At 36.1% G+C, this 57,671-nt stretch carries 54 protein-coding genes (2 of these 54 only partly in view); 21 read left to right on the forward strand and 33 right to left on the reverse strand.

Translation table 11 applies throughout. The features are described 5' to 3' along the window. The 4 genes in view from TYM08_RS15915 to TYM08_RS15930 are tightly spaced (each overlapping or abutting the next) and all read right to left on the reverse strand, a layout consistent with a single transcriptional unit that may run on beyond the window. Nucleotides 1-376: the 5' portion of an SDR family NAD(P)-dependent oxidoreductase gene (locus TYM08_RS15915; protein ID WP_422380136.1), read on the reverse strand. The gene continues 371 nt to the left of window position 1, outside the view; the window shows 376 of its 747 coding nt (coding positions 1-376); the start codon lies at nt 374-376; the stop codon falls past the left edge of the window. Next, nucleotides 366-1,559, reverse strand: a complete 1,194-nt coding sequence (locus tag TYM08_RS15920; protein WP_422380137.1) for a class I SAM-dependent methyltransferase — start codon at nt 1,557-1,559, stop codon at nt 366-368. The genes TYM08_RS15915 and TYM08_RS15920 overlap by 11 nt, the downstream gene beginning before the upstream one ends. Further along, nucleotides 1,556-2,296 carry a DUF1365 domain-containing protein gene (locus tag TYM08_RS15925; protein ID WP_422380138.1) on the reverse strand — a complete coding sequence of 247 codons (741 nt, stop codon included), beginning with the start codon at nt 2,294-2,296 and terminating at the stop codon, nt 1,556-1,558. Before TYM08_RS15925 ends, TYM08_RS15920 begins: the two co-directional genes overlap by 4 nt. Further along, nucleotides 2,293-3,585 carry an NAD(P)/FAD-dependent oxidoreductase gene (locus TYM08_RS15930; protein WP_422380139.1) on the reverse strand — a complete coding sequence of 431 codons (1,293 nt, stop codon included), beginning with the start codon at nt 3,583-3,585 and terminating at the stop codon, nt 2,293-2,295. Before TYM08_RS15930 ends, TYM08_RS15925 begins: the two co-directional genes overlap by 4 nt. A gap of 146 nt (nt 3,586-3,731) precedes the next feature. Between TYM08_RS15930 and TYM08_RS15935 the strand changes: the two genes are divergently transcribed. After that, complete coding sequence (locus TYM08_RS15935; protein WP_422380140.1) at nt 3,732-4,274, forward strand: sigma-70 family RNA polymerase sigma factor; 543 nt, start codon at nt 3,732-3,734, stop codon at nt 4,272-4,274. After that, a complete protein-coding gene (locus tag TYM08_RS15940) occupies nt 4,271-4,903 on the forward strand; it encodes a ChrR family anti-sigma-E factor (protein ID WP_422380141.1) in 633 nt (210 codons plus the stop codon). The genes TYM08_RS15935 and TYM08_RS15940 overlap by 4 nt, the downstream gene beginning before the upstream one ends. 70 nt (nt 4,904-4,973) lie before the next feature. Here TYM08_RS15940 and TYM08_RS15945 read toward each other — a convergent pair whose 3' ends face one another. From TYM08_RS15945 to murJ, 6 genes are all read right to left on the reverse strand, one after another. After that, on the reverse strand, nt 4,974-5,465 hold the full coding sequence (locus TYM08_RS15945) for an NYN domain-containing protein (protein WP_422380142.1): 492 nt from the start codon (nt 5,463-5,465) through the stop codon (nt 4,974-4,976). Further along, nucleotides 5,465-6,418: a 4-hydroxy-3-methylbut-2-enyl diphosphate reductase gene (ispH, locus tag TYM08_RS15950; protein ID WP_422380143.1), complete on the reverse strand. Its 954-nt coding sequence runs from the start codon at nt 6,416-6,418 to the stop codon at nt 5,465-5,467. Before ispH ends, TYM08_RS15945 begins: the two co-directional genes overlap by 1 nt. Before the next feature lie 12 nt (nt 6,419-6,430). Next, the gene (locus TYM08_RS15955) at nt 6,431-6,856 is read right to left on the reverse strand and encodes an FKBP-type peptidyl-prolyl cis-trans isomerase (RefSeq protein ID WP_422380144.1); all 426 of its coding nucleotides are present in this window, start codon (nt 6,854-6,856) and stop codon (nt 6,431-6,433) included. 144 nt (nt 6,857-7,000) lie between these two features. Continuing rightward, the gene (gene ileS, locus TYM08_RS15960; protein ID WP_422380145.1) at nt 7,001-10,111 is read right to left on the reverse strand and encodes an isoleucine--tRNA ligase; all 3,111 of its coding nucleotides are present in this window, start codon (nt 10,109-10,111) and stop codon (nt 7,001-7,003) included. A gap of 405 nt (nt 10,112-10,516) precedes the next feature. After that, nucleotides 10,517-11,443, reverse strand: a complete 927-nt coding sequence (gene ribF, locus TYM08_RS15965; protein ID WP_422380146.1) for a bifunctional riboflavin kinase/FAD synthetase — start codon at nt 11,441-11,443, stop codon at nt 10,517-10,519. Nucleotides 11,444-11,485: 42 nt separating this feature from the next. Beyond that, entirely contained in the window at nt 11,486-13,030 is a 1,545-nt protein-coding gene (gene murJ, locus TYM08_RS15970) for a murein biosynthesis integral membrane protein MurJ (protein WP_422380147.1), read from the reverse strand. Between the two features lie 150 nt (nt 13,031-13,180). Here murJ and rpsT point away from each other — a divergent pair, with 150 nt between their 5' ends. After that, the gene (rpsT, locus tag TYM08_RS15975) at nt 13,181-13,450 is read left to right on the forward strand and encodes a 30S ribosomal protein S20 (RefSeq protein WP_422380148.1); all 270 of its coding nucleotides are present in this window, start codon (nt 13,181-13,183) and stop codon (nt 13,448-13,450) included. Nucleotides 13,451-13,634: 184 nt separating this feature from the next. Here rpsT and TYM08_RS15980 read toward each other — a convergent pair whose 3' ends face one another. Beyond that, nucleotides 13,635-15,194 (reverse strand): hypothetical protein, encoded by a 1,560-nt coding sequence (locus tag TYM08_RS15980; RefSeq protein WP_422380149.1) that lies wholly within the window; start codon nt 15,192-15,194, stop codon nt 13,635-13,637. Nucleotides 15,195-15,359: 165 nt separating this feature from the next. Here TYM08_RS15980 and TYM08_RS15985 point away from each other — a divergent pair, with 165 nt between their 5' ends. Further along, the gene (locus TYM08_RS15985; protein ID WP_422379240.1) at nt 15,360-16,316 is read left to right on the forward strand and encodes an IS5 family transposase; all 957 of its coding nucleotides are present in this window, start codon (nt 15,360-15,362) and stop codon (nt 16,314-16,316) included. A gap of 479 nt (nt 16,317-16,795) precedes the next feature. On the opposite strand, the gene ilvA is transcribed toward TYM08_RS15985, so the two are convergent. The 8 genes from ilvA to TYM08_RS16025 all read right to left on the reverse strand — a co-directional run bounded on the left by ilvA (nt 16,796) and on the right by TYM08_RS16025 (nt 23,026). Continuing rightward, a complete protein-coding gene (ilvA, locus tag TYM08_RS15990) occupies nt 16,796-18,307 on the reverse strand; it encodes a threonine ammonia-lyase, biosynthetic (protein WP_422380150.1) in 1,512 nt (503 codons plus the stop codon). Between the two features lie 65 nt (nt 18,308-18,372). Beyond that, complete coding sequence (locus TYM08_RS15995) at nt 18,373-18,648, reverse strand: cell division protein ZapA (RefSeq protein ID WP_422380151.1); 276 nt, start codon at nt 18,646-18,648, stop codon at nt 18,373-18,375. Next, nucleotides 18,641-18,853 carry a TIGR02449 family protein gene (locus TYM08_RS16000; protein ID WP_422380152.1) on the reverse strand — a complete coding sequence of 71 codons (213 nt, stop codon included), beginning with the start codon at nt 18,851-18,853 and terminating at the stop codon, nt 18,641-18,643. The genes TYM08_RS15995 and TYM08_RS16000 overlap by 8 nt, the downstream gene beginning before the upstream one ends. A gap of 70 nt (nt 18,854-18,923) precedes the next feature. Next, nucleotides 18,924-20,024 carry a DUF3810 family protein gene (locus tag TYM08_RS16005; RefSeq protein ID WP_422380153.1) on the reverse strand — a complete coding sequence of 367 codons (1,101 nt, stop codon included), beginning with the start codon at nt 20,022-20,024 and terminating at the stop codon, nt 18,924-18,926. A gap of 363 nt (nt 20,025-20,387) precedes the next feature. Continuing rightward, nucleotides 20,388-20,930, reverse strand: a complete 543-nt coding sequence (locus tag TYM08_RS16010) for a gamma carbonic anhydrase family protein (protein ID WP_422380154.1) — start codon at nt 20,928-20,930, stop codon at nt 20,388-20,390. Nucleotides 20,931-20,934: 4 nt separating this feature from the next. Then, entirely contained in the window at nt 20,935-21,678 is a 744-nt protein-coding gene (locus TYM08_RS16015; RefSeq protein WP_422380155.1) for a GDSL-type esterase/lipase family protein, read from the reverse strand. Then, on the reverse strand, nt 21,671-22,615 hold the full coding sequence (locus tag TYM08_RS16020; protein WP_422380156.1) for a DUF808 domain-containing protein: 945 nt from the start codon (nt 22,613-22,615) through the stop codon (nt 21,671-21,673). The genes TYM08_RS16015 and TYM08_RS16020 overlap by 8 nt, the downstream gene beginning before the upstream one ends. 48 nt (nt 22,616-22,663) lie before the next feature. Then, nucleotides 22,664-23,026: a DUF1304 domain-containing protein gene (locus tag TYM08_RS16025; RefSeq protein ID WP_422380157.1), complete on the reverse strand. Its 363-nt coding sequence runs from the start codon at nt 23,024-23,026 to the stop codon at nt 22,664-22,666. 103 nt (nt 23,027-23,129) lie between these two features. Between TYM08_RS16025 and TYM08_RS16030 the strand changes: the two genes are divergently transcribed. The 3 genes from TYM08_RS16030 (at nt 23,130) to TYM08_RS16040 (ending at nt 24,785) form a co-directional block, all read left to right on the forward strand. Further along, the gene (locus TYM08_RS16030; RefSeq protein WP_422380158.1) at nt 23,130-23,948 is read left to right on the forward strand and encodes a CZB domain-containing protein; all 819 of its coding nucleotides are present in this window, start codon (nt 23,130-23,132) and stop codon (nt 23,946-23,948) included. A gap of 61 nt (nt 23,949-24,009) precedes the next feature. Continuing rightward, entirely contained in the window at nt 24,010-24,369 is a 360-nt protein-coding gene (locus TYM08_RS16035; protein WP_422380159.1) for a VOC family protein, read from the forward strand. Next, nucleotides 24,354-24,785, forward strand: a complete 432-nt coding sequence (locus TYM08_RS16040; RefSeq protein ID WP_422380160.1) for a hypothetical protein — start codon at nt 24,354-24,356, stop codon at nt 24,783-24,785. The genes TYM08_RS16035 and TYM08_RS16040 overlap by 16 nt, the downstream gene beginning before the upstream one ends. Here the strand turns inward: TYM08_RS16040 and TYM08_RS16045 are convergent. Continuing rightward, nucleotides 24,782-26,098 carry a M48 family metalloprotease gene (locus TYM08_RS16045; protein ID WP_422380161.1) on the reverse strand — a complete coding sequence of 439 codons (1,317 nt, stop codon included), beginning with the start codon at nt 26,096-26,098 and terminating at the stop codon, nt 24,782-24,784. The two genes, TYM08_RS16040 and TYM08_RS16045, sit on opposite strands and share 4 nt — an antisense overlap. A gap of 104 nt (nt 26,099-26,202) precedes the next feature. Here TYM08_RS16045 and TYM08_RS16050 point away from each other — a divergent pair, with 104 nt between their 5' ends. Both TYM08_RS16050 and TYM08_RS16055 read left to right on the forward strand, forming a co-directional pair. Further along, the gene (locus tag TYM08_RS16050; RefSeq protein ID WP_422380162.1) at nt 26,203-26,433 is read left to right on the forward strand and encodes a sulfurtransferase TusA family protein; all 231 of its coding nucleotides are present in this window, start codon (nt 26,203-26,205) and stop codon (nt 26,431-26,433) included. Further along, nucleotides 26,426-27,508 (forward strand): AI-2E family transporter, encoded by a 1,083-nt coding sequence (locus TYM08_RS16055; protein ID WP_422380163.1) that lies wholly within the window; start codon nt 26,426-26,428, stop codon nt 27,506-27,508. The genes TYM08_RS16050 and TYM08_RS16055 overlap by 8 nt, the downstream gene beginning before the upstream one ends. Before the next feature lie 36 nt (nt 27,509-27,544). On the opposite strand, the gene TYM08_RS16060 is transcribed toward TYM08_RS16055, so the two are convergent. Continuing rightward, nucleotides 27,545-28,057: a peroxiredoxin gene (locus TYM08_RS16060; RefSeq protein ID WP_422380164.1), complete on the reverse strand. Its 513-nt coding sequence runs from the start codon at nt 28,055-28,057 to the stop codon at nt 27,545-27,547. Nucleotides 28,058-28,340: 283 nt separating this feature from the next. Between TYM08_RS16060 and dapA the strand changes: the two genes are divergently transcribed. The 8 genes from dapA to argS all read left to right on the forward strand — a co-directional run bounded on the left by dapA (nt 28,341) and on the right by argS (nt 37,465). Then, nucleotides 28,341-29,216, forward strand: coding sequence for a 4-hydroxy-tetrahydrodipicolinate synthase (gene dapA, locus TYM08_RS16065; RefSeq protein WP_422380165.1), 876 nt, complete (start codon nt 28,341-28,343; stop codon nt 29,214-29,216). Continuing rightward, on the forward strand, nt 29,216-29,815 hold the full coding sequence (locus TYM08_RS16070; protein ID WP_422380166.1) for a hypothetical protein: 600 nt from the start codon (nt 29,216-29,218) through the stop codon (nt 29,813-29,815). The genes dapA and TYM08_RS16070 overlap by 1 nt, the downstream gene beginning before the upstream one ends. Beyond that, on the forward strand, nt 29,812-30,570 hold the full coding sequence (locus tag TYM08_RS16075; RefSeq protein ID WP_422380167.1) for an MBL fold metallo-hydrolase: 759 nt from the start codon (nt 29,812-29,814) through the stop codon (nt 30,568-30,570). Before TYM08_RS16070 ends, TYM08_RS16075 begins: the two co-directional genes overlap by 4 nt. 232 nt (nt 30,571-30,802) lie before the next feature. Beyond that, nucleotides 30,803-31,603 (forward strand): hypothetical protein, encoded by an 801-nt coding sequence (locus TYM08_RS16080; protein ID WP_422380168.1) that lies wholly within the window; start codon nt 30,803-30,805, stop codon nt 31,601-31,603. Between the two features lie 276 nt (nt 31,604-31,879). Continuing rightward, nucleotides 31,880-34,756 carry a PKD domain-containing protein gene (locus TYM08_RS16085; RefSeq protein ID WP_422380169.1) on the forward strand — a complete coding sequence of 959 codons (2,877 nt, stop codon included), beginning with the start codon at nt 31,880-31,882 and terminating at the stop codon, nt 34,754-34,756. Nucleotides 34,757-35,036: 280 nt separating this feature from the next. Then, the gene (locus TYM08_RS16090) at nt 35,037-35,231 is read left to right on the forward strand and encodes a helix-turn-helix domain-containing protein (RefSeq protein ID WP_422380170.1); all 195 of its coding nucleotides are present in this window, start codon (nt 35,037-35,039) and stop codon (nt 35,229-35,231) included. Between the two features lie 73 nt (nt 35,232-35,304). Beyond that, nucleotides 35,305-35,670: a hypothetical protein gene (locus TYM08_RS16095; protein WP_422380171.1), complete on the forward strand. Its 366-nt coding sequence runs from the start codon at nt 35,305-35,307 to the stop codon at nt 35,668-35,670. A gap of 49 nt (nt 35,671-35,719) precedes the next feature. Beyond that, nucleotides 35,720-37,465, forward strand: a complete 1,746-nt coding sequence (gene argS / locus TYM08_RS16100) for an arginine--tRNA ligase (protein WP_422380172.1) — start codon at nt 35,720-35,722, stop codon at nt 37,463-37,465. A 74-nt stretch (nt 37,466-37,539) separates the two neighbouring features. Here argS and TYM08_RS16105 read toward each other — a convergent pair whose 3' ends face one another. Continuing rightward, the gene (locus tag TYM08_RS16105) at nt 37,540-38,610 is read right to left on the reverse strand and encodes a peptidase M42 (protein ID WP_422380173.1); all 1,071 of its coding nucleotides are present in this window, start codon (nt 38,608-38,610) and stop codon (nt 37,540-37,542) included. 124 nt (nt 38,611-38,734) lie between these two features. On the opposite strand from TYM08_RS16105, the gene TYM08_RS16110 reads away from it, so the two are divergent. Next, entirely contained in the window at nt 38,735-40,072 is a 1,338-nt protein-coding gene (locus TYM08_RS16110) for a magnesium transporter (protein ID WP_422380174.1), read from the forward strand. Here the strand turns inward: TYM08_RS16110 and TYM08_RS16115 are convergent. The 6 genes from TYM08_RS16115 to TYM08_RS16140 are packed head-to-tail and all read right to left on the reverse strand — an operon-like array spanning nt 40,067 to nt 46,687. Continuing rightward, nucleotides 40,067-41,035 carry a zinc transporter ZntB gene (locus TYM08_RS16115; protein ID WP_422380175.1) on the reverse strand — a complete coding sequence of 323 codons (969 nt, stop codon included), beginning with the start codon at nt 41,033-41,035 and terminating at the stop codon, nt 40,067-40,069. The two genes, TYM08_RS16110 and TYM08_RS16115, sit on opposite strands and share 6 nt — an antisense overlap. Nucleotides 41,036-41,088: 53 nt before the next feature. Then, on the reverse strand, nt 41,089-41,709 hold the full coding sequence (locus TYM08_RS16120) for a CDP-alcohol phosphatidyltransferase family protein (RefSeq protein ID WP_422380176.1): 621 nt from the start codon (nt 41,707-41,709) through the stop codon (nt 41,089-41,091). Then, nucleotides 41,699-42,337 carry an ATP-binding cassette domain-containing protein gene (locus TYM08_RS16125; protein WP_422380177.1) on the reverse strand — a complete coding sequence of 213 codons (639 nt, stop codon included), beginning with the start codon at nt 42,335-42,337 and terminating at the stop codon, nt 41,699-41,701. The genes TYM08_RS16120 and TYM08_RS16125 overlap by 11 nt, the downstream gene beginning before the upstream one ends. Next, nucleotides 42,330-44,045: an ABC transporter permease gene (locus TYM08_RS16130; RefSeq protein WP_422380178.1), complete on the reverse strand. Its 1,716-nt coding sequence runs from the start codon at nt 44,043-44,045 to the stop codon at nt 42,330-42,332. The genes TYM08_RS16125 and TYM08_RS16130 overlap by 8 nt, the downstream gene beginning before the upstream one ends. Then, on the reverse strand, nt 44,005-45,204 hold the full coding sequence (locus TYM08_RS16135) for an ABC transporter substrate-binding protein (RefSeq protein WP_422380179.1): 1,200 nt from the start codon (nt 45,202-45,204) through the stop codon (nt 44,005-44,007). Before TYM08_RS16135 ends, TYM08_RS16130 begins: the two co-directional genes overlap by 41 nt. 34 nt (nt 45,205-45,238) lie before the next feature. Continuing rightward, nucleotides 45,239-46,687, reverse strand: coding sequence for a dihydrolipoyl dehydrogenase family protein (locus TYM08_RS16140; protein ID WP_422380180.1), 1,449 nt, complete (start codon nt 46,685-46,687; stop codon nt 45,239-45,241). A 367-nt stretch (nt 46,688-47,054) separates the two neighbouring features. Between TYM08_RS16140 and TYM08_RS16145 the strand changes: the two genes are divergently transcribed. Then, the gene (locus TYM08_RS16145) at nt 47,055-48,569 is read left to right on the forward strand and encodes a class I adenylate-forming enzyme family protein (RefSeq protein WP_422380181.1); all 1,515 of its coding nucleotides are present in this window, start codon (nt 47,055-47,057) and stop codon (nt 48,567-48,569) included. Nucleotides 48,570-49,089: 520 nt separating this feature from the next. On the opposite strand, the gene TYM08_RS16150 is transcribed toward TYM08_RS16145, so the two are convergent. Continuing rightward, entirely contained in the window at nt 49,090-51,399 is a 2,310-nt protein-coding gene (locus TYM08_RS16150; RefSeq protein ID WP_422380182.1) for an ATP-binding protein, read from the reverse strand. A gap of 458 nt (nt 51,400-51,857) precedes the next feature. Between TYM08_RS16150 and TYM08_RS16155 the strand changes: the two genes are divergently transcribed. Next, nucleotides 51,858-52,940, forward strand: a complete 1,083-nt coding sequence (locus TYM08_RS16155) for a hypothetical protein (protein ID WP_422380183.1) — start codon at nt 51,858-51,860, stop codon at nt 52,938-52,940. Between the two features lie 69 nt (nt 52,941-53,009). After that, on the forward strand, nt 53,010-54,236 hold the full coding sequence (locus TYM08_RS16160; protein ID WP_422380184.1) for a hypothetical protein: 1,227 nt from the start codon (nt 53,010-53,012) through the stop codon (nt 54,234-54,236). A 58-nt stretch (nt 54,237-54,294) separates the two neighbouring features. On the opposite strand, the gene TYM08_RS16165 is transcribed toward TYM08_RS16160, so the two are convergent. The 4 genes from TYM08_RS16165 to TYM08_RS16180 all read right to left on the reverse strand — a co-directional run. Further along, on the reverse strand, nt 54,295-55,128 hold the full coding sequence (locus TYM08_RS16165) for a DMT family transporter (protein WP_422380185.1): 834 nt from the start codon (nt 55,126-55,128) through the stop codon (nt 54,295-54,297). Then, nucleotides 55,125-56,453: an MATE family efflux transporter gene (locus TYM08_RS16170; RefSeq protein WP_422380186.1), complete on the reverse strand. Its 1,329-nt coding sequence runs from the start codon at nt 56,451-56,453 to the stop codon at nt 55,125-55,127. The genes TYM08_RS16165 and TYM08_RS16170 overlap by 4 nt, the downstream gene beginning before the upstream one ends. Nucleotides 56,454-56,750: 297 nt before the next feature. Next, nucleotides 56,751-57,101 (reverse strand): DUF2200 domain-containing protein, encoded by a 351-nt coding sequence (locus TYM08_RS16175; protein ID WP_422380187.1) that lies wholly within the window; start codon nt 57,099-57,101, stop codon nt 56,751-56,753. A gap of 52 nt (nt 57,102-57,153) precedes the next feature. Next, nucleotides 57,154-57,671, reverse strand: the end of a protein-coding gene (locus TYM08_RS16180) for a leucine-rich repeat domain-containing protein (RefSeq protein ID WP_422380188.1). Its footprint extends 1,294 nt past the window's final position; only the last 518 of its 1,812 coding nucleotides appear in the window; the start codon falls outside the window, past its right edge — the gene reads right to left on this strand; its stop codon occupies nt 57,154-57,156.

A 57,671-nucleotide genomic window follows, 5' to 3' on the forward strand; every position in this document is an offset into this window, starting at 1 on the left:
GCTCAAGTAAATAGGACACAGACTTATTAATTAACTGAACATGAGCTAAAAAGTTAATGTTCATGATTTTTTGAAAAGTATCGAAATTATTTTCAAGTGAAGGGGTTAATTCATAATCCCCTGCGTTTAAAATAATCAAATCAACTTGATATTTAAATACTTCAGTTATGGCATGATCAACCGATGATTGATCTAGCAAGTCCAAAACACAGACACTCATATTTTCATATTGTGTCTGCATGGCATATAATTTGTCTTTACTTCTGCCACTTATAATTACATGCCAACCTTCATTATGATATTTAAGCGCAGAGTCATAACCCAAACCAAAACTGGCGCCCACTAACCAAACGGTTTTTTGTGTATTAGAGTTCATCTTGTTTTTCCAATACGTAAATTCGAACATCAATATTTTTACTCTCAAACCCTGCTTGGCAGTATTTTAAATATAAATTCCACATATTTTTAAATTCATCATCGTAACCTAATGGTTTAATCTCATCCCATTGTGCATTAAAAGACTCCCACCATTGTTGTAATGTTTTTGCGTAATCTAAACCAAAGTTTAATTGGTCAACGACTTTGAATTTATATTGATCAGACAATTCATGCATAATTTGATTAGTGGGTAACATTCCACCAGGAAAGATATATTTTTGGATAAAATCCATATCTTTTTGGTAACGCTCAAATCGATTTTCTTTAATAGTAATCACTTGTAATATTGCTTTACCATTTACATTTAACAATGTATTCAGTTTTTGAAAGTAGGTATCCCAATATTCTTGACCGACGGCTTCAAACATTTCAATAGAAACGATTTTATCAAACTTACCTTCTAAATCTCGATAATCTTGGTATCTAAAATCGGCCTTTGAAGGATGTTCGCACTTTTCATTGGCGACAACTAATTGCTCTTTAGATAAAGACACACCTGTGTATTCAACTGGCTTTTGTGCAAGTAGCTGTCTTGAAAATCCACCCCAACCTAAACCAATTTCCAAAACTGTTTCATCTTTTTTGCTATCTAATTGATCAATAATAAATTGATATTTATTTGCTTGAGCTTGCTCTAAAGTATCGTCTTGATTTAAATATAAGGCGGATGAATACGTCATGGTTTTATCTAACCATTTGTCATAAAAGTCATTACCTAGATCATAATGGTATGAAATATTTTTACGACTGCCTTTTAATGTATTTTTATTTTGTTGATGTTTGATAAATCTAATAAATTTTAAAATGGCGTGATTAGATTTTTGTTTGTCTAATAATTTTTGATTTTCTAAGCCCCATTTAAACAAACCCAATAAGTCATCACAAACAAGATCACCGCGAATATAACTTTTACAAACACCGTTAGTACCTTCTAATAAAACCGAGGCGAAAAAACGCCATTTTTTAACTATTAACTGACAAGCCTGATCTCCTTCACCAATGGTTAGCGTTTTATTGTTAGGTAACACAACTTTTAAACTGCCGTTATAGGCTTGTTGAAATAATTTGTAAACTAGACGATCAAACATTCCCATTTGGGATGTGTATGGTAATTGTGTCATGGTAACCTCTTAGTAAATTTCTGATTCTTCTTTACTATACGAACTTTTTTGCAAATTAGTTTAACCGCTTGCCAATAAATTGCGAAAAGAACCTTAAATGTCATCAAAGGCATGGATAAAAATTGCTTTAACAACGCGCTATCAGTGATTGCATGGGCATTGCCATTAAAACTGGCGGTTAATATTTTTTTGTTATTTTCATCAAACTCATCTATGTGAACTTTGATTTTTTTACCTGGAAAGGACATATCAAATTGATAAGTCATGTTTAACTCTAAAAAAGGCGAGACGTAAAACTCTTTTTGTTGAGAATGCCTCATTGTGTCTTTTTGTACATCTTTAATGTAATAACACTCTTCTTTGAATGTGTTATGTACTTGATAGACTATCTTTTTCAGTTTCTTTTTTTGATCAAACAGGTAATACGTGGTCAACGGATTAAACACAAACCCCAATACGCGCGGATACGCAAGCATATAAATGGACTCGAACGATTCAAATTGATCGTGTTTTTTTAATACGTCTTCCACTTTGTCTCGAATAGAGCCAGTTTGATGATGATCTTTGTTATGCACACTGAATAAATTAAATCGATTAAATGAAAACCATTTCAGTTTTTTACTTAATGCTTCTAATTGATCCACATTGATATAAAAGGACGCGACGTTATACACAAACTGATTCACTTTTGGTGAATAGCGCTTATGAAACACTTTGCCTTTATATAATTTATTCATTTGTGTACCGTAATTCTTGATTGAGATTCGTCAAATTCCCATGGGCGATTTTTACCACCTAGTTGCTCTGCAACGGCTAGGCCAGATTGTAAGCCGTCTTCATGAAAACCAAATCCAAAATATGCACCACAAAACCAAGTGCGCTTTTTGCCTTGTAATGACCATAATTGCTTTTGATTAATGCTGGTTTGTTCATTAAAACAAGGGTGATCATACAAAAAGCTCGCCACAATACTGTCACTTTTTGGCTCGTGCGTGGGATTAAGTGTCACAAATATATTTTGATCAGTTTTTAAAGGCTGTAATTCATTCATCCAATAACTGACACAAATATTCTCACTTTGCTTGTCGTATAAATAACTCCAAGGCGCCCATGCTTTTTTACGTATTGGCATTAAGGATTCGTCAGTATGTAAAATGGCGCGATTACGTTGATAAGGAAATTGCGACAACAGTGCAGATTCTTGCTCAGTTGGTTCTTCTAATAAAGACAATGCTTGATCACTATGGCAAGCTAAAACCACATCATCAAATTCATATTCGTTTGACTGTCTATCCACTATTACCACTTTATCGTCAAAACGTTTAATAGTTTTAATGGCGCAATTTAAATGGATATTTTCTTTATATGGTTCAATAATTTTATGTACGTATTGTTTTGAGCCACCCACAACGGTAAACCATTGTGGACGCTCTTTAAGTTGTAATAAACCGTGATTCGCACAAAAATTTAAATAGGCTTTAGCTGGGTAATTAAGCATTTGGTCAGCAGGGGTTGACCAAATGGCGGCACTCATTGGAATGATATGATCATTCACAAAGCTATCTGAAAACTTATATTGCTTGAATAGCTCTCTTAATGTGGTGTGTTCATCTAACGAGGCTTCAATTTTTTTATGGTTTTTATAAAAACGTAAAATATCCCAAACCATTTTATAGAACTTAGGGTTAAACCAATTTCTTTTTTGCGCAAATAATCCACCAATGCCGTTGCCGCTATATTCAAACTCACCATTATTACGGCTCACTGAAAACCCCATATTAGTTGGGGCAGTTTCCACGTCCAGTTTTTTGAATAAATTCACTAAATTTGGATAATTGGGTGGGTTAAACACAATAAAACCCGTATCAACAGGTACATCGCCCACCATTTGAGTATTACTGTGCCCACCTATTCGGTCGTCCTTTTCAAACATATGTACTTCTGCTGTCTGACTCAGTAACCATGCGGTGCTTAGTCCACTGATTCCTGATCCTATTACGGCGATTTTCTTTTTTGGCTGGCTCATAAATTACTCAATAATTGTCGTTGTTATTATTATTACGTGAATTATTTTACTTTGGATGAATCCAATTTTTATTTTGCTACGTACAAGAAGAAACATCAAGAATATGGTAACCTGTCATGCAACTCAAATCCGTAAAGGTTGACTCCATGCAAACCCAAACCCCTTCATTTAACGAGCTATTAATTAAGCTTGCTGAAGTAAATGATCGTTTCGTATTTAAACGTATATACGAGCACTTTGCCCCACGAGTTAAGCAATACTTAATTGGGTTAGGTTGCTTACCCGAAATAGCAGAAGAGCTGATGCAAGAAGCATTAATGCGCGTTTATCAACGCGCTCATCAGTTCGACGCCAGTAAAGCACAGGCATCAACGTGGATATTTAGAATAGCACGTAATCTAATGATCGATAATCTACGTAAAGATAAGATAACACCGATGCAAGAAGAATACAGCGCCAGTGAAATTGAGTTGGAATACGAACACCAACCCATGCTTGACGGTAAAAAGATTCAGCAGTTAATGCAGTCTTTACCTCATGATCAAACACAAGTCGTGCATTTAACCTACTTTTTAGGGTTATCGCATTCTCAAATTGCTCAAAAATTATCGATGCCAATTGGTACCGTAAAATCAAATTTGCGTTTAGCTGTTAAGCACTTACGAAGCGCATTGGAGGTAGAACTATGATTCAACATCACCCAGACATGTCCACATTAATCAGTTACGCAGCTGGTGCACTAAGCAGTAACTTTACACAACTTGTAAAATGTCATGTTGAAAACTGCTCCGATTGCCAAGCTAAAATTCAAGAAGGCGAGCAACTTGGTGGGCAACTACTAAATATGCACCCTTCAAGCTCTGAGGCGACACAAACCAGTTCATTTGATGATTTTTGGAAAACAAACATTAATGAACGTGTGTTTTCAGAAGCAAACATTGTCGCGCCTACTTCTTATGAAGACATGATTGAATCATTAAAAGATGGTCAAAAATGGAAATCATTAGTACCCGGTATTGGTCAAATTAAATTAATGGATGGCGCTCAAGGCACATTACGTTTATTTAAAATTGCACCAGGCATGGCCATTCCATTACATACACACAATGGCAATGAGATGACTTTAATTTTGAAAGGCTCTTACAGTGATGAGCTTGGACGTTTTAAAGCGGGCGATGTAGCAGATGTAGATGATGATACTGATCATCAACCCATAGCAGACACTGGCGAGCATTGTATTTGCTTGATTGCAACCGAAGCGCCGTTGAAGTTTAAAGGGTTATTGCCAAGATTGATGCAACCGTTTATTGGATTGTAACTCTGTCTTGTAGAAATAAAAAAAGCCTCTATTTAGAGGCTTTTTTTTGCGTATTGATTTTAATAAATAATTATAAAAGCCAATCATAATCAATAGGAATATATTTATTGGCACTATTAACTAATGACTGTGCAGTTAATCTTTTCACACCAAACACCTGACAATTCACTTCGTAATCCATGCGAAGTTTTTGTAATAATAAATCGAAATCCCCATCGCCTGATAATAAAATCAATTGATCAATGTCTTTTGCGCAATCCATGGCATCAATGGTAATGCCTACATCCCAATCGCCTTTTGCACTGCCGTCGATTCGTTGTATGTAATTTTTTAGTTTTACATTAAAACCAATGTGTTTGAGCATGGTTTGGAATTTGTGCTGACCGTCATCGTCGCGTCTTGTGGCATATGCATTAGCTACCACTATGTCACCTTGGGTTTTGGCGTATTCAATGAACTTGCGATAATTAAATGACTTATCAAAGGCTTGTTTGGTTGTGTAATAAATGTTTTGTACATCAACCAAAATCGCTATTTTTTTTCTTGCTGCTGGCTCTGTCATTAAAGTTCCGTCTTATTGACCATTCTTAACTCTTTTGGAATATTGAATGTCACGTTTTCTTCAATGCCTTCAATTTCTTTTGGATTATTTGCACCTAATGCTTTTAGTCCGTTGATTACTTGTTGAACTAATATCTCAGGGGCTGATGCGCCTGCTGTGACACCAATTTGTTTGGCATTGTCCAACCAGTGTTTTTCAATTTGCTCTGGTGTGTCTACTAAATATGCTTTTGCACCAATTCGTTCTGCCAGTTCGCGTAAACGATTTGAGTTGGATGAGTTAACTGAGCCAACCACAATCACTACATCGCATTCTTTTGCTAATACTTTTACTGCGTCTTGGCGATTTTGTGTGGCGTAGCAAATATCATCTTGTTTTGGGCCTTGTATATTAGGGTATTTCTTTTTAAGAGCATCGATGACTACATTACAATCATCCATACTTAATGTGGTTTGGGTAACAAACGCTAATTTTTCAGGATTATTGACTTGAAGGTTTTGCACGTCGTTGACGTCTTCAACCAAGTACATTTTACCGCCTTGGCTTTCATCAAACTGCCCCATTGTGCCTTCTACTTCTGGGTGTCCTTTATGACCAATTAAAATACATTCGTTGCTGTCTTTTGAGTATCTTAAAACTTGTAAATGCACTTTGGTTACTAATGGGCAGGTGGCATCAAATATTTTTAAGTTGCGACGTTTCGCTTCATTTTGCACGGCTTTTGAAACACCGTGCGCACTGAATATTACGATTTTACCGTCTGGTACTTCATCCAATTCTTTAACAAATACCGCGCCTTTACTTTTTAGTTTTTCTACGACAAATTTGTTATGCACCACTTCATGACGCACATACATTGGCGCGCCGTGTAAATCTAATGCACGGTTTACAATGTCGATGGCACGATCAACACCAGCACAAAAACCACGGGGATTGGCTAATTGAATTTCCATTATTTTATCTCTCTAATTAACTTCTGCAACTTTCACTTTAAACACAATTTCTTTGCCTGCTAATGGATGATTAAAATCCACTTCCACCCATTTTTCATCCCAAGATTTAATGACACCTGGTAATTCAGAGTTATTGGCATCGGCAAACGAAATGATTAACCCTTTTTCTAGCTCGATGTCTTTGGCAAAATCTTCGCGCTTCATATTTTGAATATTTTGTGGGTTGGGCATGCCAAATGCTTTTTCACTTGGAATGACTGTTGAAGATTCATCTCCTGCTTTTAAGCCGATTAATGCTTCTTCAAATCCTGACATCAAACTGCCGTCGCCCATTTTAAAGGTAGCGGGTGCTTTATCAAAATTACTGTCGATGATTTGACCGTCTTGTAATTGTAATTCGAAATTTAAACTTACTTCACTTGCTTCATTAATAGTCATATTTTTTATTTCTTTTGTCTGATATAAAAATCCCGCTTTCGCGGGATTTAATGAGCTCTTTATTTATTATGCAAACTGACGGGTTTCGCCATCATCATCCACTATAAAATCAAGAGTTAATAACCTAACATCAAGCTTATTGATTTATTTAGTCAACACTATATTTAATTGTTCACCATCTACGTCAAACTCTATTGCGTCAGTGAGTTGTGTATTCACCATAGTATTGGCTAACGTTTCTTTGGCAATGTGTTCACGATGCGCTTCGATTGCTTGAGTGAGTTTTTCTGATGCACTAAATTGTATGTCGATGCGATCTTCTACGTTAAAGCCACTTTCTTTACGAGTACGTTGAATACGGTTAACCACTTCACGTGCCATACCTTCCAGTATCAGTTCGTCGGTTAATTGCGTGTCAATGTCGATTGAGATATAACGATTCGATAACGCTTGCGTGCCTTCTTTTGCTTCACGGAAGATTAAAATATCTTCTGGTGCAAATGTTTGGCCTGCTAGCTCTAACGAACCAACCTCTTCTAATTCGTTCAATTGCGCTGAAGGTAGTTTAGAAATCATCCCCATAAACTTGCCAAATTCTTTACCTAGGCGTTTACCTAATACTGGTGAATTTGGCTTAGCGTACAATTTAATGTAGTCGTCTTCTTGTGTTGAATATTCAACAGTTTTTACATTAAGTTCTGACTGAATATAGCTTTCTAGTTTTGAAATTTCAGTCAGTAGCGACTCGTCTTTATGCACAACAGTTAAACGCGCTAATGGCGTTTTCACTTTAATCTGTACTTGATTTCGTTTTTGACGACCCAGCAAAATAATTTGTTGCATGCGATCAACTGCATCTTCCAATACAGGATTGATTTTTTCGTCAACGGCTACTGGATAGTCGCGTAAATGAACGGATTCTGCAGGCTCGTTACTGTCGAATTTTTTCAACTCTAAGAATATGTGTTCTGACAAAAACGGCGTAAACGGCGCCATGGCAATGGTCAATTCTTTTAAAGTTAAAAATAACGCAGTGTAAGCTTCGCACTTATCTTCGTTTAAACCTTCTTGCCAGAAACGACCACGGTTTAAGCGAATATACCAGTTGGTTAAATCTTCAATGAAGTTAAATAATGCAGGCACAACGTTATAAAGTTTGTACTCGCTCATTTCTACTTCGATGTTTTTCTTTAATGTTTGCAGTTTTGAAATTAACCAGTTGTCGGTGATATTTTCACCTTCGCGTGCGTGTTCTGCATAATTAAAGCCATCAAGTTCGGCGTATGTGGTAAAGAATTTAAACGAATTAAACCAAGGCAATAACACACGGCGCACCATGTCTTTTACACCGGCATCCGTAAAGCGTTGTTCTTCGCCACGAACCAAACCTGAATTAATTAAATATAAGCGAAGTGCGTCTGAACCAAACTCTTCCATCAAAATATCTGGCGAAGTAAAGTTGCGTAATGACTTACTCATTTTTTTGCCATCTTCGGCTAATACCAAACCGTTTACAATGACATTTTTAAATGCAGGTTTATCAAACAACGCAGTCGATAAAATCGTTAATGTGTAAAACCAACCACGGGTTTGATCAAGACCTTCAGCAATAAATTCTGCAGGGAAACCATTTTCAAATATGTCTTTGTTTTCAAATGGGTAATGCAACTGCGCATAAGGCATGGCACCGGATTCAAACCAGCAATCGAATACATCTGGAATGCGCTTATATACGCCTTCTTCACCAGCAATAGTAAAGGTAACATCGTCTGTAAACTCACGATGTAAATCAGTTAATTCAATGCCTGAACAGTTTTTCAACTCTTCTATAGAACCGACGCATTTCATATTGTCAGTGGTGTCGTTGATCCAGATTGGAAGCGGTGTACCCCAAACTCGAGTACGTGATACTGCCCAATCTCGTGCATCTTCTAGCCATTTACCAAAACGCCCATCTTTAATGTGTCCTGGTACCCAGTTAATTTCTGCATTGTTGGCGATCAAACGTTCTTTGATTTTTTCAACTTTGATGTACCACTGTGGAATAGTACGGTAAATTAATGGCATGCCAGAGCGATAACAAAATGGGTAACTATGTAAATAGCTACTGTGGTCAAACAACGCACCACTTTCTTTTAAATCTTTTATGATGTTTTTGTCGGCGTCTTTAACATATTGGCCTTCGTAATCGCTGACCTCTTTTGTAAAACGACCTGCATCATCAATCGGGCAAGCTTCTACTTGAATGTTATGTGCTTTAACAATGCGATTATCGTCTTCACCAAATGAAGGCGCTTGATGCACAATGCCCGTACCATTATCGGCACTGACGTAATCATCACTTAAAATCACAAACGCACCCTCATCTTTAAACGATGAGAAGTAATTAAATAACGGCTCGTAACCGCGACCTTTTAATTCGCTGCCTTTAAAAGACTCGCCAATGATTTCTAATTCTTTTTTCTTGTACGCTTCTACACGCTCAGCTGCCATAATAATGATTTTACCATTAGCATCTTTCACACGTACGTAATCTAAATCTTCACCAATACATAATGCTAAGTTTGACGGCAATGTCCATGGCGTTGTGGTCCATGCGGCAAAGTATTCATCTGCGTCAGTGGCTTTAAATAAAACCGTCACAGCTGGATCTTGTACGTCTCGGTAATCAAGGCCTGCTTCAAAGTTTGACAACCCTGTGCCAAGTCCCGTTGAATACGGCACCACTTTTGTGCCTTTATAAACGTAATCGTTATCCCACAGTGTTTTAAATACCCACCAGCAAGACTCCATATAACTTGGGTCCATGGTTTTGTAGTCGTTATCAAAATCGACCCAACGACCTAAACGCGTCACGGTTTTTTGCCATTCGCCAGTAAATGTTAATACAATTTTACGGCATTCGTCGTTATAGCCTTTCACGCCTAGTTTTTCTAACGCGTCGTGAGCGGTCATGCCCAGTTTTTTATTAATTTCTTGTTCAATCGGAAGGCCATGTGTGTCCCAACCAAAACGGCGCTGAACATAGCGGCCTTTCATGGTCCAGTAACGTGGCACAATGTCTTTAAGTGTGCCCGCAAGCAAGTGTCCGTGATGCGGCAAGCCTGTTGCAAACGGTGGCCCATCATAAAAAATGAAAGGTTCTTTATCTTTTGTTTGCTCTAACGACTTCTCGAAGATTCGATTTTTCTCCCAAAACTCCAATACTCGCAGCTCACTGTCGACAAAAGAGAATTGACCTGATTCCTGACTCATTGTGTAACCTTATTAACCGATATTTTATGGTGGCGAAGTGTATCATGCCTAGTAAGGTTTGACACTTAGCCTGAACGAAGAATTAGCGCTAAAATACACTAAAATATAATTAAGAAGAATGCGAACGCTGCTTATCTAACAACTGCCATTAACACGCTCAACCACGCCCGAAATGCATATCTTACTGTCGTTTTTAAGCCATTATTTATTCAGTACTAACGTCCTTTAATTTCAGATTCACACTTCACTTCTTGAATTTGATATATACAAAAATCCCGCTTTCGCGGGATTTAGTGACGTCTTTATTTTTGTTACAAACCTACTTTTGATGCAATCATCAAAAAAATGCAAAATTTGCACTTACCCACTTAACGTTGTTTTGCAATTAATGGGATCAGTCATATTTCAATTCGCTTCTTGGAAAATAATTTTTGCTGTATGAATGTCTTGTTGTATTTGAGCTTTCAATTCTTCTAACGAATTGAATTTTTTTATATCTCTTATTTTTTTTACAAAACGCGTTTCAATAATTTGATCATAAATATCTTGATCAAAATCTAATAGATGCACTTCTAAAATCGGCTTAAAACTATTGATTGTTGGTCTTGCGCCAACATTAGCAACAGCATTCACCGTTTTATTATTTATTTGGACAGTACAGGCCCATACCCCATCAATTGCTGGCAACAATGTTTTTAAACTGATGTTTGCCGTGGGTGTATTAATTGTGCGGCCTAAGTGATTACCATGCACCACTTTACCAATAATCGAGTATTCTCGACCTAATAAAGCATGAGTGCTTTTAATGTCGCCTTGTTGTAAATGTTTGCGTATTAATGAGCTGCTAATGCGCTTGTTATTGGCTGTGACACTTTGAGCTTGTTCAACTTGCACACCCATTGGCTTAAGTGTGTGCTTTAAAAATTCAAAGTCGCCGTCTCGATTACAACCAAATCGAAAATCATCACCTACGATGATGGCTTTTGCATTTAATTGTTTTAATAAAATATCTTCTACAAATTGTGTCGCCGATAATGTCTGAATGCTTTTATTAAACCCAATACAATATGCAGTATCGACCTTGTAATGATCCAACCAATGCAATTTATTACGCAAATTGGTGATGCGACATGGCGCTTTTTCTTTTAAAAAATATTCTTTAGGTTGCGGTTCAAAAAAACAAGCAACGGATTGCCAGTTGTTTTGCTCGGCTAATTCATTAGCTCGCTTAATTAATGCCTGATGACCTAAATGCACTGCATCGAAGTTTCCAATGCATACCACGGACGGTTGCTGCTGGTTCAATACTGTCGGATGTTTGTAAAAACGCATAAATATCAGTGAATAATCGCAAACACGCGATTATACGCTAGGTTAATTGCTTTTTAAATGACGAAATCTTATGCCTAACAGCATCAAACTGATTACGTAAATTAAGATCCCCGAAACCACTAACATTAAAAGTGTTTGAACCTGCTCAAACTTAGCTACTTCGCCCCACCAAATTGGTTCTGGACTCAACCACATCAAGCCTAGAATCATTGCGATAGCGCCCATTATTGCTGACATCCAGCATCTTATTTCTTTTAAATTGGGTTTAAGCATATTTTGTTTAATCATCACAATAATTAAAAGTAACGCATTACTCCAAGCACTGATGGCTGTAGCCATTGCTAATCCTACCCAGCCAAATATAGATGCGGCGATGATATTGGCAATGATATTTACCCCAACAGCAATCAGGCCAATTTTAACAGGGGTTTTGGTGTCTTTACGGGCAAAAAAGCTAGGCACCAGTACTTTGACCAACATAAATGCTGGAATGGCACAGGCATAAGCGGTTAATGCCTGAGACGAGGCAAGCACATCGCTGTATTTAAACTTTCCGCTTAAAAACAACGTAGACAACATCGGCAAAGCTAAATACACAAGTGCAGCCGCAGCTGGAATCCCTACAAACAACACAATGCGAATGGCCCACATCACTGTGTTTTCAAATGACTGCGCTTCTTTTTTAATAAACTGTTTTGATAGAACAGGTAAAATCACCGTTGCGATAGCAATGCCAATAATACCCAAAGGCAATTCAGACAAACGTAAACCGTAATACAACCACGACACGACATTCCCTTCTTTAAACAAGGTAGCGATTGCACTGTCGATTAATAAATTAATTTGTGTGACCGACACTGCAAACATACCCGGTAACATCAATTTAATGATTTCAGATGTGCCTTCGTGTTTTTGCTTAAAACTTGGCCAAACCAACAACCCTATTTTTTTTAATTCCCAAAGCATAAACAGACTTTGTAATATTCCAGCTACCACTACCGCCCAAGCTAAAACAAACACTGAATAATTAAAGTACTGCGCCACAAAAAGTGCTGCCACTATAAATGAGATATTAAGTAACACTGGCGCAAAGGCGGGAGCGAAGAATTTGTCGTAGCTATTAAGCACACTACTGGCTAAAGAAATAAACGTGATAAACCATAAAAACGGAAAGGTGATTCTTAACATGTCAGTCATGATGCCATAACGAGGCGAATTTTCTCGATCCGTGAAAAAGCCATAACCAAATACAAAAGAAAATACAGGTGTAAAAATAACACCAATTAAACACAATATACCGACAAAACTTAGCAGCCTCGCCAAAACAGCTTTAAACAAAATGGCCGCATCTGCTTTTGAGTTTTGCTGCGCTTGAGTAAACACTGGCATAAATGCCTGACTGAATGCACCTTCTGCAAAAATTCGTCTAAAAAAGTTAGGGATTTTAAACGCTAGAAAAAAAGCATCCGTTGAAGCACTGACACCAAACACATTGCCAATCACCATATCCCGAACTAAACCCAGTATGCGAGAACATAGTGTCCCTACTCCAACTAATGCAGACCTTCCAATTAATTTTTTACTCATAAATCATCAAATTAAACTTTATCAAATTGGATTGTACTTGATTCAAAAGTTAGTCTCTATATATTCAATATGATTGAGTTAGCTATTGACAAAATTGAATTGCAAACGTAAAATCCGCCCTCTTTTTATTCACCCATACAGGAGAAGATCGTGGCAAATTCAGCTGGATCTAAAAAACGCGCACGTCAGGCTGTAGTACGCCGCGCACACAATGCAAGTCTACGTTCTATGTCACGTACTTACGTTAAAAAAATTGACGTTCAAATTGAAGCAAACAACTATGAAGCAGCAACTGAAGCATTCAAAACTGCTCAACCTCTTCTAGATGGCTTAGTTAACAAAAACATCATCAGCAAAAACCGTGTTGCTCGTATGAAAAGCCGTTTGAATGCAAGAATCAAAGCACTTAAAGCTGCTTAATTCTTCATTTATTTGAACAAAAAAAAACCGACTTTCGTCGGTTTTTTTATGCCTGTAATACATACAACAGCCTTCCAATTTAGCCCACCTAAAACAAACTCAAACCAAATATATATCAACTTTATTCAAGACAAAAAAAAGCCGACTTACGTCGGCTTTAATATTTTAACTATTTAAGCAATTCTTAGAAAGAATAACCAGCAGTTAATACTAACTTATTGGTAAAGTTAACATCACCACGATCATCTTCTGGACCATGATCATCATCTTCGTTTTCACGAGAACCATCAGTATCCATTTCATATGCAGCACTTAAATTTGCACCACCCTCAAGCTCGTAGTTAGCCCAAATTTTGATTTCAGACGCTTTATCTTTCTTAGCATACGTATGTACATATAAACCAGAAGCATCAACACCATTAGTAGAACCATCTTCATTTAGAGCAGTTTCACCAGCTTTAGACCAGAAAGAAGCACCTGTTTCAACACCACTACTGAAATTATAAGTCGCTTCAACACCGATAGCACTATCAGCATCAGCACCATCAGGCATTGTTGTTTCAGTCATTAACTTAACTGAATAATCTGCTTGAGACTTAGTACCGAATTCAGATTTAACATTGTTAGCTGCCTCAGTTTCAAGAGTAAATTCAACTTGACCGTAATAGAATTCATAATCCATACGCGCTTTCAAGTAAACTTGAATTGAATCCTCAACTGCATCATCACCATCATTAGGTATAGTTACTTTAGCTTCTGCAGTTGCCCAAGAGATATCACTATCTTGATCAGAGTCAAGATCTAATGTGTAAGATACACCAGCTTGAATTGCATTTGTCTCATCTCTCATACCGAATGAACCAAAGGCAGTAATAGCATCATTGTCAGTATAATTAACTCGAGCACCCAAAACATTAATTACATCAACAGACTCATCTAAACTACCAGAACCATTGTTAAAAGATGCTACAGCACTTAAAGAACGATTAATTTTGCTATTAACCATCAAACCAATAAAAGGCTTAGTAGCTGCTGATGCCTCAGGATCTGTTGCAGTATTCACACCATCCTCAGCGTACTGTACGTTGAAGGAGTATTCAGTTTGAGAGCCAGGAGCTTTGAATTGAGCTAAAGCAGCAACACTGAAATCAGAACCATTTGAATCATCTTCATGGAATGTTGGCTCCGCACCAGCAACATAAGGAACTTCATCAGAATCATCTGCAGCATCTTCAATCTGAGCTTGGAATTTTAAACCTTTAACGCCAAACGCTTTAGTTTTATCTGTATAACGGAAAGCACCATCAACTCCATAAGAGATTGGATCACCCAAACCTTCGATACCAGCGCCTTCAGTAACAATAATACTACCTAAAGTCGGACTAATGCTCCAAGTACCATCATCATAAATAGCATTTTCAACAACAAAGTTAATATCGTCATCATCGCCATCTTGTACAATTTTCAAACTAATTTTAAAGTTATCATCTTTAACATCAAAAGACATTGAACCAGCTTGTGAATCTTCATTTGCTTTAGATAAAGCGTCAGTATCTGACTGGTGTTTTGATGCATTATCAAATTCAAAAGTTGATTTGAATTCTACTGAACCAGAAAAGTTAGCATTACTATCTTCGTTATTATCGCCGTTAACTTTTACATCTGTAGATGCCATTGCTGACATTGAAACAGCAGCAGCCAAAGCTGTTACTGCAAAACCTGAAGCAAGTTTAGTCGCTTTCATTTAGTTTCCCCTAATTTTTGAATTATTGTTGGCCGAAGCCAGATCTTAAAATTACGACATCAAGATTAAAAATCTTTTTGCCAATTTATTATTGTTAAGGAAACTCTGTTTAAATAATGCTAAAATATGAGTGTCCATTAATTTTAAATAAAACCTATATATCACATGAAACAACTCAGCTTTACAGACGCAGAATCCCATTTAAAACGAAAACAAACTCGAAAAGAAAAATTCCTTAATCAAATGGAAGAACTTGTTCCTTGGGGCGTTTTTCTGCCTATCATCGAGCCATTTTATCCAAAAATGCATAAAAAAGGTCGTCAGCCTTACCCGCTTGAAACGATGCTTCGTGTTCATTTAATGCAAAACTGGTATACGATGAGTGATCCATCAATGGAGGATGCACTTTATGAAATTGCATCTATGCGACAATTTGCTCGATTAGAATTAACACATAAAATTCCTGATGAAACGACCATCTTAAAATTTAGGCATTTGCTTGAGAAGCATAAATTACAAGAAAAAATGCAACAAGCCATGAACCAAATTATGGTTGATCAAGGTGTATTATTAAAAGAAGGGACACTGATGGACGCCACAATTATTCACGCATCACCTTCAACCAAAAACAAATCGAAAGCACGCGATCCAGAAATGCATTCCTGCAAAAAAGCGAATCAATATTATTTTGGAATGAAAGCGCACGTGGGTGTCGACATGCACACAGGCGTGGCGCACAGCATGACATTTACATCGGCTAATCATCATGATGTGACCGAAGCGCATAATTTATTGCACGGTGAAGAAAAATTAATAGGTGGTGACAGCGGGTATTTAGGTGCGGATCAGCGTGAAGAAAATAAAGATGTTTCAGCCCAATGGCTGATCGCAGAGCGACCAAGTTCATTAGTAAAAAAACACGGGACGGGCACAATTTACAATGACAAAAAAGCCACGGAAAAAATAAAGGCGCAATTAAGAGCGAAGGTGGAGCATATTTTTAGAATCGTAAAGTGTCAGTTTGGATTTCGAAAAGTGAAATACAAAGGGCTGGCAAAAAATGCGGCACAGCTGACGATGTTATTTACGTTAGCCAATATTTATATGATGAGGAATTTATAAATGAACTAGGCGAGTTGTGCCTAGAATTTGGCAAACCAGTCAAATTCTAGGAAGTATGCGAGTTTTTTCGCAATTTCAGGGTGTTTTTTAGAAAAAAATTGTAAGATTTTTTTTATTGAGTCTTTAGGATTCTAAATCAGAGATTCCTTAAAATTTCTTTGCGTAGACTAACTGCACTACACATTGAAAGTCAAAGCAAATCTTCTTCTTTACCCAGCATCAAATAATACAGAGAAATCCATTTTTCAGAAGAACTCATTATTTGCAGCTGCGCCAACGTAAGTTGGTTATGGGTGGCTATAAAACCAGACTCACACAACTAGGTCAACCCATTTATTAAAAAAAAATTACAATTTAACTTTTTTTTTTCAATTTCACGGAACTTATATCAATATGGCCGCATTTTAATTTACATTGGATTAATTTTATGCAAATGACTAATAATTCAACAACCTATTAGTCATTTAATTTAATTTTATTTATGCTAAAAATAATTTATATGCTGGGTTGTCACTTTCATCCCAATATTGATAACCAATTTCATCTAATGACTGTTCGAATTCTTGTATTTCATTTTCAGGTATTTGAATTCCTGCCAAAACTCGACCATACGCAGCACCATTATTTCGATAATGAAACAAACTAATATTCCATTTAAAACCTAATTTTTTTAAGAAATTCAATAAAGCACTTGGTCTTTCTGGAAATTCAAATCTGAAAATTCGCTCATCACTTACACCTTCAGCACGGCCTCCTACCATATAACGAATATGATTGATTGCCATATTGTTTTCAGTTAAATCTTCGACATGGTACTCATTTTCAACCAATTCACTGATAATTGAGAGTCGATCTTCCAATCCTGAGACCTGCACACCCACAAAAATTTGCGCACTTTGTGGATCGTCATACCGGTAATTAAATTCAGTGATTGTCCTTTTACCCACTATAGAACAGAATTTTTTAAAACTTCCCGGACTCTCATCAATTGTTACTGCCAGCAACGCTTCGGTTTGCTCGCCAATATTTGATTGCTCCGCAATATATCGCAAACGGTCAAAATTCATATTTGCACCCGAACATATAGCAATTAAATTACGATCTTTAATATTATGCTCTTGCACGTACTTTTTAAGACCTGCCACCCCCAATGCACCAGCTGGCTCTGCTACTGATCGTGTATCATCAAAAATATCTTTAATAGCAGCGCATATTTCTGCTGCATTAATGGTGATAACTTCATCGACTGTATCTTTAAGAATATTAAACGTCTCTTTACCTATTTGCGCAACAGCCACACCATCAGCAAAAATACCTACTTTATCTAGTACAACACGCTTACCTGCATCCATAGCAGCCTTTAAGCAGGCCGACTCCTCATATTCTACCGCGATGATTTTTATTTCAGGTCTAAGATATTTTATATAGGCCGCCATTCCAGCACACAAACCGCCACCCCCTACTGGAATAAACACGGCCTCAATAGGATCAGACATTTCTTGAAGGATTTCTCTTGCGACTGTGCCCTGCCCCGCAATCACATCCAAGTCATCAAAAGGGTGAATAAACGTTAAATCTTCTTCCAACATGATTTTTTGCGAGTATTTAAACGCATCGTCATAAGCATCACCGTGTAATTTTACTCGCCCGCCGCGATCTCGAACCGATTTTACTTTAATAGCGGGTGTGGTTTTTGGCATAACGATGGTGGTTTTCACACCTAAAATTCGGCCTGATTCTGCAATACCCTGCGCGTGGTTTCCGGCTGATGCGCAAATCACTCCTTTTTTTCTTTGCTCTTCCGTTAATTGCTGCATTCTATTAAATGCACCACGAAGTTTAAATGAAAATACTGACTGCAAATCTTCGCGTTTAATGAATACACGGTTATCTAGCTTCTTGGATAACGATGACGCCTCATCTAAGGGCGTCGTTTTGGCTGCTTTATATATAGCAGCATTAAGGATTTTTTTGACCATTGACTCTAACATGAAATACTCGTTTAAATCGGTGTGGGTTTTAGTTTAAAAATTAAACCAAAAATTAAAAGAAGGGATTAAGAAATTCGCTCATCAATTTGCGCCATCATTCGCTCAATTGATTGCGAATCAACATTTTTACTTTTGGCGGATAATAATTCATTTGCAATATTTAAAGCAGCCATCATGGCGATGCGCTCTACACCAAATACGCCTGCTTTTTTAGCTTTTAACATCATTTCATCAACCATTTTAGCCGCAGCCAATAATTGATCCTGTGCGTCTTCTGGGCACGCTATACGAAGTTCCTGGTCGTATATTTTGAGGTTTACACTGTTGTGCTCACTACTCATCACTATTCTCCATCGCTCTTAACTTTTCAATCATGATACCAATTTTTTGACGAGCTAAATCGTTTTGCTTAACCAATTTCTCACGCTCTTGCCTCCAAACTAGCTGCTGGCTTTTAAGCTTAATATTGTCTTTTTTTAGTGTATCGAACTGCTCAAGCAAAGTTGTAATTTTACTTTCCAATACTGACATGTGAGCGTTTTGCATGATTACCCCTTAACAACTAAAACCATGATTTTATGCAATTTATAGTTCAGTTCCTATAATTTATAAAAGTTTATGGCTGTTTTTTTATGATTTTGTATAAATAACGTAATGTCAGTTGCTCTCCCACTGCATAACGCATTCTACCCTCTTGATGACCTGCTTGCTTGAGATATTGGTCATTTGTGGCCTGAACTGCGGGTTTTAGCACAGTTGAGACTAAAGAAGTTTTACTTTTATTTTTATGAATCGCAATATTTAAAGCAATGCAATTTAAATCTGCTTTGATCGCACTATTTAAATCAGGATTGTTTTGTTGGCCCGTTTGCCATAACAAACTTAGCCATGCATCATACCTCAATTGCTTAGATGAGGACGACAGTAAACTTAAATATCCGACTAAATCCGCAGCAGCTTCATCAGCAAACCCGTTTAGATGCGCGTATTCATGGGCTAACGTTTGAGGCTGCAAACTTGCGGGGATTTTACTTGAAATTGCAGGTTGTGCGACCAATGGATTGTACAAACCTGCAATTCCCATCTGCCTTATTACACCACTAAAAATAAAATACCGTCCTTCGGCAGATTTAACTGGAGTTAAATGATTGTGAGTTAAAAATTGAATCATAGCCTGATTCACTTGTTTATCGACAATTTCAAATGAATCATGTAATTGATCACACTGCTCTAGCAAACTACTGGTTGGACTTTTTTGCATCATTAATGCTAGTTCATTGGCCTGTTCAACAATATGCCCTAGCACCACTTGCTCTTGTTGCTCTGTCAAAGGCGTTTGTATCTCAAACATTTGCTCAACGGGAGTGCGCAGGTGATTAATACCCCACATTATTACCAATAAAAAGTATAGCCATCCAGACACACTAATTAACGACAACACTATGCCTATAATTCGATTACGTTTATTCTCATTTAATTGAATGTCTTGCGCGATCAAAAATATGACAGTTAACACGATACTTACAACCACAATCTCATGCAGCGCAAACCCAAAAACCGAGCTAATAGCCGAAATGTTTTTAATTAAGACAGGATAAAACCATTGACTGTAATAAATCTCAACCCATTCAGACTGGTTTTTTAGCACCTGCCAAATGATAAAGACGACTGGAATCCAAACAATTCCTAATATTTTTAGCGCAATAAACCGTTTCAATATTTACTCTTTAATAGTTTTGGAGGAATTTCTCCTCATTTCATCTACTTTTACTGCAAATTTATATGACATACTTTTAAGTATCAAATGGATTGATCAAATATAAACCAAAATACCAAGGCGACACAATGAACCAATCTATTTAAAAAGTCACGCGAAGTCTTTGTGCAATTATTTCAAAACAATAATAGATAATGGGATTTAACACATCAAGATATAGAGTTTTTAACCAGAGGTAAAACAGAATAAATATAAATCATTAGTAACATACTTCCTTGAAACCCTGCCTCATAACTAAAAACAGTACAATTAAAGACCTTCTTGTTTTTTATACGATTTTTTAAGCTACTTACCGCTGTTTGCTCAAAGATTTTTCAAATACTCATCCTTTAATTTTACATAATTTTGCGCTGAATATTTAAAAAAGGATTTTTCTTTGTCATTTAATTCTCGCGTTTTTTTAACTGGGCTACCGATATATAAAAACCCACTCTCTAATTGTTTTCCAGGTGGTACTAATGAGCCTGCACCGATCACAACCTGTGAAGGTATTTTGGCCCCATCTAATACAGTGACACCGATCCCAATTAATACTTCATTTTCAATCTGACAACCATGTAAACAGGCATTATGCCCAATGGTAACATCGTCCCCAATCATTAATGGGTGTCCTTCAGGGTTAAAATCACTTTGATGCGTTATATGCAAAACTGCACCATCTTGTATGGATACTCGGTTGCCAATGCGAATTTTATGCATATCGCCGCGTATCACAGCCATTGGCCAAACTGAACAATCGTCACCCAATTCAACATCACCATTTATAAACGCTTGTGGTGCAACCATTACGCGCTGGCCAAGTTTGGGTGACCATTGTTTAAACGGTTGGATATTTTCGTTATTCATTATTTTATTCACCTTCTAAAATTAGCTGTAGTGATTGGGAGAGAATCTCATACCCAAACTCACTTAGATGTAACGCGTCGGGCATGATTTCTTTTGAAATAACACCTTGATTATCAAGAAATTCAGTTTCGATATTTTCATAACTCAACATTGAGTTAGATTTAATCCACGAATGTAAAAGCCTGTTTACTTCTTGATTTCTAACTCTAAATTTATGACTGGGTTTTCTTGAACGTGGCAATAATCCAATAATGATAATATTTGTTTCGGGTATTATTGCTTGTATTTCTTTCACGATCAGTTGAATGCCAAGCAATGTATCCTGTGCTGAATCAAATCTAAGCCCGGTATTATTAGTACCCACCATCAATATTACTTTAGAGGGTGATACATACTTCAATTCACCATTTTGAATACGCCACAACACATGCTCGGTCATATCCCCAGAAAACCCTAAATTCAAAATTGAATAATTTTGATTGAGTGCTTGCCAAGATTTTAACCCATCCGTTTCAAACTTATGCACAATGGAATCACCAAAGATAACCACATCATAATTCTTGTTTTGGCTATCTTTGATTTTTTGTTCATGCCTTGGTATCCACCATTTTTCTGCCCAATAGGCTTTGGCTGGCTGAGCTCTAGTGCTTGCCCCCGCAGAGGAATCAAATTCTTCTTTAGCATTCATATCACAACCAACTAAACCAACCGCTAAGAACAATAAACAGATTAAAACTAATTTATGCATGTTCAGAGTTTGTTGATACCGACTTAATTTTTTGAAATAACGTGACACCTAACAAAACAAACAGACCGACAATAAAACCAACAACAAACGACATAGATAAGTTGATTATTAAATGTGAGCCCAAAAAGTGCACAGAATTATGAAGATCCTCCTTAAGATGATGTAAAAATTCAAATCCAAATGACTCCAGGCCATGCATTGAAATATCGCCACCAACAAAAAACATCGCTAATGTGCCCACTACAGTCAACAAACGCATAACCAAAGGCGCTAAATTCAATAAAAATCGTCCAAATATTTTTGCGATTTGATTCTTCTTTTGTTCAAAAAATAAACCAAAATCATCCAATCTAACTAGAAATGCAACTAACCCGTAAACAACGAATGTCATCCCAAACCCAATAATACACATTACGATAACTTGAGTTGAAAATGGCGCGTCAGCCACAGAATTTAAAGCAATCACTAAAATTTCTGCAGATAATATAAAATCAGTTCTAATTGCCCCTTTAATTTTAGTTTTTTCAAACGCCATCAAATCGATTTTGGGATCTTTTAGAGCGGCGACTAATTTATTTTTATGTTCCTGAATGTCATTTCTATGCATAAAAAAGTGTAAAACTTTTTCTACACCTTCAAAACATAAATACGCACCACCCACCATTAACAGTGGAATGAGCAACCATGGCACAAACGCACTGATTAAAAGTGCTACGGGAATCAGTATCGCTTTATTTAACAATGCGCCTTTTGCCACAGCATAGACAACAGGTAACTCTCTATTGGCTTTCACACCACTTACTTGCTCAGCGTTTAACGCAAGATCATCCCCCAAAACCGCAGCTGTTTTTTTCGCTGCAACCTTACTCATTACTGCAACATCATCTAACAACAATGTAATATCATCTAATAATGCAAAAAATTGACTACCCGCCATAACTACTCCGTTATCTAATTTAAAATCGATTATTCTATTGAACTAAATTTATAATAAAATCACACTCAGCATTGCTAACAACGCAGGCAATCCTTGGGTGATTATAATGGATTTTTTAGCGCTAAGCCCTCCATAAATAGCCGCCACTAAAACACAACCTAAAAAGAAAGTTTGAATTTGTGTACCAAATGCTTCATTAGGATGAAACATCCCCCAGAACAACCCCACCGCTAAAAATCCATTATACAAACCTTGATTGGCCGCTAACACCTTGGATTCATTCGCAAACCCTTCTTTTAAGCCAAACATTCTTCTTCCATAAGGTTTATTCCAATAAAACATTTCTATGATTAATATATAGATATGTTCAACAGCCACTAGCCCAACTAAACACAGGGTTATAATACTCATTTTTCATTCCTCATTATTATATGATTAATTGTTCCGTTATCGCACCACTCATTAAATCTAAACTAAACTCAAAGAATAATAATTGATCAAGCTCAGGATTTATATGTCTACTCAATCCCACTTACCCACACCGAATGCCCACAAAGGTTCATTCATCACATTTGCATGCGGTAATTCTCATTACGCATTGAATGTAAACTGCGTAAAATACATAACTTCAATTGATGCAATTACTTTACAAAACACTCCATTACAAGATGGAACAATGAATCGTATCTTTTCTTTCTCCGATCGACCGGTAGTTCTATATAGTTTCAATAAAATCGTAGGTAGCTACTCTCAAGTGGAGCAGAGTAAAGCATTAATTACCTTTTTAACACAATGCAAACAAGAGCATATTGACTGGATCGACGCATTAGAGCAAAGCATCAAGACTGATACAGCATTTAATCAAGCCGCTGATCCACTGTTATGTAATTTTGGGAAATGGTATGTAAATTACCAATCAGATGACGAAGAACTTACAACTATAATGAAAAAATTTGAGCGTCCTCACAATTATATTCACTGCCTTGCTGAAAAATTAATCACTTTAAGTCAAGACAAAACCAAACTATCCGAAGCACTGACAATACTAGAAAAAGAAAAACATACCACTTTAAATCAATTATTAAATTTATTCGGTGCCGCTCAAGCGCGATTAGAAGAAATGGTAAAACAAGTCATTATTGTAATTGAATCCCAAGGAAAAGTATTTGCCATCGATTTAGATAACATAGAGCAAATGGAAGAATTTCATGAAAGAGACTGGCTTGCAGACAACGCACACGATAATGATCAACACCCTTGTTACGAAGGTTTTTTTCAAAAAACACAAGGCAACTTGTACATCCATGTTGATCCAAATATGTTAATTAACTAATCAGATTAATTAGATTACAATTCGTTGTTTATTAATAATTCATACAATAGGACAATTAAATATGAACACACATGAAACGATTAATTACGTTGAATTTCCTTGTTGCGATCTAAATAAAAGCAAAGCGTTTTTCACTGCGGTATTTAACTGGCAATTTACTGATTATGGACCTGAATATACTGCATTTTCAAAAGAGCACTCTGGGCTAGACGGAGGGTTTTTTCAAGCCAATTTAAAAAGTGATGTCACCACAGGCAGTGCATTAATCGTATTTTATAGTGATGATTTAGAATCCACCGAAAAGAAAATCAAACAACATGGCGGCATCATTAACGAAGCCACTTTTAGTTTTCCAGGAGGGCGCCGCTTTCATTTTAAAGACCCAAGTCAAAATGAATTTGCAGTATGGTCAGACAAATAAAAATGCAATATAAAAATTCCTCAAGTCCTGAAATACTCAAGCAAATGAGTCTATGTGCTCAATTTATCTCAAAGCATGCACCTGAGTTAATTGAGCTAGAAGGGGATAGTAAATGGACACAAGGAAATTTATTATTTCGTTTTCCTGAAGATGAGCAAGGTTTTTATGCATTTATGCTTGGAGCGCTAGCTTCTAAAAAAGTGAGTTTACATATCATGCCACTGTATGGAATTGAGCATTTTAGAGTGAAATACGAACAAGCTTTTAAACCTTTTATTTCAGGAAAAAGCTGCATTCAATTTTCAAAATTTAATGACCTCCCTCAAAAGGCATTACTTGATGTAGTTAAAAATGGAACCAAACAATTTAAATCTGTCATGCAAGCGCAACGCAATAAAAAAAGTACCAATCGTTAATTGGCTGCCCCCTGTACATTTACATATTGCTGATAAAAAGCACGCAAACGATTTTTAGTTGCCAAATCAAATTCATTAAGCAATACAATTCGATCAACATAAGCCATGGCTTCTTGAGCATGACCACTATGCCATAATTGCAAAAATTGATGTTTTGCTTGCAAAAAGCTGTTATTTGCCTGAATTGCTACACTAATTGCAATTTGATGAAACTGTGGATTTCTATGATCCGGTAATTGCTGAAGTAATTTTACAGCCAACGAATATTGTTCAAATTCTATATACCCCAACATTAATTGACTCATAATCATCAGGTTATTTGGGTTGATTTTAAGTTGCAATTTAAGCAATTCAATACCACTTTGATCTTTTTGGGCTATTAAGCTTTCAGCATAAATAGTAGACAATAAAATATTATTTGAATGTATTTTATATTGCTGCTGCCAACATTTGGATGGGGCATTCTGGTTTTCTTTTAAACAGTCATCTAACTGTTTGATTGAAGTAGGCTGCCCTAACCGCGCTTTAATCCACTGAAATTCTAGATTTTTGCCAATTGGCGTTTGTATTTCATTTTGATTAATAGTTCTTGGTCGCATATCAGACAAGCGGTTTATCGTAAGTGGGTGAGTCATTAAATATTCACCAGGCATGTTATAACCCAAACTGCCTGCTTGTAATTTTAAAAAGACATCATACATTCCGGTTGGATTCACATTGGAATGTTTAAGCATATCAATGCCAACACGATCCGCTTCCACTTCCATTTCACGACTGAATGCCAAAGCTTGAGATTGCAATAAACCCTGACTAGTTACTAATAATGCAGTCGACAGTTCGCTGCTTTCAGGGCTAATTAATATCGCAGCTAAAATCGACGCCAACATAATGGTGCTTTTATTTTTATTTTCTTCGACGGAGCGAATTAAATGATTTTGGCCAACGTGGGCCAATTCATGGGCCAAAATCCCATACAACTGATCACTATGGTTAAGATCATAAAACAATCCTTTATTTACACCTATTACATTACCAATCACTGAAAATGCGTTTAAATTCGTGTCATCCACCAAAATCACATGAATATCTCGAGAAAACAATTTTGCATTTGGAGATAAATCATTAAGCAATCTTAAAACATAATCTTCAATAATAGGGTCATAAAAAGTATCTGCCTGCTGATAAAAACTGCGAGACCATATTTTACCCACCTGTTGACGTTGTTGTGAGGTAAGCGCAAACAGCTGTGTTGTGAACATTAATAAAATTAATAGACAGCTAAATTGACGTTTCAAAAAAGTGGTAAAGCGCATGTTTAAACCTTTGTAAGTGGTCATGTAAATGGTTTTGAATTAGACTAATCCTAATTAATCATTCTGACACATTTATTAAATATATTCGGAGCAGAATTAGCATAATGAAAGAATTGAATTTTAAAAATCAACGCTGCCCTTTACCGCTTCTAAAGATGAAGCAGGCACTTATTGAATCATCATATGAAGAACAATTGCAAGTCATGACAACAGATGAAGGCTCTCTTAGAGACATTCCACTATATTTATCTCGAACGCAACATCAACTCATTTCTCAACATCAACAAGATGGTATCTACCATTTTATTATAGAAGTAGGAAAACAACATGATTGAAACTTTTCAAAAACTGATCAAAAAATATTTTTCTCATGAAGAGGCTGTCATATTTATATTCATTGCCGCCGCTACTGTTGCCTTATTTTATTTTTTAGGCGCAGTATTGATGCCTGTATTTATGGCCTTGGTGTTTGCCTATTTGTTAATACCCTCAGTAGACTTTTTAAACCGACGTAAAGTTCCTTATTTTATAAGTGTATGCCTTGTGTTCACTGTATTTATGTCTTTTTTAGCTATTGTCGCATTTTGGCTAATTCCTAAGTTTTTCTCTCAATTAACTAAGTTTATTAGTGAAATTCCAGTTATGGTGACTTCGTTAAAAAATCAATTAATCAGCTTGCAGGCCAACTTTCCTGAATACTTTAGTACAGAGCAGCTTAATGAAATCATCCTTCGTTTAAATGGATCTGAATTATCGCAACAAGCCGGTCAAATCATCCCTCAAGTATTAAGTTTTTCATTATCTACTTTGCCAAGTGTAATGACTGGCGTGATTTATTTGGTAATTGTACCGATCTTAGTATTTTTTATGCTCAAAGATAAAAACACTCTGTTAAATAATTTTAAGAAAACACTACCTACTCGCCGAAATCTTTTACGCCGAATTTCCTCTGAGATGAATCAACAAATTGAAAATTACATTCGCGGCAAAGCCATCGAGATTGCAGTTGTATTTGGCGTAAGTTTTGTTGTATTTGAATTTTTCGGGTTGGATTATGCGTTTGTCTTATCAATTTTTGTGGGGTTAAGTGTGTTAATTCCTTACATTGGAGCCGTAATAGTCACGATCCCTATCGCTGTTGTTGCATTGATCCAATTTAACTTAAGCAGTGAGTTTTATTGGGTAATTGGAGCTTATATGGTCATTCAAATTTTAGATGGCAATGTTTTAGTGCCTATTATTTTTTCAGAAGCCGTAAACTTGCATCCTATTGCAATTATTATTGCAGTACTTGTATTTGGCGGGGTATGGGGATTTTGGGGAGTCTTTTTTGCCATTCCCCTTGCTACACTCGTTAAAGCAATATTTAACGCCTGGCCAAAACAAAATGGCGTGATTGACTCTATTTAAGTTGGATCAATTAATATTAGGTCAACTGACATAAAGTTAGTTGGCCTTTTTTAATAGTTTTGAGCTTTCAATGACTTTCATAACATCATGAATATGATTGCGCACATCGACTTTTCGCCACTGCATTATTAATTCACCTGATTGATTAAACAAAAACGTACTGCGCGATAAACTCATAATGGTTTTACCGAACATTTCTTTTTCTTCGATCACTCCCAATAAATCACATAACTGATGATCCACATCTCCAATCAACTCAAAAGGTAAGGACTGCTCTTGTTTAAACGCTTCATGTTTTTCGATTTTGTCTCGCGAAACACCGAAGATCTGACAGTTTTTCTTCTCAAATAATTCAAAGTTTGCCGAAAAATCTTGAGCCTCTATGGTACAACCTGGGGAATGATTTTTTGGATAAAAGTACAAAATTGTAAACTTATCTTTAAGTTGTGACGTTTTGAATACCTTGCCAGATGTACATGGCAAAGTAATATCAGGTAACACTTGTCCCAATTGTACAACTGAAAGTTCGGTTTCTTGTGCAATTCCCATTTTTTGCTCCTAAGCGTTCATCCTTGGAAAGTATTAAACCCAATAGTTTAATTTGCTTAACAATAATGCTATGGATGGATCTTTAAATTTATTTTTATTGTTAGGTCTTAACTTTTTGTTAAGTCCTGCGTTTTCAAAAATGAATGTTATCTGGTTTCAGTATGGTACAAATTCCTTTTTTAGCCAGTATTATTAATGAATAAGCCAAGCTTTGTGAAAAACGCCTTGTTTAAAAGCAGGCGCAATCATACAATTGGCGCCTTATTTTTTTGCGGAGCGCGTTATGATTACTGGCAGTATTGTTGCCCTTGTGACACCAATGTTAGAAAACGGTGACATTCACTGGGAAAGCCTTGAACAACTAATCGAATTACATATCGATAATGGCACTAATGCTATTGTTGCAGTTGGTACAACTGGTGAGTCGGCCACATTAAGTGTGTCTGAACACAAACAAGTGATTGCTTTTGTTGTTGAAAAAGTAAACAAACGTATTCCAGTAATTGCTGGTACTGGCGCAAATAGTACTCGTGAAGCAATTGAATTAACCAAGGCGGCTAAAGATTTAGGCGTTGATGCCTGTCTTTTAGTGACGCCTTATTACAACAAACCAATGCAAGAGGGGTTATACCTTCATCATAAAGCCATTGCAGAAGCGGTTGATATCCCACAAATTTTATACAATGTTCCAGGGCGTACTGGTGTGGACATGTCTGCACAAACCGTCATTCGTTTATCTACATTTAAAAACATAATAGGTGTCAAAGAGGCAACTGGTGATATTGAACGCGCAAAAGAGATTATTAACAATACCGCTGATGACTTTTATTTGTATTCTGGGGATGATGAGACTGCTTTAGACTGCATGTTAGCTGGTGCAAAAGGCGATATTTCTGTAACTGCGAACATAAGTCCGAAAGCGATGTCTAGTATGTGCGATTGGGCACTTAAAGGTAATGAAGAAATGGCAAGACGTGTTGATATGTCATTACAACCATTACATCAAAATTTATTTTGTGAATCTAACCCAATCCCAGTTAAATGGGCGTTACACCTAATTGGTCTGATTCCTAATGGAATTCGCTTACCACTGACCGTATTAGATGTTCCTGGACAAGAACGTGTTACCCAAGCCTTAGTAGAGGCTGGAGTTATTTAATGAAATTAGCATCATCGTGTTTAATGTTTTGCGCCCTTCTATCAAGTTGCGCAAGTAAAACGATTGTTTTAGTCCCAGAAAAAGGGCCAATGATCAGTGAAATTATGCAAATTGATCGATTCCCAATCGGTGAAATTGATGATGAATTCGCAGTAATGAGCGCAACAAGCAATCAAATCGACTTTCCGGTTACCACTACAAAAGAACGCGCCATTATATTTGATGACGAAATTGAAATAACATGGGTTCAAAATGGCAGTGGTATTGATTTATTAAAAGTAAATCAATCATCCAATACAACATGGCAGCTACTTAACAAAGCCATTCTAAAAAGTGATTATAACCCTGAAGTGATCAACGAACAATTTGGCAAAGTATTGGTGGTCACACCTGATGGTATTGAATTTTTAGACACTAGTGATGATTCGTTTTCATTATCAAAAAGCGAAAGCGAAGAGCGTTTTAAAATCGAATTTCGTGTCGATGCAGTAGATGATGGCACCGTAATCTCTCTGCAATTTGAAGATGATTTATTGTTACCTGCAGATGATAATTTGATTCATTTGGACAATATTCGACAATTAATGATCCAAGAATGAAGTTTGTTTCCATAGGTAGTGGCTCAAAAGGCAACAGCACGGTAATCACCAATAAAAATACTACCATCATGATCGATTGCGGTTTCTCAGGCAAAGAAACCGTTAGTCGCTTAAAGGCTAAAGGAATCAGTCCCGAGCAAATTGATGCCATTTTAGTTACCCATGAACATACCGACCATTGTAAAGGGGTAGCAACACTTTCTCGCCAGTATGCACTGCCTATTTACATGACTCACGGCACGGCTCGTGGAATGAAACTTTTAAAATACCAATACACAAAAATTGTCGCTGGCGAATCATTTCAAATTGGTGATTTTAAAATTGATCCAATATGTGTCCCCCATGATTCAAATGAAGCCTGCCAATTTTTAGTGAATGACCAAGATAAACGATTTGGTATTTTGACAGATTTAGGGCACGTCACCCCCCATATAGAATCGGCCTATCAACAATGTGATTCAATCTTACTTGAGTTTAATCACGACACTGAATTATTGGCAAAAGGCCCTTACCCTTATTCATTAAAAAAACGAGTAGGCGGAAATTTAGGACACTTAAACAATAATCAAGCAGCTAATTTATTACAATCGATGGATTTAGATCGATTAAAAAACTTAGCACTTTCCCACATCAGTGAAAAAAATAACTGTTTTAAAATTGCGTTAGAAACGGCACAAAACATTACAGAAAATACAGACACAACCATTCACACTCTTGAACAGCAATTTGGCAGTGAATGGATTGAAGTTGCATAAAAACACTTAATATACAGACTATTTAACATTCAGATTTATTCCTTTACAAAGTAATTCTTTTACTTTTTCGTCACTCAATTGTCATCATTCCCCCAATAAAATCATTTCTTCAGTAATTTTTATTCTTTACTCATTTAGAAAACTTAAAAACACTTTTTGATCCGCCTCTTTGGATTTGCCTTTAAAAAAATCTTCCTACAATGAAAAGGATTCCAACAGAAACGAGGTATTCATGAAATCACTCATGTTCGTAGTATCGTTAGCGATTCTTCCATTTTCATCAAGTGCAAAAATATTGTTTGACATAAATGCTGGCGCAGGAAGCTGGGTAAACCCTGGTGTAACTGGGACAGTTGGTGGCGATGCCAATATTGATATGCAATCAACCAACAATGGCTTTGCCTACAAAGATGACTCTCTGGGTTATTATGTGTGGGCGGACTTTGACACCATCATTCCTTTGGTGCCCAGTTTTAGGGTCAAATATCAACAATTAGCTTATGCGGGCACAGGCACGATAAACGCAGGGCTCACAGGTAAATTCGCATCCATTGATTTATCTGAAATATCAGGCACGATTAATTCAGAATTGGAGCTCAATTATCTTGATGCTATTGTCAAATTTGGATTACCCTTGCCAATTGTAGACATAAATTTTGGTATCAATGCCAGAATCACCCAAATGTACTTTAGAGCACAGGAGCAGAATCTATCTGCATTAGAAGCAGATCAACTGCTTGTATTTCCCATGGGTTATCTAGCTGCTAGTGCAAAGATTCCATTTATTGGTATTGAAGTTGGGGGGGAATACAGCACACTTCCAATCGACGGAATCCAAATTCTAGACACCAGCATCTACGCTCGTTATTTCTTTCCTTTACCAACGAATCTTTTGTTTAAGGTGGGTATAGAGGCTAGCTATCACGAGTATCACCTTGGTATTGGCGAAAGTGACGTCCTTACATTTTTAAACGATGTGCAGTCAGATGTCGACTTCAAAGGTTACTCAGTTGGCGTCACAGCCAAATTCTAAAAAATGAATTTAACCATCTATAAAAAACCCGTTTATTCGGGTTTTTTTTTGCCTAATTCGCAATTCTGCAAAACATAACAATTATTAACCCCAAACCTACGGTCATATACAAATTATTTCAGTACAATTTCAATCAATAGTAAATAATTTGACATACGTATTGTAATTACAATTCTCTAACACAGGATGAGTCACATTATTTCATTTTGTTAATGCCCCCATGCCAATATAATTGGTAGAATAGCGAAACAATCTAACTTTAAATAGGTAAATTCAATGTACAACAAAACCCTATCCACATTGCTTGTTAGCGCTTTATTAGTAAGTTGCGCAGAACCAGTAGAGCAAACCAATCAAGCACCTGTTTCAATAATCACGCAATCAGGTAGTTTACTTACTGCTGGTTCAACAGATGACAACTCTTCAAGTTTAACCTACACATGGTATGTTGGTAATACAGAAATGCCAGCAGGTACAATTTACATAGACACATCATCCATTTCTCCTGGCACTATTATAAGTTTAAAAACAACTGATTCAGATGGACTTTCAAACTTCGTAAGCTTTACCGTACCAGACACAGGTACTGGAACAGGTACTGGAACAGGCACTGGAACAGGCACTGGAACAGGTACTGGAACAGGTACTGGAACAGGTACTGGAACAGGTACTGGAACAGGCACTGGAACAGGCACTGGAACAGGCACTGGAACAGGCACTGGAACAGGCACTGGAACAGGTACTGGAACAGGTACTGGAACAGGCACAAACCAACCGCCAATGGCGAACTTCACCTACACACAATCAGGTTTACAGGTATCAGTTGACGCAAGCGGCTCAAGCGATCCAGATGGAGCATTTTCTGATTTAACGTTTACTTGGGATTTCAATGGTGAGGCTACGGGTTCTGGTGAATCAACAAGTCATACCTTCACCACCGCGGGTAATAAAAATATTACTCTAACCGTTAAAGACATTAATGATGCTGAAGATGATGAAGTGGAATTTGTAACACTTACCATTAACCCTTCAACGGATGAATATACTTCACTGTTATACACCGATGGCCTAAGCGATGTGTCTGAAATATTAAATTGTGGTGTTAACCCAACCAATAACAGCAATAGTTTTAAAGTGCTGGATTCTTCTTTCATATTAGCCGGATCATGGAATCACATCACAAGCACAACCGGAGAATGGCAAGGCGTAGCGAAACAAGCGAATGATTACAACATTGCAACCAGTTTTAATGGCACAGCCAACGATTGTGCAAATGCATCAGTACATAACAGTGTATTAGTTAAAAAATATGGCGATTGGGATCACCAGCATTCCAATGGCTTTACGTTGACAGTCCCTAACTCACCTACTTTTGCAGACTTAGATACCCTTGTGATGGATGTTTATATAGACAGCGCAAACTCTGTCATTCCTACTCTACAAGAAGTAAAAGACACCTATGGCAACTTAATGACCAATGCTCAAATTGAAGAGTTTGCAGATGGTCAAATCCATTTTGATGTCAATCTAAAATCCGACGGCGCGTATGCAGCCTCTGTTGATTTAGAGATCTCAATTGCAGATCTAGATAAATGGCTGCGCATTGAAGTGCCAGTACAAGACATGAGTTTCTGGGAAGAAGTGAATTATAACCGTGTAGCTAAAACATGGTCAGAAATGCAAAACCGTAATGTGAATACCGTACATTTTGTTTCCGAAACGGCTAATCGCCTTGTTTATAGAAACTACGATGATGCAAATTTTAATGCCAACACCCCTAAATTATTCATTGAGCAGTCTTTAAATTTACGTAAAGTTGAAATCACCAAACCAGGCACAGGCACACCCACAGTAACACTTGACCCACAATTTGTGATGTCTGAAGACGCCATGGTAGTCAGTGTCAATGCAAACGCATCAACTGGCTCAGCTGCATTTACATATGAATGGGATTTTGATGGGGAATACTCTGACACAGGTGCGATAACAAGTTATGCGTTTAGCACCGCTGGTGAAAAAACCATTACGTTGACGTTAAAAAGCGGCTCGACCACTGAAACATTAACTAAAACCATCACATTAGTTGATACTGGTTATGATGATTTATTAACTCGCGTGGCTGCAAACATTGTGGCGCCGACTTGTTACAACTGTCATACCGTGGCTCAAAATAAACCAATCAAGTTTGCCTCAACTAATCCTGCAGATGTTGAAACAGCCATGAGCGATTACATCGCTGCAAATAGTGCGCAAAAACTGATCGATACACCAAATGGTTCAGGTCATCCACCTGGAGACAAAATCACCACATCAGCTAATGAGCAAGATTGGGAAGAGTTAGTGACAGCCATTGCCGCCTCACTTAATAACAATGGTGGTAATAACGGTGGTGGCAATACAGGATCAGGCAATATTATCATTAGTGATGACTTTGAAACTACATCAGCTGGTAGCCTATCTTCAGATTGGGGAACTTGGTTAAATTATGGCCAAATCAACGGAAACAATTCAAGCAGTGACGGCCAATATGCATTAGTTGATAGCTCCAAAGCAAATAGCGGCCAATCTTCATTGCATGTAAAAGTTGGTCAAGAAGCGGCACCAACCTTTGTATTCCAAAAAATTGATAAATCATCTAACCCAACAGCAATCTATGTTCGAGGCTATATGTATACTGAAATCAATATTGGCGGCGGTGCATTAGGTGGTTACAGTGAGCATGTACACTGGTCTGCAACTGTAGAAGAACTTTTCCAAAACGGCGACGGCGTAACAGTAGATTTTTCTGATACAAATAAAGATATTCGATATGGCACATGGCGTAAAAATGTAATTGGTGGATTCCAAGCTAAAAATAGCGATTCATCAACGACCGCTACCCCATCAGATACCATTTTTGCTAATGAATGGACTTGCTTTGAATACGCTGTTGTAAAAGATGATACTTTTGATCATATGTACGGATGGTTAAATGATTCTGAAGTGTTTGCAGCAACTCAAGCAAGCCACTGGTCAAATGGCGCAACAACTGGCTTCTTTGATGATGCAACTGACTATGTAACCTTCGGTTGGAGAGCATTTGGTAATTTTGGACTAACGGATATTTGGTTTGATGACATTGTTGTAAGTACTGAGAGAATCGGTTGCAACTAATCAATAGACCAACAATATAAAATCAAAAATGCCTCGCTTGTCGGGGCATTTTTTTATCTGATCACATTTTTTTACAAAAAACACATAAAATTAAAACAAGATATTTACCAACATAACACCGCTTATTAAACGAATTTATCTACTTTTTATCCGAACTTTCAAATTCATTAATCAACATAAGCCATATAACCCTATTCCAAACATGTAAACAATCAAAAGCCACGTCACACTTTGCTATGCTTTGTCATACTACTTTTAAACGTGTTTAACAGGAGCACTCATGACTCAATCAGAACAACCTCTTAACATTAAACAAGCAGCAGAATTTTTAGACGTTTCAGAAATCACCCTAAAACGTTATGCCCGAGAAAATTTAATACCAAGCATTAAAAAGGGCAAAGATTTATTATTTGAAATCAAAGCCGTTGAAAACTACAAACAAATTGCGGATCGGCTAAATGGCAATATTCACTAACCATGAAACCTGCTTTGCTATTGGCTTGAATTCGCAGTCTGTTTGGTTACGATTTTAGGCCAATGGCATACCTATGGAAATAAAACACAAATTATTATGCGCATGTTTAATGTTACAGGGGTGCACAACATTAGATTTTGGAGCAATTGAAGATAATTGGGATTTTGATGTATTTCGCCAATATGCTTTATTGCGCTGTACCGCTGGTGCATTTCAAAATGAGCAACAGTTCGAAATAGCCAAACAATATTTTCAACAATCTGAAACTTACCTCGCAAAATCTAGACATGGTGCCTATATTTTTTATTTTCTCGGCCAACAATCTAACTTAATCAGTGCTGAATTAAGTATCGAGCACTCAGGCTCAGTCTGTATGGATTGGGTTTTAAGCAAAGATTTTGAATATTCCATCGTTCAAAAGTTATCTTCGCCTTTATAGGTTATGGCGCACTTGCTACAATACGCTTTTTTTAAATTACCGAATCTTTATGAATATCCGCCAGCAATTGAATCAACATTTTAGCGATGCATTATCTTCTTTAGATGTATCTGACTCATTCTCCCCAAACATCTCTGTCAGCAAGAAGTCTGCATTTGGTCAATACCAAGCAAACGGCGCAATGGCCGTAGCTAAATCTAAAAAGCAAAATCCTCGTGAATTTGCACAATTATGGTTAGATGCATTACAAGCCAATACCGCTTTAATGGCCATGATCGAAAAACTAGAAATTGCGGGCCCTGGATTCATCAATATTCATTTAAGCGCACAATACTTAGCAGACGTATTAAAACAAAATAGCCAAAGTGAACGCTTAGGAGTTGAAAAAGTTGCCAACCCACAAACGGCGGTTTTGGATTATTCATCTCCTAATCTTGCAAAAGAAATGCACGTTGGCCATTTACGCTCCACTATTATTGGTGACAGCTTAGCCCGTTCATTGTCGTTTTTAGGTCACAATGTTGTTCGTCAAAACCACGTAGGCGACTGGGGCACACAGTTTGGAATGTTGATTGCCGAACTAGAAGAAAGCCTACAAGACAACGAAAATATCAAACTAAAAGATTTAGAAGCGTTTTATATTCAATCTAAAAAACACTTTGATGAAGACGAAAACTTTGCCAACAAAGCACGTGATTACGTCGTAAAACTGCAATCAGGTGATGCTGAAATTTTAAAACTTTGGCAAACATTTAGAAATTTATCGTTAGCGCATTCAGAAGAAATTTACGCATTATTAAATGTCACATTAAAAAATGAAGACGTTCGTGGCGAAAGTGCTTATAACGATGATTTGGCACCTGTAGTAAAAGCGTTATTTGATCAAAACATCGCTTCAGAATCCGAAGGCGCAAAAGTGGTTTTCTTACACGAAATGGCGAATAAAAATGGCGACCCAAGTGTTGCGATTATTCAGAAAAAAGAAGGCGGATACTTATACGCCACTTCTGATTTAGCAGCGCTTCGTTACCGTAATGATGTATTAAAAGCAGATCGTTGTTTGTATTTTATTGATGCAAGACAGTCATTACACATGCAACAGGTTTTCACCATTGCTAAAAAAGCAAACTTTGTGAAAGAAGACATTTCATTAGAGCATCACGCTTTTGGCACCATGTTAGGTAAAGATGGCAAACCATTTAAATCTCGTGATGGCGGTACAATTAAATTAGCTTCGTTATTAAAAGAGTCGGTTGTTCGTGCGACTGAAATTGTTCGCGAAAAGAATCCAGACTTTAGTGATGAATTATTAAATGATGTGGCAAGCAAAGTCGGTATTGGCGCAATTAAATATGCCGATTTATCTAAGACACGCACCAATGATTATATTTTTGATTGGGACAACATGCTTAGCTTTGAAGGTAACACGGGGCCTTACATGCAATACGCTTACGCGCGTATTTGCAGTATTTTTGCTAAAGCGAACATCGACATTGATTCATTCAACAATGACATAACCTTAAACCATGAAGCAGAATTTGCCTTAGCGTTTAAAACATTACAACTAAGTGAAGTGGTTGAACAAGTAGCATTAGAGGCATACCCGCATTTGTTATGTAATTACTTATACGACTTAGCCAGTTTGTTTATGACATTCTACGAAGCCTGCCCTATTTTAAAAGAAGGCGTTGAAGAACAAGACAAGCTTAGCCGATTACAATTAAGCCAAAGCGTCGCTAAAACTTTAAAACAAGGTTTGGAATTACTAGGCATAGACGTCATGCAAAAAATGTAAGTTTCTGATCACGGGAACAAACATAAAAAAAGGGAATCCATGGATTCCCTTTTTTTATAAGCGAACATTGCTAATTAAGGATGCTTAATCATATCGTCTAAAATAGATAAAAACGCACACACACTTTCAAGTGGCGCACTTTCGTTCATTGTATGATATCCAGAAGTTGGAATTTGCAATGTCGTCCCATTAACTAATCCGTTAGATGCATCAATGATTCGACCCATTTCTGTTGAGCCTAATGAAACAGGTTCTTCCCCTTTTTTCTCTAGGATTTTATTATATTCAACCACGTATTCATCTTTAAATAATGTATTTAAATTAAACTTTTCGCATCGGGTTTTTAAAGATTGAGTTTGCTCAGAACTGAATTTTGCATTCGCATCTTGATTTCTTAAAATCAAATGATTTTGTTGAGCACTTTTAAAATCAGGAAACGGGCTGGTATCCACCACAATTAAATTGTTAGCGCTGCCACCAAAACGACGAAACCATTCCAACAAATAACGCCAGCTTTTACCTGCTTCCTCTTGGGCAGTAAAAAACGCCGTGCCCTCAAAACCCATTTCAAATAAATACACCAATGCAGCAACGGTTAATACGTTATCAAGCTGTCCAACTAATGCATCATCAGTGATGGATAATTTGTCCCTAAACGCAACAGGCGTGCCTGCAACCAAATGCTCTAGTCCGCTTAATTCAAAAATTAGGTTATTACGAAATTCACAAATATAAGATTTTTCAATTTTTCCCTGCCCACGATATGCACCGCTCCAAGGCTCATAAGCATAAACATGGTTGTCATTAAATCGTGTTGCGATTTTTTTCATTAATGATTCGCTTACAGAATTACCCAATAAATCTGAACGCGCCCCAGCCACACTTGCTGCATATTGGAATTCATTTGGACCAGTACAGACTAAACCGTGACGATCCACATGTGCTGAAAACATTAATGATTCTGGTTTATTTCCTTGAGCTACTAACAAACCTTCATACCAAGTCACTTTTGCACCACGCTCTTCTAGCTCTCGTTGCAGTACACGAAAAAAAGCATGCTCCGAACCGACAACACTAGGTTCACGAATTAATGTACTTAAAATTTCTAAAAAAGCATTTGGAACAGTTTGAATAATTTGATTCATAGGAGCGATAGCCATCTGAAAGTGATAATGAATCGCGATTCTATTTTTAAAAGGTTTTGAAGTAAATCAATTGTTAAAAAATTAATCTTAACTATACTGTGCAACCTACACAGGAGACCTTATTTTGGCTGATATTCAAGAAGACTACATCGCACAATCGATCGAACTTTTAAATAATGAAGAAAGTTCAGATTTAAGTACAGTGATCGCAAATCAAGACAACAACGAATTAGCATTATTGCTAGAGTCGATGCCAATTGATCAACGTCTTGATTTATGGAACGTCATCAAACTTGAACGTCAATTGGCTGTATTATTGGTAATGCGTAGTGATCCGCGTGAGACATTATTGGATCAATTTGAAGTTGAAGATTTAGATATTCTATTTAAAGACATTGAAGCAAGCGACTTAATTGAATTAGCGGACTCATTGCCTCCAAGATTATTAGATCGTGCGGTTAATGCGCTAGATGAACAACAACGTAACTTTTTTGATGAAGCGTTAGCTTTTGATGACGACCAAGCAGGGCATTGGGTAAATCAACAATTAGTGGTATTACCAAGTAATGCAAAAGTCAGAGACGGCCTTCGCACGATGCGCCGTGAAAGCTCTCACCATATTGAATGCATCTTTTTAACCAATCGAGCAGGACATTTTGTTGAAGCGGTGAAAGTAAATAAATTATTTGGCGCACCAGATCACTTGCCTCTATTTGACATAAGCGAAGAAGAATTCCCCGTTATTTTAGGGACGGATTCTGCTATTGATGCGGCGCAAAAAGTCATCAATTCCAATATGCATTCATTGCCTGTGGTCAGTGAAACTTCAAAACTATTAGGTCAGTTTGACTCAAAAGTTGCCTTTGAAATTGTCAGCGAAAACTTTGAATCACAATTAATGGCACAGGCAGGTTTAGATGAAGATGAAGATTTATTTGCTCCCGTCATCAAAAGCTCTAAAAGTCGAGCGATTTGGTTATGCATAAATTTAATTACAGCGTTTGCAGCATCGGCTTTTATTGGCATATTTGAAGCGACCATTCAACAGGTTGTGGCGCTTGCTGTTTTAATGCCAATTGTTGCCAGCATGGGCGGCATTGCAGGAAGTCAGACATTAACATTAATGATTCGAGGACTCGCATTAGGTCAGGTGACCAAGGGTAACCGGATGATATTATTCAAAAAAGAATTATCAGTAGGTGCACTTAATGGTGTGATATGGGCAACCGTCATTGGTTTAGCTGCGGGTTTTTGGTTTAATTCCTATGAATTAGGTATTGTGATTTCATTAGCCATTTTATTAAACATTATTGCTGCGGCTATTTCAGGAGTGATTATTCCAATTGTGTTAGATAAATTAAAATTAGACCCAGCATTATCTGGGTCTGTGATTTTAACCACCGTGACAGACATTGTGGGGTTTGTCTGCTTCTTAGGTTTGGGTACAATTATTTTGTTATAGCCATTTTTTAAATTTAAAAAATAGAATTTGACAAAGGGTTAACAACCCTAAGCCTAAACTAAAAATAGTAAACGCTGCACTATTTTCCACCCCAGGCAATCCACCCACATTAATACCAAGCAAACCTGTTAAAAATCCCAGCGGTAGAAATATCGCTGAGATCATCGACAGTACATACATTCTTGTATTCATTTGATCGCTTAAACTGTTTTGCAATTCTTCTTGAACCACAACCGCACGTTCTTTTATTTCATCTATATTTTCTAAATAAATTAATAATCGATCCGTCACTTCTCGAATTTGAATTTTTAGATGCTCATCAAACCAGCTAATGGATTCAGAAGACAATCGCAACAACGCATCTTTTTGTGGGGACAAATAGCGCTTAAGAGAAATTAATTGTTTACGTATTACTGCTAAGTCTGTGCGTAATACCTGTTTGTGTTCAGCTAAACACACCCCTTCTAAATCAGACATGGATTCCTCTAAATCATTAATGGTGTCTGACATTCGCCAAACTAATTGGTCTGCCAACATCGCTACCCATTGTGATGACGATTTGGGTCCAACACCTGAATTTAATTGATCAATAATATCTTCAACTGACAATATTCTTAAGCGTCGTGTACTTATAATTCGGTGTTGTTCAACCCACATACGAATAGAAATCATATCCTCAGGATTCGTATTAGGCGATAAGTTCACACCACGCAAACTCATTAACAAACCATGATATACAACACTGGTTCTTGGTCGAACTTCTGAAGCTAATAACGCTTCATTAACTAACCCTGGCAATTTAAAGTTATCTAGTAAATTATGGCGATGATCTTGATTGGTGTAATCAAAATGCACCCATAAAATTCCATCGCCTTCTTTAAAAGCCAATACTTGCTCTTGAGTTAAATCAGTACAACCGCCTTTGCCATCTAGCAATTTTGCGTATAAAAAATGTTCAGACATTGTGAATTCTCTTTAATCGTTTTAGCGAGTATCGTTGATTCACTCAATTTAGTCTATTTGATTGTGTCGATCGCGTTTAACTGCTTCACACCAAACACAATTCTAAAAACAGTAGTCTGCCAACAAATCAAACAAAATATTGCCGCAAACCAATTAAAATACATAGGCCAAATACAACACAAAACAAAAAATACAATCGTTTCAGTACCTTCTGCGATGCCTGTTAAATAATAAATGCCTTTTGAAGGGTAATCGATTTTCTCAATATTATTTTTTTGTGCAAAAATACTAAATGCCAAAAAGCTAGTGCCCGTGCCCACAAAACTGAGCATCAAACATACGCCCCAAAAAGTAAATTCAGGATTAGAAAAAGCAAAGCCGAATACCACCGCCTGATAGAAAATGAAATCCAACACAATATCTAAAAATGCGCCTGACTGAGTAGGTTTAGTTAACCGAGCCACTTGCCCATCTAAACCATCCGCAATACGATTAAGAACAATACAGACCAGCCCTAGAAGGTAAAGTTGACTCACAATAAATCCAACACTTAATATACCAATTACAAATCCAACAACTGTAATTTGGTTTGCACTGACATTATGTTTTACACACTGTTTAGCAATGGGTTGTAATATAGATTGTGCAACAGGCAATAAATATTTATCGAGCACAGAGCGCTCCTTTTTCTAAATCGTAGAATTGATTTTGATGACAATCATTTAAATCGTGTGTGACCATCAACACAGGAATATTTTTTTCTAATAATAAATTAAACAGCCAAGGTCTGAACTGATCTTTTAAAGATTGATCCAATTTAGCAAAAGGTTCATCTAGCAACACCAATTTAGGCTGGCATAACACTGCGCGTAATGCACTGATTCTGGATTTTTGTCCGCCTGATAAACTTTGTACTTTGGCGTATTTAAACTCAAGCATATTAGCATTTATCAGGTATTGACCAATAAGCTCTAGTTTTTCAGTCTTTTTCATTGTTGGAGGACAGGCAAACAATAAATTTTGTAAGACATTCATATGAGGAAACAATAAATCGTCTTGCATCATCATGCCAATTTGGCGCTGTGCAACGCTCTTAGTTAATAACGATTCGCCATTGAGTTCAATGTCACCCGAATAACTAAATCCGTCCTCAAGCCCGCCTAGCACTGCCATAAATAAACTGGATTTACCGCTACCGGATGCACCCATTATGCTCACAATCTCGCCATCGATCTTCATGGAGATAGGATCAAAAAGTGCTTTTTCATTAATAAATAATTGAAACTGTTTAAACTCAAGCATGACTTTTTTTCCTAAAGGCCAGTATAAAAACAACCATTGGTAATAATGTTTGGCACAACGCAAATATTGCAATTCTGCGATAATCTGAGCCAGATGCCATATTCACCATCTGTGTGGTAATGGTTTCAATACGCCCTTCACCCATATATAACGTGGGTAAATATTGCACCACACTCACACTAAACCCCAGTGCAAATGTTGAATAGATAGACGTTTTAAGCATCGGTATTTTAATAAATAATAACGTTTTTAAATAGCCATGATTCAGCGCATAACTTTGTAACACATAGCGTTTATCAAACTGATTAAACACAGGATGCAAGGTTAAATAAATATAAGGCAATACAAATAAGCTATGCGCCCACAACACACTTAACCAATCAAAATGAAAATCGGTCCACAATAAAAAGACATTAAAACCAAATAGAAAACTCATTTGCGGCAATAACAAAGGCAAGTAAATTAAGGATTTAGGCAGTACTTTTTTATTACTGTTGTTTGAGCCTAAATACTCTAATGCGCCAATGACAATCACCATACTGATTACGGTACTTAAAAATGCAAAGATGGATGCATTTTTAACACCTAACAAAATAGCATCTGCGCTTTTTGACCAAAACTTAAATGAGAATTGTTGAGGCAGCGAAAAGGAAAACCCCCAACGAAACGTCACACTCCATAATATCAACACCACAATTGCCAAAATCGAAATAATCACAATCGCGTATAAAACAAAACCTAATCGAGAAATAACCGATTCAAAAAAAACAGACCGTTTTGATTGACTACTGAAAGACAATAAACAAACGACGACTAATTTTTCAAATAGATAAAATAAACCAATACACAACAATGTCATGATTAATAAAAAGACAGAACCCGCCGCCGCTAATAATCGAAACGACAAATCAGAATGAGAAAACCACTGATGAATTAAGACACCTAATGTGGGTGGCGCATTAGGGCCTATAATTTGAGAGACATCCACATTGGTTAATCCATAAGCCAATACGGCATAAATAGGCAAACGAATGCTTTTTAATAATTGTGGCACCAACACATATAAATACGACGCAAAGTGGCTATAGCCTAACGATGCACTTAATAAACGATATGACGATACTGGATAATTGGGTAATTGCGCTGACAACATTAATAATAAAAAAGGGATTTCTTTGATAATCAACACAACCATTAAACTGATTGCATAAGAATCTTGTACGGTGACGATATTAGGCGGTAACACCCAACCGAGCATAGAAGCAACGATTTTAATTAACCAACCCGATGGTGCAAATAATAGAATAAACGCAATGGCAAATGCCGCATGAGGAATCGCAAGCATGGGTGAAATTAAATAATTCAGTATTTTTGATTTTTTTAAATAAATGTAACGGTAAAAAATAATAAAACTAAAAAACAATGCAATGATCGTCGCAAATAATCCCGTAGTTAAACTTAAAACGGTTCCTGTAAACACACTAGAATGATTAAAAAAATCTGACCAAACATCAAAAGAAAAAGAGTCGTAACCAAGAGCTGGAAAATACGAAAAGGCAGGAAGAATCGTCGCTATTAACCCAATGACGATTGGTATTAAAAATAACGCATATATTAAAAAAACAAACAGCACCAAAACTTTCGTTTCAGTGCTGCGTAAATTAAACTTAGTTTGAATAACGTTTAATCCATTCTTTTTCAATTGCATCAACCCAACTTGCGTGAGGCTCTAAAAATACATTAGCTAAATCTTGTGCAGATAATAATTGTTCAGACTCAACACGACTTTCAAATAAAGACTGTTCGTTTTCAGTTAATTTATTTACCGCTAATACCGTTGGGTCGCCCCAGATATTAATGTCTTGTTTTCTAGCCTGTGCTAAAGGAGACATTAAGAAATCTGCAAATACTTTTGCACCTGCTTGAGAAGGCGCGTTGTATGGAATCGCAACAAAATGCGTATTACCGATGCTGCCTTTTTCGTGTACGTAAGAACGAATACTTTCTGGCAACTCACCATTAATTACTGCATTGGCAGCATCATTTGGATTAAACGATAAACCAATAAAAATTTCACGACTGTTCACTAATTGCTTCATGTGCGGCGCATCGTTAGCAAACTGTTTACCTTCGTGCCATAACACTGGGTGTAGCTCATCTAAAAACGCCCATAGCTTTTCAGTTTGCATTAAGAATTTTGACTCATCTACTGGTAAAGACAAAACAGACGCATCTGCAATGAATTCACTTAATGCCTGTTTAACAAATGTGGTACCAAAGAAATTGGGTAATGCAGGGTATGTCACACGACCTGGGTTTTGCTTAGCGACGCTTAATAGCTCCGTCATAGAAGTAGGTGGCGTATTCAATAACTCGCTATCATAATAAAACACTAACTGAGCCATGCCCCAAGGCGCTTCTTGGTTATTCACAGCCACTGTAAAATCAGAAGTAGTCGTGGGTTTATTGTCAGTGTCTACATATTGGTAGTTTGGTAACATCTGTGTCCACGGATTTAAAAGCAACTCGTTTTGTTTCATGGATTTAAAGTTCTCACCGTTAATCCAAACTAAATCCACACTGCCTTTATCGCTGTTTGCTGTTTTTTCAGCAAGCACACGACTCACCACATCCGCCGCACCGGTTTTAACATGCACCACTTTCACACCATGACGTTCATTTACTTTTTGAGACGCCCAAGCAATATAATCATTAATGGTTTCGCTTCCGCCCCAAGCATTAAAATAAACCGTTTGCCCTTTTGCTTGTTGTAATGTGGACTCCCATGTTTTATCCATGGTTTGTGCATTAAGTAAAACACTGATCCCTAAAGATAATACCAAAATGCCTAGATGTTTAAATTTCACGTTTTTTTCCTCTTGATTTTAGTTTTTAAAAAAATTATTTAACTGAACGATCATGCATCCACTTAACAATGGAAAGCAAAAATTGAGTCTTAGGTTTTTTCGATTGCGTTAATTTCCACTTACCTGCAATCGCTTTATTAATTTCGTTATAGCTTGGGTAAATATGCGGCATGCCCATTAATGTATTAAGCCCTGCGTTTTGTTTCATTAACCATACCCACTGTGGCATTAGTTCACTGGCTTGATCCCCTACAATCACGACACCCAACACTTTATCGGTGTCTTTTTTGGTCCACACTTTGATTAAGCCTTCTTGTTTATTATTACAGATCATTTTGTCATTTTCATTAATCGGTAATTCGGTTAAGTCAAATTCGATATTGTTTTGAATTAACTGTGCTTCGCTTCGACCAATAGTGGCAAGCTGTGGATTAGTGAATATAGCAAAAGGCACATTATCTAAATTGTATTTATAACGTTTAAAACGACCAAACAAACTGTTTACGGTTGCAAACCAAGCGCCGTGCGCCGCTGTATGAGTAAATTGCGCGCCACCGGTAATGTCACCTACTGCATAAATGCTTTTTTCTGTGGTTTGGTTATACGCATTTACTGGAATATAGTTTTGCTCATTCGTAATAATATTTGTATTTTCTAATCCTAGGTATTCGCTGTTGCCTGTTTTGCCTGTGGCCATTAAGACTGCATCAAACTTTATGGATTTTAAAACATTTAAGCTTGTGAATGTCATATTTTCTTCATTCACTTTAAAATCTTTACATTGCTTATAAATATTCACGCCTTCAGTTTCTAAAACACGTTCAATAATCTGCGAAGCTTGTGGGTCTTGATTTGACAAAATACCTGAACGAGTGAGCAAACTTACGTGACTTCCCAAACGCCTAAACGCTTGGCCCAATTCACAGGCAATGGCACCACCACCTACAATCAATAAATTCTTCGGTAATTGTTCTAAATTCCAGATAGTCTCACTTGTGTAAATCGCTTCAGGTTTCAGGCCTTCTATATTCAGTAATTTGGGTTTACCGCCTGTGGCTATAATAATGTGCTTAGTATCAATAATTTCTTTGCCATTAGTGCCAGTTACTTCAACTTGCGTAGGCGATAAAATTTTTGCTTTTCCATGAATCACATTTACGCCTAATTCGCGATAACGCTCTATGGAATCTTTAGGTTGAATCTGTGCAATAGCACCTTTAACTTGTGCCATGACTTTTGTGAAATCAAGTTGAGTGAATGATGAGTCAACCATTCCTGTTTGAGCAATTAATTGAGATTGTTTCATTTGATCTGCAATATGAATCAATGCTTTACTCGGTACGCAGCCATAATTCAAACAATCGCCACCCATTAAATTTGCTTCAATTAACGTCACATTCGCTTTTACAGCAGCTGCAATGTAAGCACTCACCAACCCACCTGCGCCTGCACCTATTACAACTAAATTTTGTTTTTTATTCATTTTGTGACCATATAATTATTAAAAGTGAAAAAATCAAGCTTATAAATAGTGACCAACCCTGACATATACCCAAAGTTACTTAATAGAGCAGAGCCAAATTAAAATGTTACAGTTTTGACGTCATTAAACTGAATTCATCCCTTCACGCTTTTTATATTGTAAATACTTTCATAAAGCCAGTTTACAGACTGATTTTGTAGCATTACTTATTGGTTTTTTGACGAATCTTTTCTAATGTAAATCAGTAGTTTACAAATATCTACCAAACTAAAAAAAAGGGTGTAAATAATTACAATTAAACTTGCAACTTCACTATTTCTCACTAGGTTTAATAGATAGACATCGAATATATTTTAGAGGATCACCAATGCCGTTTTCACCAAATTCACCATTTTCAAATTTGGCAACACAACAGGACTGCTTACTGCAATATGAACATCTTTCACTAGTTGACATCATTGACCTGTTAGATGAAGAATTTTCAGATTACCCTGCTTTTTGTGATATTAAAGGTCACAATGTTTATTACAATGAAATAGTAAGAGACGCACGCTCAGTTGCTAAGTACCTCACATCAGTTGGCTTAAACATTGGCGACAAAGTCGTATTACGCATGACCAATCGTGCAGATTATGCAGTAGCATGTTATGGCGTAATCTTGGCAGGTGGTGTGGTTGTAAATATCAATCCAATGTTGCATCCAAAACAATACCAATGGTATTTAAAACAAGCACAGGCTTCGTTTATCATCACTGAAACTAGCAATGAATTACGTATTTTATCCCAGGATGAATTAAATATTGCATTTTATACAGCCATTGCGCGTGGTGAAAAATTAAAAACGAGATTGCCTACACTGTCCCCGCATCATTTAGCGATCATGCAATTTACCAATACACCAAGCCCATCCTCTAAACCCATTTTATTAACCCATCAAAATGTATTGGTCAATGCAATGCAAATTCGTGAAATGCTGGATACGCATATACAAATTTCTCGAGAAACATGGTTGTGTCCATTACCCTTATATCACCATTTTAATTTTATGTGTGTGATGTGGACCATTCCATTAACTGGTGGGAAGACCATCTTAGCTTCACCGCGTGACGGAGAAGGATTCTGGCAATGTTTAGAGGATGAAATGATTACTGCAATATTAGGAATCGAACCATTTTTCGCAATGATGTTACACCATCCAGATATTACCAAACTATATTGGGATCGATTAAAATTTTCAATTACCGGTGCTATGCAGCTAAACAAAAATACAATTGAAAAATGGAAAGAAATCACAGGTAGTGAGATATTTGAATTTTATACATTATCAGAAGCGTCAGCTGTCATTGCATCGAATAAAAATAACGATCAAATTAATATTTTAGAGTTAGCACCTGAAACACAGCATCAAATTATTGATCGAAAAGGATATGAAGTATCAGTAGGATCTACTGGGCAACTATGTATAAAAGGCCCGCAAATCATGCACGGATATTCTTCAAATAGACATGAATATCCATTTAACAGTACTGGGTTTTTCAAAACGGGTGATATTGTAAAAAGACATCCAAATAATAAAATTGAATTTATAAAAAAACAAACAGACAGCATTTTTATACAAGGGCACGAATACTTCCCAGAGGAAATTGCTCAGCTGGTTAAACGTTTACCTGGCATTGATCATGTACAGGTCAAACCCCAACTTCACCATCAAAATATAGATTTAGTCATTGCCACACAAAATCAATCAATGGATAAAAATACAATATTACAATGGTTAGAAAAAAACAAATCCCTTGAAAATGATTATATAGGCAATGTTCAAATAATCGATACTAGCGATCATCAACCGCCTCCAACGCCTGATATTTCTGATCGAATTTAACATTCAATAAAAAAACCAATATTCAGAATTGGTTTTTTTATTTTTAAATTTATAAAATAAACAATAAATCACATAATAAATCACATAATAAATTACATAATAAATTACATAATAAATTACATAATAAATTCCATTGTTTCGTACAATCCCAAACTAAACAAAATAATTACATGATGAAAATTTAAAAAGACATTTAAAAAGACATTTAAAAAGAACTTAAAAATCATTACTTACAATATTAGCAAACCACACTACCAATACAGAAAAAATAAACCTCCCATTATAAATCAATATTACAATAATAAATTTATTTCAAATTATATTAGAAATTAAATCTACAGATTTAATCATACAGAAGGAAGTATCATCAACCATTATAAACAGGAAACATACCATCAAAAACAACCTATTTACTTGTTAACTTGATAGTAAGTAAAACATTTATCCAAATAAACATTATTGACTCTTTAGAATAAAGATAATCAAATATTTTAAAACCCAACTCCTTTTTCCGTTAATTTTATTGATCCATCATCTTGGTTAAAATCACTTCAACGTCAGTAATTTTAAATGGCTTACTTAAAGAGTAGGAAAACCCATAAGCTAAATATTTACTGTCATCATCATATACATTAGCACTAATGGCAATACACTTACCTATATATTGAGGGTACTGCACAATAATTTTTTGCATTAAATCTTTACCATCCATCACAGGCATTTGTATATCAATAAAAATCACATCGGGATGAAAATCTTTTAATTTCGTTAACGCATCTTTTCCATCTATTGCTTCTTTAGAGGAAACTTTCATATGCGATAATACATTCACTAAAATATCACGGTTAAATTTAACATCATCTACAATTAACGCTTTTAAATTTTTATCAGAAAATTTTAAAGTATTCAGCTTTTTATTTAATTTAGTTTTATTTTTTAATGCGTTAAATTCCATATTTTCAGCAGGAATTATCACTTCAAATGAAGTACCTGATTCATCAGAATTGATCAAATTAATTTTTCCATCTAGCAAATCAACAAGTTTACTGACAATAGTCAAACCTAAACCTGTTCCACCATACTCAATTCCCGCGTTTGATTGAAAAAACGGTGTAAACAATTCAGACTGATGCTCTTTTTTAATTCCAACACCTGTATCGCTCATTAATAAATGTAATTCGTTTGATCTGATTGTTGCTTTTAAGCTAATAAAGCCTTTATTAGTAAATTTAATAGAGTTACCTAATAGATTGATGATGATCTGTTTAATTTTAGATCCATCAATATTTAAAATTAAATTATCCGGCACATTACTTTCAAACTTCCATTCAATTCCCTCCATTTTACATCGTAACTTGAATAAGCTATCAATTTCATCAAATAAACTATCTAAGCAAACATCTTCATTATGTAACACCATGGCACCTGATTCAATTTTAGAAATGTCCAACACATCATTTAATAATGACAACAAATGATTACCAGAAGACTCTATGGCACTTAGTGCTTCTTTATGTTTATCAGGAATAGACTCATCTAATGCTAACAATTGTGTATAACCTAAAATCCCATTCATCGGTGTACGGATTTCATGAGACATTGTAGTTAAAAAAGTGGTTTTTGCTTTATCTGCTTGCTCTACTTCATTAGTATATTTATTAATTTGTTCATAAGTTAAATTTAACGCTTCAATTATTGGGGTGAATTCATTCTGTTTGTTGTATTCCACTTTTTTAACTTCTAATTGGCCTTTAGAATTTTGCGTTAAACTCTTCGAAATCAGTTCCCTTACTTTTTGAAATGGTCTAAATAATAATTCAAGTAAAAATAACATTAATAAAATAAATACAACAATAATTACCACACCACTTGTCATTAATTGTCTCGTGGATTTTTCAACCTCTAAATACAATTCATTTTCAGGAATTAACACCCCTAATACCAATCCAGAATCACTTTTTAAATAATACAGTTTATAATGAATATGATTCACCACGACGTCTTTTACATCATTTATTTGACCAGTTTCTAAATCATGAATTTGTAACTCTTTCATCCAATCAACCGAGGTATAATCTAACATTTTTGTTAATGGATCTATCTCATTTGAAAGCACTTTATTACTTAAAGTATCGACTAAAAATGTTTGTGTATTTTCTGTAATGGATATTTTACTGATGAATTCAGTCATTTCTTTTAATGACCAATCAACTGTTGAAATACCAAGAATATGATTGTTTGGCGTATACATAATGGCATCTACAGTCATCATTAACTCTCTTGATCCTGCTTCATCCCAATAAGGCTCGGTCCAATAAACCAACTCAGGTAATCGTTGATCTCTTTTCCAGTTTTTGGGTAAGCCAGTTAAATACCAATCCTGTTCTAAATAATTATACTCTTGAGTATTTAAGTCCCATGTAAACTCAACCTGATCATTATTCCAAAATACATAAGGACCATAAAATTGCTCATTTTTATCGATGATATAAGGCTCATACCACAACCCGCCTCCAATGGACTCTGGAAATATTTCAAAACTGTCCTTTAAATAATTTTCAAACCACTGATCTTTTTGAGGAAATTCAGTTTGGTTTTTAATGTTATATAGTAATTGTCCTGCTTGAGCGATTTCAATGGCTTTACGCTCCATTGAATTAGTTAAATAATTAATTTTATTAAAGTTATCTAAAATAGTGGCTTGGATTTGTTTTTCACGAACATTAATTAACGTTTCGGTAGATTGACTATTTGAGTGAAACAATAAAATACCGTAACCAAGTAACTCAATGGTAAAAACCGCAAGTAAAATTCGAGTTTTAATTTTCATGTCAAACAAATAAATGATTAATGGTACTCTTAAGGTTAGCCCAGAAATTAAAATTTACCTACCAACAATAATGAAATAAATGGCAATCATTCCAGTTCGATTCTCAATTAATTTAAGGAAAGGTCGTCAAAGTTTTAGCGCCATTTTTATACCAACAATGATTATTTTAGATTTCTTCAATGACATATTTTGATAAAGAAAAATGGTAAGCCGAAGATGAAAGGGGTAGGTGGATAGATAGTAAGATGGAAAGGTACTAATTCATTAAAAGCCAGACTATTTTATTACTAAAGCATTCGTTTTTCATCAGGATTAAAATAAATCACGGTATTACTCTTATTTTGTATTTCTTTTATTAAATATGTCACTTAATGTTACAAAATCACAATCAATCTAAACTTACTTTTGACGTTAATATTGATAGAATGAGTCAAAATTCAACTTAAAAAAGGTAAGTTATGATTACTAAATATACATCAATGTTAACTGCTGTTGCTTGTTCTGGGTTAATGCTTTCTTGTGGGGGGAATAATGCACCTGATTCTGATCAAGATGATCTTTATTATGAATTTAAAGAGATTTCCACTGAAGTTGCACTTAACAAGATCACTAACGATAATCGCTTAAAAAACCCTAATCATGCAAATATCAATAGTAATTTAGATGATTGGCAATTATTAGATTTAACCGCTTATGCCATGCAGGTCTATGATTTATCACAGCAAACACATAATATTGCTTATGAAAACTACGACATGGATTTAAAAAATGAGGTTGACTTGTTAAATGAAGTGATCACATTCCGAGTAACAGGATTCAATAAAGTGCAATTTGATGACTTAATTGATCTACAAGATTTATGTAATACTGGCCCTGAATTATCAGACACTCCATTCTCAATGACTATTCACGACGATGTTAAAAATGACACAAATACGACATCACGTGATGCAAAAGTGCGCTTCAACCTCACCCTCTCAAAATGCCAATATAATTACAAAGAAGGCGTGATTGATCGTGAACAGTTCGCATACGGTAATTTAAGTTATGATAACTTTGTGTATAAAAACAGCATTAATAATGATCTGTCAGAAACCACTCAAAGTATTGTTTCTCAGATGCATGGAAAATGGCTAGTACTAAGCAATACTATGGGCTACGAAAATAAGTTAGGTTATTGGTTTATTGAAAACTTTAACAGCAATTCAAATTATGACATTACTGATCAAGATCCTCAGGTAAAAACCACAAACTTAAAAACCGATTTTTACTTACGTGATGGATTCAGAAACTTTGATCATTTATATAAAATTCAACAACCAAGTGATAGTACTATACTCACTCACCTTGGGGCACAAAATCCTTATGCAGGTTCACTAGAAATTCATACTGATCATACAGATGGTAGAAAACTAGTTATTCAATTTTCAGAAAATACCGTCGATATTTTAATTAATGATGACGTACATTTAAATGACGTGCCATGGACAGACATTAGATCACGTAAACTAGACATGACATTTGATTACGCGAACGATTAATCATCCATAATTTAATTGGAAAAAGGCTGATTTTTTCAGCCTTTTTTATTTCAAAAAAAAGGGAACATAATGATTAAAAATACATTTAACACTAGTTGTATATTAATCGCTTTATCATTAAGTAGCTGTAACGAACAACCTGACAATCAAAAAAACCCATCACCCCATCAAACTCAATCAACAACAGAGACTATTACAAATACTTTTACTAAAAGTAATACTGATACCGATTTAATGACTGATACTATTTTAAGTACTGACACCGATTTATCTACAAATACAAACAGTGAGAGTCAAACAGATACGGATACAAACCTCATTACCTATGCTGACCAAAATATTAGTGATGACGACGCATTAGCGCGTATTACTAATGGATCTAGACTCATTAATCCACACTTTATGAAAATTGATGATTCATTAAAAGATTGGCAAATATTAGATTTAACAGCGTATGCCATGCAAATTTTTGACTTATCTCAACAGGGACATTTTATATCCGTTGAAAATTACGACATAGATTTAGACAATGAAATTGAATTACTTAACGCTGTAATCACAAATAAAATAACAGGATTTACCCAAGAAAATTTTAAAGATTTAAGCAATCTACAAGATTTATGCAACATAGCACTTGAATTAACAGACACTCCAATTTCCATGAACATAGAGGGCGATGTTAGAAATGATCTAAATGCAACCGAGCGTAATGCTAAAGTGCGAATGCGTTTAGCAGTTTCAATATGCCAATATAATTACAAAGAAGATATGGTTGATCGTGAGCAATACGTTTATGGTGATTTAAGTTATGATAATTTTAAATTCAGAAACAGCATTAACTCAGACCTTTCTGAAACGACTGAAAGTATTGTTTCTCAGGTTCATGGTCAATGGTTAGTGCTTAGCAGTACCATGGGTTATCAAAACAGCCTAGGTTATTGGTATTTAGAAAACTTTAACAGCGTACTAAGTTACGATAACTTAAACATCGATGAAAAAGTTAAAACCACTAATTTCAGTGTGGATTTAATTTTACGTGATGGATTTATAAATTTTGATCATAGGTATATTATTACTCAGCCTGATGATCAAATAATTTTAAATCACTTAGGTGCAAAAAACCCTCATGCTGGCACAATTGAAATTAGTACAGTCTCTGAAAAAAAACTCATCATTAAATTTTCTGAAGACTCTGTGGATATTTATATCAACGAGGAATTACGTTTGGATAATGTGTCATGGACAGATATTAGAGCACGCAAACTAGATATGACGTTTAATTACGTAAACGATTAATTTCAAATCATAAAAAAGGCTGGAAATTTTCCAGCCATTTTTTACCAAAAAAAACCACTCAACGCTTTTTATACAAAGCAATCCAATTACCCAACAACATCAAACCCGCCCCAAGTAACAACCAAAGCTCAAACCCTTCTGCATAAAACAAAATACCCACAACAGTAATCATAGGCAGTCGTAAAAAATCCAAGGTCATTACGGTGGTAACTTGTGAAAGTTGCATGGCTTTTGTCATACAAAAATGTGCGGTTAATCCCGTTATAGAAATCAATGCTAACCAACTCCATTGGGTTGGGTTTGGCCACTGCCAGTCAAATAATGCAAAGCTAAATACAATGGGAAATTGCATTAAACACATATAAAAGATAATCACGATGGGTGAATCGGTAGAGGTTAATGATTTGGTAGTAGAATGCGCGACTGCATAAAACATGGCAGAAACTAATACAATTAATGATATGTGATCCACAATTTGAATACCGGGTCTTAATATAATTAAGACACCTAAAACTCCTAATATAATTGCTATTATTTTGCGTTGCGTTATTTTTTCTTTTAAAAATATAGCCGCTATTAATGCCACCCAAACCGGCACTGTAAACTCTAAAGCAAACACATTAGATAATGGCAGCAATCCAATCCCTACAAACCAACCATATTGACCAACTAAATGCGTTAAGTTGCGTAATGCATGTTTGGATAGTTTTTTCGTTTTAAGACTTGAAAGCTGTTTAGTGACAATCAAAATAGACGTTAATATTATTATTCCAACAAAACTTCTAATTGCTAATGTTTGCACAATCGCTAACTGCCCACTTAATTCACGAGCGGCCACGGCCATTAAACAAAATGAAATAAGGGACGCACTCATCCACAATAAGGTTTTCATGCATTTTCTAATTCAATCTGTTTTATAACTGAAACGTTTTTCCATAAACCTAATAGCGCGATGATGATTGCCCCAATATACAAACCAATAAAAATACCAACGGGTCCACCGTAATGTGCGCCGACACTTACAAATGGGATGGTAAATATTGTGGCTTTCGCAAAGTTAAAAATAGTAGCCCACTTAGCCGCGCCTAAATTATTAAACATCGCATTTGTCACAAAGGTAATGCCGTTAAATACAAACACCGTGCTTAGTCCAAAACAAAACCATTTTACTAATGGTTTGGACTCGTCTGATATTTCAAACACATTGATAATAAAACCTGTTAACACAAATAATAATCCACAGGCCACCACACAATATAACAACACAAACTTCACGCTTTCTTTTAAGGTACTAAAAATTCGATCAACATTTTTAGCGCCTAAATTTTGTCCAGCAATGGGGCCTATGGCTCCAGACAAAGCAAACAAACCTGCAAACGCTAAGGGCTGTAATTTACTAATCACAGCGTTTGCCGCCACCGCGCTGTCACCAAATTGCGCCATTGAGGCTGTCACAAATGCAACCGCAATAGGTGTCGATAAATTAGTAGCAGACGCGGGTAACGCAATACTTGAGTACTGTTTTACATCCTGCCAATATTTAGCAAGATTTGGCCAAGTGATTAATTGATTTACTTTAATCACTAACCACAAGCCATAAGCGAGCATGGCAAATCTAGATATTAACGTGGCGATTGCCGCACCCTGCACACCTAAGTCTAATGTGAAAATAAAAAACGGATCCAATACGGCATTTACAAACCCACCAATGAGTGTCAACCACATAGATTGTTTAGCAAAGCCTAACGCACGAGAAACGCCACCACAGGACATAGCAATCGCCATGACTGGCATAGTCGGTAATATGATAAACAAGTACTGACGCGCAAACATAGCCGCTTCACCTTGAGCCCCAAGCATTTCTAAAATGGGATTCATAAAAACTAATAACGCCAACAGAATTGGCAAACACACAATCGCAACACTGATAAAAATATGCGCCACCATTTCTTGTGTGCGAGTTTGATCACCAGAGCCCACAGCTCTTGAAATTAATGCTCCACACCCAATGGCCAAACCTATTGATAATGATTGAGTAAAAAATAAAATTGAACCGGCATAACCAATTGCTGCGGCAAGCTCAACCACACCTAATAAACTCAACCAATACAGATCCACCAAGTCGACCATAAAGATCGCCAATAACCCAATGGTAGATGCGAATGTCATGACACTGATGTGTTTAAAGATTGAGCCTTGAGTGAACTTTGCTTGCATGAGATTTACCAGAAATTTGAAATGTTTATTGTGTGGGAAATGATAACAGATAATGGAATTGAAAAGTCTAAAGCTAGAGGCCAAAGTTAATGGATTGAGGCTATCGATATTGACTGAATACATTAAATTTTATAACACAATCTAACACTTCATTTTCCATCGTCCTGATGTCTTTTTCAGGGTCCCAGTTTCCGCTTAATAACGGGATAACAAAAGGTAAATTATGCTGGGCTTCAAGCCTCAGACTATTAACCTTTAGTTTCAAGTTTCAAGTTTCAAGCTTCAAGTTTCAAACTCTTATCTCAAAACCTTCTCCATCTTTTTACCCTTGGCTAATTCGTCCACCAATTTATCTAAATACCTAACTTTTTGCACAAGTGGGTCTTCAATATCTTCTACTCGCACACCACAAATCACCCCTTTAATGAGCGCGCTATTTGGATGCAATTTAGGGGCTTGGGCGAAAAAGGTTTCAAAATCATGATCCTTATTTATTTGTTGATCAATCTCGAGCTTAGTAAAACCAGTCAACCAACTAATCACTTGATCTAATTCTTCTTGAGTGCGATTTTTACGCTCTACTTTATTAATATACAATGGATATACCAACGAAAATTTCATTGCTGGGATTCGATAGTCATTTTTCATTTTTTATACTCTTATTTAAAAAACCGCACAATTAATTCATTTTTATTTTAGACTATTGACTCGCCTCACACCAATGCTTACCTATCAAATTATTTAATTTTGTTGCTGGATAACAATCTTCAATAGGATTCCCCACTAATATCACATCTAACAGTTGGTTTAAATTCTCGATACCACTTATGTCTTTAATTTGATTACCCTGAGCATGAAGTAATATCAATTTAGGCAAGTTGTAGATTGGGCTTAAATCCGTTAAATTATTGTTATACACATAAGCCATTTTTAAATTATCTACATTACTAAGAAATGAAATATCCGATATAAGATTTTCAGAGACATCAATTACTTCCAGATTATTTAATTGGCTCAAGTCGGGTATATTTGATAAATTATTCCTTTTCAAGATAAGCATTTTCAGTGATTTGAAATCATTAATATTTGAGAAATCTTGCACATGACTATGTGTTATTTTCAATTCCCTAACATTATTATCATTCAATTTTGGTAAGTTGTTAATATTTGCATTATCAATTGTTAATTTTGTTAAGTTACTTAGCTGATTCAACACGG

The organism is Marinicellulosiphila megalodicopiae, assembly GCF_045862395.1.
In the GTDB taxonomy this organism is placed as follows: Bacteria; Pseudomonadota; Gammaproteobacteria; order Pseudomonadales; family Natronospirillaceae; genus Marinicellulosiphila; species Marinicellulosiphila megalodicopiae.

Bases quoted from the DNA above. Each gene is read 5' to 3' on its own strand.
- TYM08_RS16080 (WP_422380168.1), top strand. From the start codon at position 30,803: ATGAAATCACTCATGTTCGTAGTATCGTTAGCGATTCTTCCATTTTCA.
- TYM08_RS15925 (WP_422380138.1), bottom strand. From the start codon at position 2,296: ATGAATAAATTATATAAAGGCAAAGTGTTTCATAAGCGCTATTCACCA.
- dapA (WP_422380165.1), top strand. From the start codon at position 28,341: ATGATTACTGGCAGTATTGTTGCCCTTGTGACACCAATGTTAGAAAAC.
- TYM08_RS16000 (WP_422380152.1), bottom strand. From the start codon at position 18,853: ATGCAAAACGCTCACATGTCAGTATTGGAAAGTAAAATTACAACTTTG.
- TYM08_RS15920 (WP_422380137.1), bottom strand. From the start codon at position 1,559: ATGACACAATTACCATACACATCCCAAATGGGAATGTTTGATCGTCTA.
- TYM08_RS16015 (WP_422380155.1), bottom strand. From the start codon at position 21,678: ATGCATAAATTAGTTTTAATCTGTTTATTGTTCTTAGCGGTTGGTTTA.
- TYM08_RS16055 (WP_422380163.1), top strand. From the start codon at position 26,426: ATGATTGAAACTTTTCAAAAACTGATCAAAAAATATTTTTCTCATGAA.
- TYM08_RS16140 (WP_422380180.1), bottom strand. From the start codon at position 46,687: ATGAATAAAAAACAAAATTTAGTTGTAATAGGTGCAGGCGCAGGTGGG.
- TYM08_RS16090 (WP_422380170.1), top strand. From the start codon at position 35,037: ATGACTCAATCAGAACAACCTCTTAACATTAAACAAGCAGCAGAATTT.
- TYM08_RS15955 (WP_422380144.1), bottom strand. From the start codon at position 6,856: ATGACTATTAATGAAGCAAGTGAAGTAAGTTTAAATTTCGAATTACAA.
- TYM08_RS16155 (WP_422380183.1), top strand. From the start codon at position 51,858: ATGATTACTAAATATACATCAATGTTAACTGCTGTTGCTTGTTCTGGG.
- TYM08_RS16175 (WP_422380187.1), bottom strand. From the start codon at position 57,101: ATGAAAAATGACTATCGAATCCCAGCAATGAAATTTTCGTTGGTATAT.
- TYM08_RS16085 (WP_422380169.1), top strand. From the start codon at position 31,880: ATGTACAACAAAACCCTATCCACATTGCTTGTTAGCGCTTTATTAGTA.
- TYM08_RS16125 (WP_422380177.1), bottom strand. From the start codon at position 42,337: ATGCTTGAGTTTAAACAGTTTCAATTATTTATTAATGAAAAAGCACTT.
- TYM08_RS15980 (WP_422380149.1), bottom strand. From the start codon at position 15,194: ATGAAAGCGACTAAACTTGCTTCAGGTTTTGCAGTAACAGCTTTGGCT.
- TYM08_RS16130 (WP_422380178.1), bottom strand. From the start codon at position 44,045: ATGCAATTGAAAAAGAATGGATTAAACGTTATTCAAACTAAGTTTAAT.
- TYM08_RS16170 (WP_422380186.1), bottom strand. From the start codon at position 56,453: ATGCAAGCAAAGTTCACTCAAGGCTCAATCTTTAAACACATCAGTGTC.
- murJ (WP_422380147.1), bottom strand. From the start codon at position 13,030: ATGAGTAAAAAATTAATTGGAAGGTCTGCATTAGTTGGAGTAGGGACA.
- TYM08_RS15940 (WP_422380141.1), top strand. From the start codon at position 4,271: ATGATTCAACATCACCCAGACATGTCCACATTAATCAGTTACGCAGCT.
- TYM08_RS16075 (WP_422380167.1), top strand. From the start codon at position 29,812: ATGAAGTTTGTTTCCATAGGTAGTGGCTCAAAAGGCAACAGCACGGTA.
- TYM08_RS15995 (WP_422380151.1), bottom strand. From the start codon at position 18,648: ATGAGTAGTGAGCACAACAGTGTAAACCTCAAAATATACGACCAGGAA.
- TYM08_RS16060 (WP_422380164.1), bottom strand. From the start codon at position 28,057: ATGGGAATTGCACAAGAAACCGAACTTTCAGTTGTACAATTGGGACAA.
- TYM08_RS16010 (WP_422380154.1), bottom strand. From the start codon at position 20,930: ATGAATAACGAAAATATCCAACCGTTTAAACAATGGTCACCCAAACTT.
- TYM08_RS16150 (WP_422380182.1), bottom strand. From the start codon at position 51,399: ATGAAAATTAAAACTCGAATTTTACTTGCGGTTTTTACCATTGAGTTA.
- TYM08_RS16035 (WP_422380159.1), top strand. From the start codon at position 24,010: ATGAACACACATGAAACGATTAATTACGTTGAATTTCCTTGTTGCGAT.
- TYM08_RS15945 (WP_422380142.1), bottom strand. From the start codon at position 5,465: ATGACAGAGCCAGCAGCAAGAAAAAAAATAGCGATTTTGGTTGATGTA.
- TYM08_RS16105 (WP_422380173.1), bottom strand. From the start codon at position 38,610: ATGAATCAAATTATTCAAACTGTTCCAAATGCTTTTTTAGAAATTTTA.
- ispH (WP_422380143.1), bottom strand. From the start codon at position 6,418: ATGGAAATTCAATTAGCCAATCCCCGTGGTTTTTGTGCTGGTGTTGAT.
- ilvA (WP_422380150.1), bottom strand. From the start codon at position 18,307: ATGTTAGAGTCAATGGTCAAAAAAATCCTTAATGCTGCTATATATAAA.
- TYM08_RS16045 (WP_422380161.1), bottom strand. From the start codon at position 26,098: ATGCGCTTTACCACTTTTTTGAAACGTCAATTTAGCTGTCTATTAATT.
- TYM08_RS16095 (WP_422380171.1), top strand. From the start codon at position 35,305: ATGGAAATAAAACACAAATTATTATGCGCATGTTTAATGTTACAGGGG.
- TYM08_RS16160 (WP_422380184.1), top strand. From the start codon at position 53,010: ATGATTAAAAATACATTTAACACTAGTTGTATATTAATCGCTTTATCA.
- TYM08_RS15930 (WP_422380139.1), bottom strand. From the start codon at position 3,585: ATGAGCCAGCCAAAAAAGAAAATCGCCGTAATAGGATCAGGAATCAGT.
- TYM08_RS16030 (WP_422380158.1), top strand. From the start codon at position 23,130: ATGTCTACTCAATCCCACTTACCCACACCGAATGCCCACAAAGGTTCA.
- TYM08_RS16020 (WP_422380156.1), bottom strand. From the start codon at position 22,615: ATGGCGGGTAGTCAATTTTTTGCATTATTAGATGATATTACATTGTTG.
- TYM08_RS16070 (WP_422380166.1), top strand. From the start codon at position 29,216: ATGAAATTAGCATCATCGTGTTTAATGTTTTGCGCCCTTCTATCAAGT.
- TYM08_RS16025 (WP_422380157.1), bottom strand. From the start codon at position 23,026: ATGAGTATTATAACCCTGTGTTTAGTTGGGCTAGTGGCTGTTGAACAT.
- TYM08_RS16115 (WP_422380175.1), bottom strand. From the start codon at position 41,035: ATGTCTGAACATTTTTTATACGCAAAATTGCTAGATGGCAAAGGCGGT.
- ileS (WP_422380145.1), bottom strand. From the start codon at position 10,111: ATGAGTCAGGAATCAGGTCAATTCTCTTTTGTCGACAGTGAGCTGCGA.
- ribF (WP_422380146.1), bottom strand. From the start codon at position 11,443: ATGCGTTTTTACAAACATCCGACAGTATTGAACCAGCAGCAACCGTCC.
- TYM08_RS16050 (WP_422380162.1), top strand. From the start codon at position 26,203: ATGAAAGAATTGAATTTTAAAAATCAACGCTGCCCTTTACCGCTTCTA.
- TYM08_RS15985 (WP_422379240.1), top strand. From the start codon at position 15,360: ATGAAACAACTCAGCTTTACAGACGCAGAATCCCATTTAAAACGAAAA.
- argS (WP_422380172.1), top strand. From the start codon at position 35,720: ATGAATATCCGCCAGCAATTGAATCAACATTTTAGCGATGCATTATCT.
- TYM08_RS15935 (WP_422380140.1), top strand. From the start codon at position 3,732: ATGCAAACCCAAACCCCTTCATTTAACGAGCTATTAATTAAGCTTGCT.
- TYM08_RS16040 (WP_422380160.1), top strand. From the start codon at position 24,354: ATGGTCAGACAAATAAAAATGCAATATAAAAATTCCTCAAGTCCTGAA.
- TYM08_RS16145 (WP_422380181.1), top strand. From the start codon at position 47,055: ATGCCGTTTTCACCAAATTCACCATTTTCAAATTTGGCAACACAACAG.
- TYM08_RS16165 (WP_422380185.1), bottom strand. From the start codon at position 55,128: ATGAAAACCTTATTGTGGATGAGTGCGTCCCTTATTTCATTTTGTTTA.